The 54743-nt window shown below is 65.5% G+C and carries 58 protein-coding genes and 2 riboswitches (1 of these 60 running past the window's edge); of the genes, 37 read left to right on the top strand and 21 right to left on the bottom strand.

Annotated features, from left to right (window positions below; all coding sequences use genetic code 11):
- Positions 1–652: the 3' portion of a thymidylate synthase gene (locus tag AC3WG5_RS15260; protein WP_492569366.1), read on the top strand. Its footprint begins 143 nt before the window's first position; the window shows 652 of its 795 coding nt (coding positions 144–795); its start codon lies off the left edge, out of view; its stop codon occupies positions 650–652.
- A complete protein-coding gene (locus tag AC3WG5_RS15255) occupies positions 649–1137 on the top strand; it encodes a dihydrofolate reductase (RefSeq protein ID WP_014088179.1) in 489 nt (162 codons plus the stop codon). Before AC3WG5_RS15260 ends, AC3WG5_RS15255 begins: the two co-directional genes overlap by 4 nt.
- 52 nt (positions 1138–1189) lie before the next feature.
- On the opposite strand, the gene AC3WG5_RS15250 is transcribed toward AC3WG5_RS15255, so the two are convergent.
- From AC3WG5_RS15250 to AC3WG5_RS15205, 10 genes are all read right to left on the bottom strand, one after another.
- Positions 1190–1858, bottom strand: a complete 669-nt coding sequence (locus tag AC3WG5_RS15250; RefSeq protein ID WP_294865398.1) for a GntR family transcriptional regulator — start codon at positions 1856–1858, stop codon at positions 1190–1192.
- Positions 1859–2037: 179 nt separating this feature from the next.
- Positions 2038–2892: a uracil-DNA glycosylase gene (locus AC3WG5_RS15245; protein ID WP_492569363.1), complete on the bottom strand. Its 855-nt coding sequence runs from the start codon at positions 2890–2892 to the stop codon at positions 2038–2040.
- Positions 2889–3329 carry a ribosomal protein S18-alanine N-acetyltransferase gene (gene rimI, locus AC3WG5_RS15240; RefSeq protein WP_492569361.1) on the bottom strand — a complete coding sequence of 147 codons (441 nt, stop codon included), beginning with the start codon at positions 3327–3329 and terminating at the stop codon, positions 2889–2891. The genes AC3WG5_RS15245 and rimI overlap by 4 nt, the downstream gene beginning before the upstream one ends.
- Positions 3326–4009, bottom strand: a complete 684-nt coding sequence (gene tsaB, locus AC3WG5_RS15235) for a tRNA (adenosine(37)-N6)-threonylcarbamoyltransferase complex dimerization subunit type 1 TsaB (protein WP_492569359.1) — start codon at positions 4007–4009, stop codon at positions 3326–3328. The genes rimI and tsaB overlap by 4 nt, the downstream gene beginning before the upstream one ends.
- A 36-nt stretch (positions 4010–4045) precedes the next feature.
- Positions 4046–5269, bottom strand: coding sequence for an EAL and HDOD domain-containing protein (locus AC3WG5_RS15230; RefSeq protein ID WP_492569357.1), 1224 nt, complete (start codon positions 5267–5269; stop codon positions 4046–4048).
- A 27-nt stretch (positions 5270–5296) separates the two neighbouring features.
- Positions 5297–7177, bottom strand: a complete 1881-nt coding sequence (locus AC3WG5_RS15225) for a chemotaxis protein CheA (protein WP_492569356.1) — start codon at positions 7175–7177, stop codon at positions 5297–5299.
- Positions 7178–7224: 47 nt separating this feature from the next.
- Positions 7225–7974: a protein phosphatase CheZ gene (gene cheZ / locus AC3WG5_RS15220; RefSeq protein WP_014088172.1), complete on the bottom strand. Its 750-nt coding sequence runs from the start codon at positions 7972–7974 to the stop codon at positions 7225–7227.
- A gap of 45 nt (positions 7975–8019) precedes the next feature.
- The gene (gene cheY, locus AC3WG5_RS15215; protein WP_014088171.1) at positions 8020–8409 is read right to left on the bottom strand and encodes a chemotaxis response regulator CheY; all 390 of its coding nucleotides are present in this window, start codon (positions 8407–8409) and stop codon (positions 8020–8022) included.
- 49 nt (positions 8410–8458) lie between these two features.
- Positions 8459–9427: a chemotaxis protein gene (locus tag AC3WG5_RS15210; protein ID WP_008954976.1), complete on the bottom strand. Its 969-nt coding sequence runs from the start codon at positions 9425–9427 to the stop codon at positions 8459–8461.
- Between the two features lie 48 nt (positions 9428–9475).
- Positions 9476–10420 (bottom strand): chemotaxis protein, encoded by a 945-nt coding sequence (locus AC3WG5_RS15205; protein ID WP_008954977.1) that lies wholly within the window; start codon positions 10418–10420, stop codon positions 9476–9478.
- A 178-nt stretch (positions 10421–10598) separates the two neighbouring features.
- Between AC3WG5_RS15205 and AC3WG5_RS15200 the strand changes: the two genes are divergently transcribed.
- Complete coding sequence (locus tag AC3WG5_RS15200; RefSeq protein WP_492569353.1) at positions 10599–11765, top strand: sensor histidine kinase; 1167 nt, start codon at positions 10599–10601, stop codon at positions 11763–11765.
- A 214-nt stretch (positions 11766–11979) separates the two neighbouring features.
- Here AC3WG5_RS15200 and fdxA read toward each other — a convergent pair whose 3' ends face one another.
- On the bottom strand, positions 11980–12303 hold the full coding sequence (gene fdxA, locus AC3WG5_RS15195) for a ferredoxin FdxA (protein WP_492569351.1): 324 nt from the start codon (positions 12301–12303) through the stop codon (positions 11980–11982).
- An 84-nt stretch (positions 12304–12387) separates the two neighbouring features.
- On the opposite strand from fdxA, the gene gluQRS reads away from it, so the two are divergent.
- The 9 genes from gluQRS to AC3WG5_RS15150 all read left to right on the top strand — a co-directional run bounded on the left by gluQRS (position 12388) and on the right by AC3WG5_RS15150 (position 24719).
- Positions 12388–13290 carry a tRNA glutamyl-Q(34) synthetase GluQRS gene (gene gluQRS, locus AC3WG5_RS15190; RefSeq protein WP_492569350.1) on the top strand — a complete coding sequence of 301 codons (903 nt, stop codon included), beginning with the start codon at positions 12388–12390 and terminating at the stop codon, positions 13288–13290.
- Positions 13291–13429: 139 nt separating this feature from the next.
- A riboswitch (glycine riboswitch) is annotated at positions 13430–13525 on the top strand.
- 19 nt (positions 13526–13544) lie between these two features.
- A riboswitch (glycine riboswitch) is annotated at positions 13545–13652 on the top strand.
- Between the two features lie 31 nt (positions 13653–13683).
- Complete coding sequence (gcvT, locus tag AC3WG5_RS15185; RefSeq protein ID WP_008954981.1) at positions 13684–14772, top strand: glycine cleavage system aminomethyltransferase GcvT; 1089 nt, start codon at positions 13684–13686, stop codon at positions 14770–14772.
- Between the two features lie 96 nt (positions 14773–14868).
- Positions 14869–15255 carry a glycine cleavage system protein GcvH gene (gene gcvH / locus AC3WG5_RS15180; protein WP_008954982.1) on the top strand — a complete coding sequence of 129 codons (387 nt, stop codon included), beginning with the start codon at positions 14869–14871 and terminating at the stop codon, positions 15253–15255.
- A 99-nt stretch (positions 15256–15354) separates the two neighbouring features.
- Positions 15355–18210, top strand: a complete 2856-nt coding sequence (gene gcvP, locus AC3WG5_RS15175) for an aminomethyl-transferring glycine dehydrogenase (RefSeq protein ID WP_492569349.1) — start codon at positions 15355–15357, stop codon at positions 18208–18210.
- A gap of 192 nt (positions 18211–18402) precedes the next feature.
- Positions 18403–20028: an isovaleryl-CoA dehydrogenase gene (locus tag AC3WG5_RS15170; RefSeq protein WP_492569347.1), complete on the top strand. Its 1626-nt coding sequence runs from the start codon at positions 18403–18405 to the stop codon at positions 20026–20028.
- Positions 20029–20036: 8 nt separating this feature from the next.
- On the top strand, positions 20037–21527 hold the full coding sequence (locus tag AC3WG5_RS15165) for an efflux transporter outer membrane subunit (RefSeq protein ID WP_492569346.1): 1491 nt from the start codon (positions 20037–20039) through the stop codon (positions 21525–21527).
- Complete coding sequence (locus tag AC3WG5_RS15160) at positions 21524–22801, top strand: efflux RND transporter periplasmic adaptor subunit (RefSeq protein WP_492569345.1); 1278 nt, start codon at positions 21524–21526, stop codon at positions 22799–22801. Before AC3WG5_RS15165 ends, AC3WG5_RS15160 begins: the two co-directional genes overlap by 4 nt.
- Positions 22798–23514, top strand: a complete 717-nt coding sequence (locus tag AC3WG5_RS15155) for an ABC transporter ATP-binding protein (RefSeq protein ID WP_008954987.1) — start codon at positions 22798–22800, stop codon at positions 23512–23514. The genes AC3WG5_RS15160 and AC3WG5_RS15155 overlap by 4 nt, the downstream gene beginning before the upstream one ends.
- Positions 23514–24719, top strand: a complete 1206-nt coding sequence (locus AC3WG5_RS15150; protein ID WP_008954988.1) for an ABC transporter permease — start codon at positions 23514–23516, stop codon at positions 24717–24719. Before AC3WG5_RS15155 ends, AC3WG5_RS15150 begins: the two co-directional genes overlap by 1 nt.
- Before the next feature lie 54 nt (positions 24720–24773).
- Here the strand turns inward: AC3WG5_RS15150 and AC3WG5_RS15145 are convergent, their stop codons facing one another.
- Together AC3WG5_RS15145 and AC3WG5_RS15140 are read right to left on the bottom strand one after the other, a co-directional pair.
- Positions 24774–25664, bottom strand: coding sequence for a hypothetical protein (locus AC3WG5_RS15145; protein ID WP_492569343.1), 891 nt, complete (start codon positions 25662–25664; stop codon positions 24774–24776).
- Entirely contained in the window at positions 25665–26234 is a 570-nt protein-coding gene (locus tag AC3WG5_RS15140) for a LemA family protein (protein ID WP_492569341.1), read from the bottom strand.
- A 285-nt stretch (positions 26235–26519) separates the two neighbouring features.
- Between AC3WG5_RS15140 and AC3WG5_RS15135 the strand changes: the two genes are divergently transcribed.
- On the top strand, positions 26520–27380 hold the full coding sequence (locus tag AC3WG5_RS15135) for a Rossmann-like and DUF2520 domain-containing protein (protein ID WP_492569340.1): 861 nt from the start codon (positions 26520–26522) through the stop codon (positions 27378–27380).
- A 190-nt stretch (positions 27381–27570) separates the two neighbouring features.
- On the opposite strand, the gene AC3WG5_RS15130 is transcribed toward AC3WG5_RS15135, so the two are convergent.
- Both AC3WG5_RS15130 and AC3WG5_RS15125 read right to left on the bottom strand, forming a co-directional pair.
- Positions 27571–28275, bottom strand: coding sequence for an SAM-dependent methyltransferase (locus AC3WG5_RS15130; RefSeq protein WP_492569338.1), 705 nt, complete (start codon positions 28273–28275; stop codon positions 27571–27573).
- Complete coding sequence (locus tag AC3WG5_RS15125) at positions 28275–28853, bottom strand: Maf family protein (protein WP_492569337.1); 579 nt, start codon at positions 28851–28853, stop codon at positions 28275–28277. The genes AC3WG5_RS15130 and AC3WG5_RS15125 overlap by 1 nt, the downstream gene beginning before the upstream one ends.
- A gap of 59 nt (positions 28854–28912) precedes the next feature.
- Here AC3WG5_RS15125 and AC3WG5_RS15120 point away from each other — a divergent pair, with 59 nt between their 5' ends.
- The 10 genes from AC3WG5_RS15120 (at position 28913) to pabC (ending at position 37541) form a co-directional block, all read left to right on the top strand.
- On the top strand, positions 28913–29416 hold the full coding sequence (locus AC3WG5_RS15120; RefSeq protein WP_492569336.1) for a YceD family protein: 504 nt from the start codon (positions 28913–28915) through the stop codon (positions 29414–29416).
- A 47-nt stretch (positions 29417–29463) separates the two neighbouring features.
- The gene (rpmF, locus tag AC3WG5_RS15115) at positions 29464–29643 is read left to right on the top strand and encodes a 50S ribosomal protein L32 (protein WP_008954998.1); all 180 of its coding nucleotides are present in this window, start codon (positions 29464–29466) and stop codon (positions 29641–29643) included.
- A 65-nt stretch (positions 29644–29708) separates the two neighbouring features.
- On the top strand, positions 29709–30746 hold the full coding sequence (plsX, locus tag AC3WG5_RS15110; protein WP_040653009.1) for a phosphate acyltransferase PlsX: 1038 nt from the start codon (positions 29709–29711) through the stop codon (positions 30744–30746).
- Positions 30747–30751: 5 nt separating this feature from the next.
- Positions 30752–31711: a beta-ketoacyl-ACP synthase III gene (locus AC3WG5_RS15105; protein WP_008955000.1), complete on the top strand. Its 960-nt coding sequence runs from the start codon at positions 30752–30754 to the stop codon at positions 31709–31711.
- A 107-nt stretch (positions 31712–31818) separates the two neighbouring features.
- On the top strand, positions 31819–32748 hold the full coding sequence (fabD, locus tag AC3WG5_RS15100) for an ACP S-malonyltransferase (protein WP_492569333.1): 930 nt from the start codon (positions 31819–31821) through the stop codon (positions 32746–32748).
- 77 nt (positions 32749–32825) lie between these two features.
- Positions 32826–33563, top strand: coding sequence for a 3-oxoacyl-ACP reductase FabG (fabG, locus tag AC3WG5_RS15095; RefSeq protein ID WP_492569332.1), 738 nt, complete (start codon positions 32826–32828; stop codon positions 33561–33563).
- A gap of 109 nt (positions 33564–33672) precedes the next feature.
- Positions 33673–33912, top strand: coding sequence for an acyl carrier protein (gene acpP, locus AC3WG5_RS15090; protein WP_008955003.1), 240 nt, complete (start codon positions 33673–33675; stop codon positions 33910–33912).
- A gap of 177 nt (positions 33913–34089) precedes the next feature.
- Positions 34090–35331, top strand: coding sequence for a beta-ketoacyl-ACP synthase II (gene fabF / locus AC3WG5_RS15085; RefSeq protein WP_008955004.1), 1242 nt, complete (start codon positions 34090–34092; stop codon positions 35329–35331).
- Positions 35332–35433: 102 nt separating this feature from the next.
- The gene (locus AC3WG5_RS15080) at positions 35434–36729 is read left to right on the top strand and encodes an aminodeoxychorismate synthase component I (RefSeq protein WP_492569331.1); all 1296 of its coding nucleotides are present in this window, start codon (positions 35434–35436) and stop codon (positions 36727–36729) included.
- Positions 36729–37541 (top strand): aminodeoxychorismate lyase, encoded by an 813-nt coding sequence (pabC, locus tag AC3WG5_RS15075; RefSeq protein ID WP_492569330.1) that lies wholly within the window; start codon positions 36729–36731, stop codon positions 37539–37541. Before AC3WG5_RS15080 ends, pabC begins: the two co-directional genes overlap by 1 nt.
- A 120-nt stretch (positions 37542–37661) precedes the next feature.
- Here the strand turns inward: pabC and AC3WG5_RS15070 are convergent, their stop codons facing one another.
- Complete coding sequence (locus AC3WG5_RS15070; RefSeq protein WP_492569328.1) at positions 37662–37955, bottom strand: DUF4936 family protein; 294 nt, start codon at positions 37953–37955, stop codon at positions 37662–37664.
- 137 nt (positions 37956–38092) lie between these two features.
- Between AC3WG5_RS15070 and AC3WG5_RS15065 the strand changes: the two genes are divergently transcribed.
- On the top strand, positions 38093–38977 hold the full coding sequence (locus AC3WG5_RS15065) for a prephenate dehydrogenase (RefSeq protein WP_492569327.1): 885 nt from the start codon (positions 38093–38095) through the stop codon (positions 38975–38977).
- Between the two features lie 21 nt (positions 38978–38998).
- A complete protein-coding gene (locus tag AC3WG5_RS15060) occupies positions 38999–39445 on the top strand; it encodes a YaiI/YqxD family protein (protein ID WP_492569325.1) in 447 nt (148 codons plus the stop codon).
- Here the strand turns inward: AC3WG5_RS15060 and AC3WG5_RS15055 are convergent.
- Both AC3WG5_RS15055 and aroA read right to left on the bottom strand, forming a co-directional pair.
- Positions 39442–39897, bottom strand: coding sequence for a pyrophosphohydrolase domain-containing protein (locus tag AC3WG5_RS15055; protein ID WP_492569323.1), 456 nt, complete (start codon positions 39895–39897; stop codon positions 39442–39444). The genes AC3WG5_RS15060 and AC3WG5_RS15055 overlap by 4 nt on opposite strands.
- Before the next feature lie 98 nt (positions 39898–39995).
- Positions 39996–41285, bottom strand: coding sequence for a 3-phosphoshikimate 1-carboxyvinyltransferase (gene aroA, locus AC3WG5_RS15050; protein WP_492569321.1), 1290 nt, complete (start codon positions 41283–41285; stop codon positions 39996–39998).
- A gap of 319 nt (positions 41286–41604) precedes the next feature.
- Between aroA and cmk the strand changes: the two genes are divergently transcribed.
- From cmk to rfaD, 10 genes are all read left to right on the top strand, one after another.
- Positions 41605–42273 (top strand): (d)CMP kinase, encoded by a 669-nt coding sequence (gene cmk, locus AC3WG5_RS15045; protein WP_492569320.1) that lies wholly within the window; start codon positions 41605–41607, stop codon positions 42271–42273.
- A gap of 90 nt (positions 42274–42363) precedes the next feature.
- Complete coding sequence (gene rpsA, locus AC3WG5_RS15040) at positions 42364–44067, top strand: 30S ribosomal protein S1 (protein WP_008955013.1); 1704 nt, start codon at positions 42364–42366, stop codon at positions 44065–44067.
- A gap of 7 nt (positions 44068–44074) precedes the next feature.
- Entirely contained in the window at positions 44075–44389 is a 315-nt protein-coding gene (locus AC3WG5_RS15035) for an integration host factor subunit beta (protein WP_008955014.1), read from the top strand.
- Between the two features lie 145 nt (positions 44390–44534).
- Positions 44535–44828 carry a lipopolysaccharide assembly protein LapA domain-containing protein gene (locus AC3WG5_RS15030; RefSeq protein WP_008955015.1) on the top strand — a complete coding sequence of 98 codons (294 nt, stop codon included), beginning with the start codon at positions 44535–44537 and terminating at the stop codon, positions 44826–44828.
- Between the two features lie 71 nt (positions 44829–44899).
- On the top strand, positions 44900–46060 hold the full coding sequence (lapB, locus tag AC3WG5_RS15025) for a lipopolysaccharide assembly protein LapB (RefSeq protein WP_173387107.1): 1161 nt from the start codon (positions 44900–44902) through the stop codon (positions 46058–46060).
- Positions 46061–46225: 165 nt separating this feature from the next.
- Positions 46226–46972 (top strand): orotidine-5'-phosphate decarboxylase, encoded by a 747-nt coding sequence (gene pyrF, locus AC3WG5_RS15020; protein ID WP_014088138.1) that lies wholly within the window; start codon positions 46226–46228, stop codon positions 46970–46972.
- Positions 46969–48288: a UDP-glucose dehydrogenase family protein gene (locus AC3WG5_RS15015; protein ID WP_492569318.1), complete on the top strand. Its 1320-nt coding sequence runs from the start codon at positions 46969–46971 to the stop codon at positions 48286–48288. Before pyrF ends, AC3WG5_RS15015 begins: the two co-directional genes overlap by 4 nt.
- A gap of 4 nt (positions 48289–48292) precedes the next feature.
- On the top strand, positions 48293–49261 hold the full coding sequence (gene rfaE1 / locus AC3WG5_RS15010) for a D-glycero-beta-D-manno-heptose-7-phosphate kinase (RefSeq protein WP_014088136.1): 969 nt from the start codon (positions 48293–48295) through the stop codon (positions 49259–49261).
- A gap of 23 nt (positions 49262–49284) precedes the next feature.
- On the top strand, positions 49285–49860 hold the full coding sequence (locus AC3WG5_RS15005; RefSeq protein ID WP_492569316.1) for a DUF924 family protein: 576 nt from the start codon (positions 49285–49287) through the stop codon (positions 49858–49860).
- Positions 49861–49886: 26 nt separating this feature from the next.
- A complete protein-coding gene (gene rfaD, locus AC3WG5_RS15000; protein ID WP_492569314.1) occupies positions 49887–50882 on the top strand; it encodes an ADP-glyceromanno-heptose 6-epimerase in 996 nt (331 codons plus the stop codon).
- Positions 50883–51133: 251 nt separating this feature from the next.
- Here rfaD and AC3WG5_RS14995 read toward each other — a convergent pair whose 3' ends face one another.
- Positions 51134–51433: a BON domain-containing protein gene (locus AC3WG5_RS14995; protein WP_008955022.1), complete on the bottom strand. Its 300-nt coding sequence runs from the start codon at positions 51431–51433 to the stop codon at positions 51134–51136.
- 216 nt (positions 51434–51649) lie between these two features.
- On the opposite strand from AC3WG5_RS14995, the gene cysM reads away from it, so the two are divergent.
- The gene (cysM, locus tag AC3WG5_RS14990) at positions 51650–52546 is read left to right on the top strand and encodes a cysteine synthase CysM (RefSeq protein WP_014088132.1); all 897 of its coding nucleotides are present in this window, start codon (positions 51650–51652) and stop codon (positions 52544–52546) included.
- 155 nt (positions 52547–52701) lie between these two features.
- Positions 52702–53862 carry a cell division protein ZapE gene (gene zapE, locus AC3WG5_RS14985; RefSeq protein ID WP_492569312.1) on the top strand — a complete coding sequence of 387 codons (1161 nt, stop codon included), beginning with the start codon at positions 52702–52704 and terminating at the stop codon, positions 53860–53862.
- A gap of 95 nt (positions 53863–53957) precedes the next feature.
- On the opposite strand, the gene efp is transcribed toward zapE, so the two are convergent.
- Positions 53958–54521, bottom strand: coding sequence for an elongation factor P (gene efp / locus AC3WG5_RS14980; RefSeq protein ID WP_008955025.1), 564 nt, complete (start codon positions 54519–54521; stop codon positions 53958–53960).
- A 57-nt stretch (positions 54522–54578) separates the two neighbouring features.
- Positions 54579–54743, bottom strand: a 165-nt coding sequence (earP, locus tag AC3WG5_RS14975; RefSeq protein WP_492569370.1) for an elongation factor P maturation arginine rhamnosyltransferase EarP, incomplete at its 5' end; no start/stop codon positions are given.

Genomic DNA, 54743 nt, shown 5'->3' with positions numbered 1-54743 from the left:
GAAGTTGCACCTCAAATCTATCGTGCACGAGCTGCTGTGGTTCCTTTCCGGGGACACCAACATCCGTTATCTCAAGGAGAACGGCGTATCGATCTGGGACGAATGGGCGGACGAGAACGGCAACCTCGGTCCGGTGTACGGTTACCAGTGGCGCAGCTGGCCGGCGCCGGATGGCCGTCACGTCGACCAGATCGCCAACGTGGTCGAGATGATCAGGAAGAACCCGGACTCGCGCCGGCTGATCGTGTCGGCCTGGAACCCCGCATTGGTCGACGAGATGGCATTGCCCCCGTGCCACGCGCTGTTCCAGTTCTACGTGGCCGACGGCCGTCTGTCGTGTCAGTTGTACCAGCGTTCGGCCGACATCTTCCTCGGTGTGCCATTCAACATCGCCTCGTACGCGCTCTTGACCATGATGATGGCGCAGGTGTGCGGGCTGAAGCCAGGCGAATTCGTGCACACGCTGGGCGACGCCCACCTCTACAGCAACCACCTGGAGCAGGCCGACGAGCAACTGGCGCGCGAACCGCGCCCGCTGCCGGTGATGAAGATCAACCCGGCCGTGACCGATCTGTTCGCCTTCCGCTTCGAAGACTTCGAACTGGAAGGCTACGATCCGATGCCCCACATCAAGGCCAAGGTGGCGGTATGACGACACCCTGCATCACCCTGGTGGCGGCGATGGCGGCCAACCGCGTCATCGGCATCGACAACCGGCTGCCGTGGCATCTGCCCGAGGACCTGAAGCATTTCAAGGCGGTCACGCTGGGCAAGCCGGTGATCATGGGCCGCAAGACGTATGATTCGATCGGCCGCCCCTTGCCGGGCCGGCGCAATATCGTGGTGACGCGCCAGCACGACTGGAGTGCTGCCGGCGTGGAGGTCGCGCACAGCCTGGAGGCGGCCCTGGCGCTGGTTGCGGAGGCGGAATCCGCCTGCATCATCGGCGGCGCCGACCTGTACCGTCAGGCCTTGCCCCTGGCACACCGCCTGGAACTCACCGAAATCGCCGGGAACTATCAGGGCGACGCGCATTTTCCCGACTTTAGCAGCGGTGGCTGGCAGGAAGTACAACGCGAGGCGCAGCGCAGCGAGCAGGGGCTCGACTATGCCTTCGTGAGCTACCTGCGCGGCTGATCGCCCTGACGAACCGATAGCGCTGCCCGGCACCTCCGCCCGGCAGCGCTTTTTACTGCACTCCCTCCAGCGCCTCGGCCGAGGCGGCGGCGAGCCGGCCGTAATCGGCACCGAACTGCCGGATCATCGTCTGGAGCCGGAGCGTGTCACGCGCGATGATGGCCTTCAGTAGTTCTTCCAAAAAGGCGTAGGTGCGCTCCACCTGCGGCGAGCCAGCACGCAGGATGGCGTACAGGCAGCGCTGCGTCAGCGGCAAGAGGTCACGCAGCGTGCTTTCGATGTAGTGGTTGTCGGCAAAGCCGTACAAAGCCTGCAGGAAGGCCACCCCTTGCTGGTAGAAGCCCTGGATGTCGTTGTGCTGGCGGCTGGCTTCGAGTTGCCCCAGCAGTTCGAAGAAGCGGGCGAGGTCGTCGTTCTGCCACTGCCGTGCCATGTTGCCCACCACCGTCTCCAGCAGCAAAAACCACAGGCCGAAAAAGTCGTGCACATCCTGGGCGCTGATACTCGCCACCACCGCGCCGCGCCGCGGGTAGATGTTGACCAGGTGGCGGCGTTGCAGGATCAGCAACGCTTCGCGAACCGAGCCGCGGCTGACGTCGAGTTCGCTGGCGATGCGAAGCTCCTGGATGCGCTCCCCCGGCTGCATTACGCCGAGGATGATCTGGTTGCCCAGGTGCTGGGCAATCTGCTCGGTAAGAGAGTCGTTAGCCTTGAACCTCATGCATGTTCTCCTGAAAAGAGCGGAGTTTTCTGTCTTATTGTCGCCGGGGCGTCTGGCAGGGTTGTGCCCCCGCCTTGGCCGTCCGCCGGATTTTCGAGGACGTCAGTGTAGCGTGAGCGGAAGTGGATGTGAGGGGCGCGTGGCGTCTGCGTACGCGTGCGGAGGGGGGAGTGCCCCGTTCACTGCCCGGTGAGTTGGCGGAAGGTGCGACGCGCGAACACCAGATCCTGCCAGCTCTTGGCCTTGTCGGGCAGATTGCGCAGCAGGTAGGCCGGATGGAAGCTGACGATCAGCGGCACATCCTGGTAGCGATGTACGCGGCCACGCAGGCGCGCGATGCTGTCGTTGCTGTCGAGCAGGGTCTGCGCGGCGAAGCGTCCCAGCGCCAGGATCAGGGTCGGGCGGATGTGCGCAATCTGCTGACGCAGGTAATCCTGGCAGGCTACGATCTCATCGGCCGAAGGGTTGCGGTTGCCGGGAGGGCGGCACTTGAGCACGTTGGCGATGTAGACATCGTGGTTGCTGTCGAGACCGATGGCGGCCAGCATGTTGTCGAGCAGTTGGCCGGCGCGGCCGACGAATGGCTTGCCCTGTTTGTCCTCTTGTTCACCCGGCGCTTCCCCGATGATCAGCCAGCGCGCCTGCGGGTTGCCGCGCCCGAACACTGTCTGGGTGCGCGTCTCGCACAGCCGGCAGTGATTGCAGCAGGCGACGGTCTGCTCCAGTTCGCTCCAGCTCAGCACGGGCTTGGCCGACACGGGGAGGGTGGGGGCCGCCTGTTCGGCGAGTACCGCCGGGACCGGAGCGGCAGGGGCGGGTGCCGAGGTGCCCGCCTGGACGGCAGGGGGCGCCGGGATGGCGGCGGTGACAGGAGCGGGGGCCGCTTCCGCCGTTGCCGCTTCGATCGGGGCGTCGGCCAAGGGCACGGCCGGCGGCGATACGCGCCGAGCCGGGTGGTCGTCAAAGCGCGCGTCGCGCGCGCGCCAGAGCGGGCCGAGGCCGATGACCTCACCGATCAGCTGGCGGCGGCTCATAGCCCAATCTCCATCAACACGGCATGCTCGCGCCCGGATGCGGTGGGGTAGTAGTGCTTGCGAAGGCCTGTCTCGACGAAGCCGCTCTTGGCATAGAGTGCACGGGCGGGTTGGTTGCTTTCCCTGACTTCCAGAAAGAGCCTCGAGCACCCTTGCCGGCGCAGTCGCTGCAGCAGCTCGCCCAGCAAGGCCTGTCCCAGCCCCTGCCCCTGTCGTTCGGGGGCGATCACGATGGTCAGCAGTTCCGCCTCGTCCAGCACCGTCATGCTGACCGCGTGTCCGCACACTTCGCCATCGATCTCCAGCAGCAGGAAGGCGTGGCCGGCCGCCAGGGAGTCGTGGAACTGCCGCTCGCTCCAGCCATGGGGAGTGGCCGCCGCTTCCAGGGAGACCAGTTTTGCCAGGTCGGGCGCAGTGGCCGGGCGGAAGGCGATCATCGCTGGCGTGCCTGCTGCTCGCGCGAGGTCAGCGCCACCTTGTTGCGCACGTAGAGCAGATCGGCTTCGCGCGCCGGGAGGCGGGGGTAGCGCCCGCTTTGCGCCAGCCGCAGGTAACTGGCGGCGTGGGGGCGGATGTCGTTGTGAGTGGCGCCAAGCTGTGAGCCCCAAGTACCACTTGCCAGCATGGGGTAGGCGGCAAAGCCGTCGCCGGCACCCACCCAGCCTTCGCCATCCAGCTGCAGTTCGTTGCCGGCCTGCTCCGGGTTGAGCAGCAGGATAGGGGAAAGGCGGCGAGGCGCGGCTAGGTCGTAACTCGCCAGGTAGACTTGCTGCATGCGGGCGTCGTTACAGGCGACAACCCGCGTCGCGCCGGCCTGTTCCGCCACGCTGTCGAGGGTGGGGATGGGAATGACGGGTAGGCCGGCGGCAAACGCCAGGCCCTGGGCCAGACCGCAGCCGATGCGCAGCCCGGTGAACGAGCCCGGGCCCTGCCCGTACACGACGCCGTCGAGTTGCTGAAGTGTCAGCCCGGCATCGCGCAGCAGGCTCTGCACGTGGGGCAGCGCCTGCTCGGCGTGTTTCTGGCCGACGCGCTCATGAAACACGACGGTGTTGTCATCGTTTAAGACGGCAAGCGACAGGAAGTCCGTCGAGGTATCGATGGCAAGCAGTTTCATGGCGTTTCCGGAGGGCTGACGGGGAAAAGCCATGAATTATAAGCCCAGTTCCTCCACCCAGGCGAGCGCCTCGACGTGAGCCTGATTGAACGGTTCGGGCGACAGACCCAGTTCCCGGCACAGTTGCGGGACGTCGCGCATCTCCTTGTCTTCGCAGGCCTTGGCCAATTGGAGGAAGGGAGTGAGCCGGTCCGGTTGCTCCAGCAGCACCTGCTTGAACTGGTCGGAGAGGTGGAGGTGCTCCAGCACGGAGGTCATCGGCATGTCGAACAGCACGTCGAGCAAGCTGAACATGCCGATCACGAACAGCGATTCGCAAGCATCGTTGGGCAGGTTGAGCGCACCGCCCAGGAGTTCCATGAAGCGTGCCCGGGTAATGGCGGTCTTTTGCAGGGCGGGTGGAGTCTTGCCATCTTCGTTGGCGGTGACCAAGAGCAGGGTCAGCCAGCGATAGAGCCGTTTGTAGCCCAGCACGGTGACCGCGTGGCTGAACGAACTGATGGTGGTGTTGAGTCCAGCCGCAGCCGAGTTCACGAAGCGCAGCAGCTTGTAGGACAGCGCGATGTCTCGCTTGAATACCGCCTCGATTTCCTTGATCTCGGCATCCATGCGCAGCAGGTTGAGCAGCTCCAGCGTGTGCGTGAAAGAGGGATGGATGACCTTGGCGGACAGGGTCTCCGGCTTGGCGAAGTAATAGCCCTGAAAACCATCCATGCCCAGTTCGCGGCAGAGGTGGAAGTGCTCGTGCGTTTCCACTTTCTCGGCGATGCGGATTACCGGGTAGCTGCGCACTTGGGCAGCCAGCATCTGGAAGTCGTTGGTACCGTGCTTCTGCACGTCCAGTTTGACGTATTTGGCATATTCCAGCAGCTGGGCTGAAGGCGCGTTGAACGAGAAGCCATCCATGGCGATGCCGAAACCCTGGGCATGCAGATACTTGATGCGGGCAATCAGCTCGTTGGAGGGGGGGATCTCGGGCATCAGGTCGAGAATGACCCGACGTGCCGGCAGCAACTCGAGAAACTCGCTGGCCAGCATGGCTTCGCCGACGTTGATGAAGGCCAGCTTGTTGCCGATCAGCCAGCTGGTTCCCATATTGTGCAGGGTGTTTACCAGAACCTGGGTGTCGGCTTGAAGCGCGGCCAGCGGGCCGGCGCCTTCCGCCTCGAGGGAGGGGCGAAACAGCAGCTCATAGCCGATGAGCTGCTGATTTCGGTTCAATACAGGCTGGCGTCCGATGAAGGCACTGCTTGTTGTCATTCTGTACCGTTCAGTGTGGGGTAAGCGTCAGATCGTAATCAGTTCGGAGGTCTTGACCATCCCACTTACGCCGTCCTTCGCCGTCAACAGGTCTTCCATGTCGAGTACCAGCACGACCGAGCCGTCCCCCGACAGCGTGGCACCCGCCACGCCCTTGGGACGGATATTCTGTAGCGGCTTGATCACCACATCGTCGCGGCCGACGAAGGAGTCGATGGCCAGGATGAAAGAGCGCTCGGCCGATTGCATCAGCACGCCGAACCCCGGTTTTTGGGTCGGTGCCCAGCCGAGCAGGCCGGCCAGGGTCTTGAGCGGGAGGATTTCGTCGCGCACCACGATAGTCGGATTGCCCGAAACTTCCTGGATGGCTTCCGGTTCGATGGTGATGATCTCGCGCACCATCGCCAGCGGCACGGCGAACGGTTGGTTGCAGGCGCGTACCACCAGCACCGGCAGGATCGCCAGCGTCAGCGGCAGCGAGATGCTGATGCGGGTGCCTTCGCCCGGAATTGAGTTGATGTCGATGCGGCCGTTGAGCTTCTGGATGTTGGTACGAACCACGTCCATGCCGACACCGCGGCCAGACACACTTGAAATCTGGTCCTTGGTGGAGAAGCCAGGCAGGAAGATCAGCTGCAGGCACTGCTTCTCGTCTAGAGCGTTGGCGGCTTCGGTGTCGATCAGGCCCTTTTCCACTGCCTTGCGGCGCAGGGCGTCGGCATTCATGCCGCGACCGTCGTCGGTGATCTCGATCAGGATATGGTCGCCGACCTGTTCGGCCGTCAGCTGGATCAGCGACTGCGGTTTCTTGCCGGCGGCGATACGCTCCGCGGTGGACTCGACACCGTGATCGACGGCGTTGCGCACCAGGTGCACCAGCGGGTCGTTCAGATCCTCAATCATGGTTTTGTCGAGTTCGGTTTCTTCGCCGCTCAGTACCAGTTCGACGTCCTTGCCGAGCTGGCGCGCCAGGTCACGGGCGAGGCGGGGGTACTTCTGGAACAGCCGGCCGATCGGCTGCATGCGGGTCTTCATCACCGCGTTCTGCAGGTCGCCGACCAGCAGGTCGAGCTGGCTGATGGCTTCGTCCAGCGAGCGCAGGGTATTGCTGTCGTTGTTGCCCTGCAGAATCTCGGTGCGCAGCGTGGTGAGGCGGTTCTTGGTCAGGCCGATTTCGCCGGACAGGTTGAGCACCATGTCGAGGCGGTTGGTATCGATGCGGATGGTGTTTTCATGCCCGCCGCCGCTGGCCGACTTGCTCGCCGTCACGTTCTTGGCGGGCGCCGCGGCCCGGCTGGCTGCCGCCACGGCGGTTACCGGCTCGGTTTCCGGCACCAACGCCGCAGCAGGCACTACTTCCACCGGTGCAGGGGCCGGCGCAGTGGGCGCGGTGGTACGGGCGGCAGGGACGACGGCCTGGTAGAGACTGTTCCAGTCGGGTTCGTCGCTGCGTTGCGGGGCACTGGCCACCGGCGGTGTGGCCGGTGGGGCATGCGGGACCGGTGCCTGCGGCATGCGGCCGGACAGGACGGCATCCAGGGCGGCGAGCAATGCGCCATCGGCGTCTCGCGGCATCAGCCCCTGGCCCAGGGTGCCGAACATGTCGCGCACCGTGGCCGTGGCGTCAAGGATCACGTCCATTACTTCGGGGTTGAGCTGAAGTTCGGCGTTGCGCAGCTTGTCGAACAGGTTTTCCGTGCGGTGGCAGAGGGTCACCATGGGCGCCACGTTCAGAAAGCCGGCGCCGCCCTTGATGGTATGAAAGCCGCGGAAAATGTCGTTGAGCAAGGCGCGGTCTTCTGGCCTTTTTTCCAGTTCGACCAACTTGTTGTCAACGTCCGAGAGAAGGTCGTTGGACTCCATCAGGAAGTCCTGCAACAACTCTTCCATGCCGCCGAATTCGCTCATTTTTTACCCCGCACCGTTATTTATTGTTTCTTGTTGCGACCGTGGTCTCAGAAGCCGAGGCTTTCCAGCAGGTCGTCGACTTGTTGTTGGTTGGTGACCACATCGCTGCGTCCTTCCGGGTTGATCACCGGACCATTCAGCAGTGTCGGGTCGATTTCCGTTTTCTTCTCTTCCGGCGAGAATTCGATCAGGAAGGCGACGAGGTCGGTTTCGATCGTCTTGACCATGCCCATCATCTTCTTGATGACCTGGCCGGTCAGATCCTGAAAATCCTGCGCCATGACGATGTCGAGCAGTTGCGCGCTGGTGGCCTGGGTCTGTTCCGGCACACTCTGCAGATAACGGTGCGTGTCCTGGCTCAGCTGGCGGAACTCGTCGACCGACAGCATATTGGCGAACAGCCGGTTCCAGCGTTCGGACAGCTGCTTGGCGCTGCTTTCGAGCTCGTCCTGGATCGGCTTGGCGATATCGGTGGCGTTGAGCACCCGCTCTGCTGCGGATTCGGTCAGTGTCGAGATGTAGGAGAGGCGGTCGCGGGCATCGGGAATCGCATTCGCGACGCGCTCCAGCGATTTGTCGTAACCCATGTCGCGCAGCGCACTGTGTAATTTGCGGGTCAGTTGCCCGATTTGTTCATACATCACCGAGGGGGTGCCCTCGGCGGCGGAGGTGGACGCCGTGGCACTGTCTGCTTCACTGGCGATCTGTGGCGTGCCGGCTTGGTGCTGCTTGGCAATGCTGTCAAACAGGGCCTCGAGATCCGGGGTATCCCCGCTTTCCAAAACGTGGTCTGGCACGATAAATCCTCCTGAATACTGGCCCGACAAGCCGTGCAATGGTTCTTATTTGTTTATTGCCTGGAAGATCTTGTTCAGCTTTTCTTCCAGCGTGGCGGCAGTAAACGGCTTGACGATGTAGCCACTTGCCCCTGCCATGGCAGCTTCGATAATGTTCTCGCGCTTGGCCTCGGCCGTGATCATCAGGAACGGCAGGGGCTTGAGTTGCTGGTCGGCGCGTACCGCTTTCAGCAGCTCGATTCCGGTCATGTTGGGCATGTTCCAGTCGGAAACGATGAAATCGAAATGCTGTGTCTTGAGCTTGTGAAGGGCGACTTGGCCATCCTCCGCTTCATCGACGTTGGTAAATCCGAGTTCCTTGAGTAGGTTGCGTACGATCCGTCTCATGGTTGAGAAGTCGTCCACTACAAGGAAGCGAAGATTCTTGTCTGCCATCGAGGGTTATCCTGAATTTGTCAATGATTCCTGGCCGCTATTGTAGCGACTACCTTTGCAGGAATGGAATCAGGGTTTCGGCCAACACGGCAGGGTCGAATTTGGCGACGTAGGCATCGACGCCGACGCTGGAGCCCATGGCGCGGTTGGCGTTGGACGACAGCGAGGAATGCATCACGACGGGAATGCCGTTGAAGCGGTGATCGGACTTGATCAGGCGGGTCAGCACGTAGCCGTCCATTTCCGGCATCTCGGCGTCCACCAGAATGGTCTTGAGGGTGTCGTGCAGCGGTGCGGCATCGCCCTGGTGGCGATTGGCCAACGCTTGCAGCCGTTCCCAGGCCTCGCGGCCATTGCTGGCCTGTTGGAACTTGATGCGCATCTTTTCCAGCACGCCGGTGATCTCCTTGCGCGCCACCACCGAATCGTCGACAAAGAACACGTACTGGTCGGCTTCGAGCTGGGCGGTTGGCAGCTCGGGCAGGCGCGGTTCGCCCACCACGCTGGCCAGGATCTGTTCCACGTCCAGAATCGATACCAGCTTGCCATCTTCCAGTTCGGTAATAGCGGTGATCAGGTTCATGCCGCTGGCCGAAGCCACCTCGCCAGCCGTCGCGGCACTGCCCGACATCATGTTGTCGGGTGAGCGCACCTTGTCCCAGTCGACGCGGATGATGCGGTCCACCGAATCGACCAGGAAGGCCTGGGTGCTTTTGTTGAATTCGGTGACGATCATGGTTTCATACTTCTTGGCCGGATCGTTGGCACCGATGAAGCGGGCGAGCGAGATGATCGGGATGATGTTGCCGCGCAGCGAGAGGACGCCTTCCACCCCGAACGGCATGTTCGGGGTCTTGGTGATGGTCGGGGTCTGCGATACTTCGCGGACCTTGAAGACGTTGATGCCGAAGGTTTCCCGCGTGCCCAGCGAGAACAGCAGGATCTCCATCTTGTTGGAGCCGACCAGCTTGGTGCGGGCATCGATATTGGCGAGCAGGGTAGCGTCGGTGGCTGGCATGTCAAACCTTTCCCGATTTCTTTTTTGAGTGCGGTCGTCAGTGGTGCGTTACTTGCCGATGTGCAGCATTTCGCGCAGCTTGATCGCCAGTTTTTGGGCTTCGAACTTGGAAACGTAGGAGTCGACACCGACCGATTCGCCGAGCTTCTGGTTGGAGTTGCCCGACAGCGAGGAGTGCATCAGCACCGGAATGCCGGCAAAGCGCGGGTCGCTCTTGATGAGCTTGGTCAGCATGTAGCCGTCCATTTCCGGCATTTCCACGTCGGTCAGTACCAGGTTGACGATGTCACAGAGCTTGCGGCCGGAGAGGTCGGCCTGGGCGGCCATCCGCTGGAGTTCGTCCCAGGCGCGCATGCCGTTGATGGCGTAGGCGTACTTGACGTTCATGGCTTCCAGGGTGCGTTCGATCTGTTTGCGCGCGACGACCGAGTCGTCGGCGAAGAAGATCATGCGCTCTTCCTTGATCGGCTCGATGTTCAGGAAGTGATGGGCGTCGTCGGTGAGCGAGGTCTCGGCCAGGACTTTCTCGACGTCCATCATCATGACCAGGGTGTTGTTGAGCTCGGTCACGGCGGTGACCAGCCCGCCCATGCGGTTGGTGATCATTTCCGGTGGCACGCGCATGGCCGACCAGTCGAGCCGCAGGATGGTGTCGACGGCCTCGACCAGGAACCCCTGGGTGTGACCGTTATATTCGGTCACGATCATGATTTCGGGTTTCTTCTCGGTGACGATGCCGGCGTACTTGGCCAGATCGATGATGGGCACGAGCGCGCCACGCAGGCTGACCATGCCTTCCACGGAAGACGGCATTTCTGGCGCGGAGGTGATTTCAGGTGTGCGCATGACCTCGCGCACCTTGAAGACGTTAATCCCGAAAACTTCCTTGCGCCCGGTTCGTTGATCTTCTCCGAGGGAGAACAACAGGATTTCGAGCTTGTTGGTGCCGGCGAGCTTGGTGCGGGCATCAATCTTTTTAAGAAGTTCTGACACGGAAACCTCCGCTGCATCATGTTTTTTGGGAGTATCGTTTGGAGTGTCGATACGCCCGTTATTAGGGTGTCGGGGGCCACTGGCTCCGTCCATTACGGCAAATGTACCCCAGATTGGCTTAACCGGTTTGGATAATTATCATACTGATTAATCAGTTTTTACAAATGTGTTGTGGTGAATGACAAAAACTGTTTCAAACTTGCACGACCAGCAAACACTGGAGCAGGCGTTTGCCCAGTTCAATGCCGTTTCCGGCCAATTGATCGATGCCTACAACCAGCTGCAGGGGCAGGTCAATGTGCTGAATGCGCAACTGGACGAGGCCAATAACGAGCTTAGGCGTCAACTCTCGAATAACGCGGCGTTGGCCGAGCGGCTCGGCATGTTGCTGGAGGCGCTGCCGGCCGGCGTGGTTGAGTTGCTGGTCGATGGTCGGGTGCAGACTGAAAACTCCGCCGCCGAGGCGATGCTGGGGGCGTCGGTGCGGGGACGGTCATGGCCGGAGGTGCTGGCCGGCTTCCAGCCGACCGACATTGATAACACCTTCTTGTTACCGCGTTGTGGCGAGCAGCCACCGCGCCGCATCACGCTGCAGTACCAGGACCTGCCGGAATTGGGCGGGCAGATCGTGCTGCTGCACGACGTCACGCACCTGCACCAGCTCTCGAGCGAGCTGGCGCAGCAGCAGAAACTGGCCTCGATGGGCAGTATGGCGGCGTCGCTGGCGCATCAGCTGCGTACTCCGCTGGCGACCGCCATGCTCTACACCGCCAACTTGCGCCAGCCCAGCCTGGGGGAGGCGGAGCGAGAGCGCTTCATCGACAAGAGCCTGGCTCGTTTGAAGGCGCTGGAAGGGCTGATCCAGAACATGCTGAGCTTCGTCAGGGGGCAGGTGAGCGAGCTCGAGCTGCTGGACGTGGCCGGGTTGCTGGAAGAAGTCCGTGCCGTGGTGCAGCCTCATTACGCCGCGCGGGCGGTGCGGCTGGACTGTGACTTTGCGCTGGGCGAGCCGGTGCGGGTGGCGGGAGACCGCAAGGCGCTGGTGGGCATCCTGGTCAATCTGCTGGAGAACGCGCTGCACTTTTCCGTAGAAGGCCAGTGCGTGGTGCTGGGCGCCCGGCTGGAGGGCGGCGCAGTGCGGCTGTGCGTGGTCGACGAGGGCCCGGGGCTGGGCGACGAGTTGCTGGAGCGGGTGTTCGAACCGTTCTTTACCACGCGCTCCGGGGGGACCGGGCTGGGGCTCGCCATCGTCAAGAAAGTGGTGGAGGAACTGCACGGCAGCGTGTGTGCGGGCAACCGCGAGGGCGGGGGCGCCTGCTTCGAGGTGCGGCTACCGCTGGCGTGAGCCGAGCCGCTTGCCGTCCCCGCGATCACGGCTATGGGCACTGGTCGTGGTGTGTGCACCGTACAGGCAGGATGGCAAGGGCTTGCCGGGCCAATCTCTGCGTGCAAATCTATCGCTGAGCCAATTCAAAGATTGGCACGCAGGGATTTGTCCGGCGAAGGATTCGCATGCGAGTGCAATAACGCCAGCAGGGTTTTGCCTGATGGCCCCTTAATTATTCTTCCAGGTACTGGGTCTTGCCGGTGACCTTGGCCCAGTCTTCGTGATCCGGCAGGGGGTCCTTCTTGGCGGCGATCACCGGCCAGACTTTGGACAGCCGGTCGTTGATCTCGATGAAATGCAACTGGTCGGCCGGTACGTCGTCTTCGGCGTAGATCGCTTCGACCGGGCACTCGGCGACGCACAGGGTGCAATCGATGCATTCGTCCGGGTCGATGGCGAGGAAATTGGGGCCTTCATGGAAGCAGTCGACCGGACAGACATCGACGCAGTCGGTGTATTTGCATTTGATACAAGCTTCGGTTACAACGTAGGCCATTGCATTTTCCTTTGGCGATTTGGGCGCTGACACTCAACAGTCTAGCCAATTTTGCCATCGTTTGATTTTCCCGGCTGTTTTCCGATGATGTCTGGCTTCGTTCCCTCCTTGCCCTATCGTGGCCGTTTTGCCCCCAGTCCGACCGGTTTATTGCATGCCGGTTCGTTGACCACCGCCGTCGGCAGCTATCTGGAGGCGCGCACGCGCGGCGGCGTCTGGCTGTTGCGTATGGAGGACCTCGACCCGCCGCGCGAGGTGGCCGGCGCTGCTTCGGCCATCCTGCAGACGCTCGAGGCGCTGGGTTTCGAGTGGGATGGCGCAGTGGAATACCAGAGCCGGCGCCACGAGCTGTACCGCGCCGCGCTGGACCAGCTGACCCGCGATGGCCTGGCGTACGCCTGTGGCTGTACGCGCAAGGAGATCGCGGCACACGCTCGCCGCGGGGTGGACGGCTACGTCTACCCGGGAACCTGCCGCAACGGCTGCGTGGCGGGGCGCGCCGGCCGTGCCTGGCGGCTACGCGTGGCACCGGGCGAGACGGTGTTCGTCGATCGCTTGCAGGGCGAGTACCGCCAGGATCTGGAGCGCGACATTGGCGATTTCGTGCTGCTGCGTGCCGACGGCTTCTGGGCCTACCAGCTGGCGGTGGTGGTGGACGATGCCGCGCAGGGCGTCACCGATATCGTGCGCGGCGCCGACCTCTTGGTGTCGACGCCGCGCCAGATCGCCGTGCAGCGGGCGCTGGGAGTGTCTACCCCGAGTTACTGCCACTTGCCGCTGATGGTCAACGCGGCCGGCGAGAAGCTGTCCAAGCAGACGCTGGCGCCGGCGATTGCCCCGGCGGCAGCGGCAGCGGAGCTGCGCCGTGCGTTGCAGCGCCTCGGGCATGTGCCGCCGAACGAATGCGGCAGCCTGGCCGAGTTGTGGGCCTGGGCGCGCGGGCATTGGTCATTGGACAAGGTGCCGGCCGGGCCGGTGACGGTGTGAGCCGGGCTTCGGCCAACTTGGTCGGGGAAGGGCTGCTGTTGGTTATTGTGTGGGGAAGTAACGTGGCGCTGCGCCTACATAATCGCGGCATGCAGCCGCGTGCGGCTTGCCAGACCGGCGGCCAGCGCCGATAATCTTGCCCCATCTAGCAGGAGAGAGTGGCCGCGCAAGCCGGCCGCCGCCGAAGGCGCAAGTGCACCCGCAATCGCTCAGGCAAAAGGACTGCGAGGATCGGGCCGTCGTTCCATGGGCGGCCCGCCGAATCTGGAGAGCGGCGCCTGGTTCCAGGCGCCCACCGAAGGGGCTAACGGCTGGTGCTGCACCAGTCGGAAAATCTCAGGTGTAGGGACAGAGGGGTGTATAGAAGGATGAACGCACCCTGAAGGACTCCGCATGACGGCCCCGAAACGTACCCCCCTGTTTGACGAACACCTCGCCGCCGGCGCCAAGATGGTCGATTTTGCCGGCTGGGAAATGCCCATCCATTATGGCTCGCAGCTGAAAGAGCACGAGCAGGTGCGCAGCGACGCCGGCATGTTCGATGTCTCCCACATGACCGTGATCGACATCACCGGTGCGGACGCCAAGGCCTGGCTGCAGAAGCTGATCGCCAACGACGTCGCCAAGCTGGGCTTCGAGGGCAAGGCACTGTATTCCGGCATGCTCAACGCCGACGGCGGCGTGGTGGACGACCTGATCGTCTATCTGACTTCGTACGGCTACCGCATGGTGGTCAACGCCGGTACCACCGACAAGGACCTGGCCTGGATGGAGCAGCAGAAAGCCGGTTTCGATGTGACGCTGAAGGTGCGTCGCGATCTGGCCATGCTGGCCGTGCAAGGCCCCAACGCCATTGCCAAAGTGTGCTCGGTGAAGCCGACGCTGGCAGACGCTATTAAATCTCTGAAAATCTTCCAGGGCTTGCCTGCAGGCGACTGGTTCTTTGCGCGAACCGGCTATACCGGCGAAGACGGCCTGGAAATCATGGTGCCGGCCACCGAGGCGCCGGCCTTCTTCCGCGAATTGCTGGCGGCCGGCGTGGCGCCGATCGGTTTGGGCGCGCGCGACACGCTGCGTCTCGAAGCCGGCATGAACCTGTACGGCCACGACATGGACGAGACCGTGTCGCCGCTGGCGGCCGGGATGGGCTGGACCATCGCCTGGGAACCGGCCGAGCGCGACTTCATCGGCCGTCAGGCGCTGGAAGCGCAGAAAGCCGCCGGCGTCGCGATGAAGCAGGTCGGCCTGGTGCTGGAAGGGCGCGGCGTGCTGCGCGAGGGGCAGAAGGTGGTGGTCGAGGGCGCCGGCGAAGGCGTCATCACCAGCGGCACTTTCTCGCCGACGCTGAAGCATTCCATCGCCATCGCCCGCGTACCGGCTGCGACCGGCGAGACCGCCCAGGTCGATCTGCGCGGCACGCTGACCGAGGTGCGCGTGGTCAAGATGCCGTTTGTTCGCAACGGCAAAAAAGTCTTTAATTAAGCCGAGTATCCGGACTGAGTGGAGGCGGGCCAGGCCCGCTTCCGGACGGGGCGGCAAGGCCCCGTCATCAACCTTTTCTACATTGGAGATGCAGTAATGAGCCAAATCCCCGCCGAATTGAAATACGTATCCAGCCACGAATGGCTGCGCCTGGAAGCAGACGGCACCGTGACCGTGGGCATTACCGAACATGCCCAGGAACTGCTGGGCGACATCGTGTTCGTCGAGCTGCCGAAAGTGGGTGCCGTGCTGGGTGACGGCGAACAGGCTGGCGTGGTGGAGTCGGTGAAGGCCGCTTCCGACGTGTACGCGCCGATCGAAGGCGAAGTGGTGGCCGTGAACGGTGAACTGGAAGCCGCGCCGGAACTGGCCAACAGCGAGCCGTACGGCCAGGGCTGGTTCTTCAAGGTCAAGCCGAGCAACGTCGCCGACCTCGACAAGCTGCTCAACGCCGAACAGTACGCCCAGGAAATCGGCGCCTGATCGAGCCGAACCGGCCTCGCGTCCCAGGGCGCGAGGCTTTTGTTTTTATGGGGCCGGCGGCGCCGGCCCATAGTCCTCTTGCATCCGGATACTTGCAACATGACACTCTCTACCCTGTTTAACCACAACGAATTCATCGAACGCCATATCGGCCCGTGCGAGACCGAGAAGGCCGAGATGCTGGCCTACGTCGGCGCCGGCTCCTTCGAGGACCTGGTGGCCCAGACCGTACCGGCCAACATCCGCTTCAACCGCGCGCTGGACCTGCCGCCGGCGCAGCGTGAAGCCGACGCGCTGGCCGACCTGAAAGCGGTCGCCAGCAAGAACGTGGTGAACAAATCCTTCATCGGCCTGGGTTACTACCCGGTGCTCACCCCGGGTGTGATCCTGCGCAACGTGCTGGAAAACCCGGGCTGGTACACCGCCTATACCCCGTACCAGGCCGAAATCGCCCAGGGCCGCCTGGAAGCGCTGCTGAATTTCCAGCAGATGATCATCGATCTCACCGGGCTGGAAATCGCCAACGCCTCGCTGCTGGACGAAGCCACTGCCGCCGCCGAAGCCATGGCTATGGCGCGCCGCGTGTCCAAGTCCAAGTCCGAGCAGTTCTTCGTCGACAGCCGCGTGCTGCCGCAGACGCTGGACGTGATGAAGACCCGTGCCGAGTACTTCGGCTTCGAACTGGTGCTGGGCCATCCGGAAGAGGCCGGCAACGGCGACTACTTCGGCGCGCTGTTCCAGTACCCGGGCGAATCCGGCGAACTGTTGGACCTGACCCCGTACATCGCCGCGGTCAAGGCCAAGGGCGCGCTGGCCATCGTCGCGGCCGACGTGATGGCGTTGGTGGCGCTGAAGTCGCCGGGCGAAATGGGCGCCGACGTGGCGGTGGGCAACACCCAGCGCTTTGGCGTGCCGATGGGCTTCGGTGGCCCGCACGCCGCCTACTTCGCGTTCAAGGACGAGATGAAGCGCTCCGCTCCGGGCCGCATCATCGGCGTGTCGGTCGATGCCAAGGGCAAGACCGCGCTGCGCATGGCGCTGCAGACCCGCGAGCAGCACATCCGCCGCGAGAAGGCCAACTCCAATATTTGTACCTCGCAGGTGCTGCTGGCCAACATCGCCGGCATGTACGCCGTGTACCACGGCGCCGAGGGCGTGAAGCGCATCGCCGCCCGCATCCACCGCCTGGCGGCCATCTTCGCCCACGCGGTGAAGGCGGCTGGTGGCAAGCTGGTGTTCGACCGCTTCTACGACACCGTACAGGTCGAGCTGGGCGCGGATGCGGCCAAGGTCTATGCCGCCGCGCTGGCTGCCGGCATCAACCTGCGTGACGCCGGCAACGGCGTGCTGGGCGTGGCTTTCCACGAAGCTGCCAGCGAAGCCGACCTGGCTCAGCTGATCGAAATCTTCACCGGCAAGCCGGCCGACGTTGCCGCACTGGATGCCGCCGCTGCCGACGCCATCCCGGCCGCGTTGAAGCGCGAATCCGCCATCCTGTCGCACCCGGTGTTCAACACCCACCACAGCGAACACGAGATGCTGCGCTATCTCAAGAAGCTGGAAAACCGCGACCTGGCGATGAACCACTCCATGATCAGCCTCGGCAGCTGCACCATGAAGCTCAACGCCACCAGCGAGATGATCCCGATCACCTGGCCGGAATTCGCCAACATGCACCCGTTCGCCCCGCGCGATCAGGCCGCCGGCTATCTGGAAATGATCGAGGCGCTGCAACAGCAGCTGCTGGCCATCACCGGCTTCGACGCTATCTCGATGCAGCCAAACTCCGGCGCGCAGGGCGAATACGCCGGTATCCTGGCGATCCGCCGCTTCCACGCCAGCCGTGGTGAAGCGCACCGTAACGTCTGCCTGATCCCGCAATCCGCGCACGGCACCAACCCGGCTACCGCGCAGATGCTGGGCATGCAGGTGGTGGTGGTGAAGACCGACGACAACGGCAACGTGGACATGGCCGATCTCCGTGCCAAGGCCGAGCAGCACGCGGCCAACCTGGGCGCGCTGATGATCACCTACCCGTCCACCCACGGCGTGTTCGAGGAAGGCATCAAGGAAATCTGCGAGATCGTGCACGCGGCCGGCGGCCAGGTGTACATGGACGGCGCCAACATGAACGCGCAGGTGGGCCTGACCCGCCCGGCCGACATCGGTGCCGACGTGCTGCACATGAACCTGCACAAGACCTTCTGCATCCCGCACGGCGGCGGCGGCCCGGGCATGGGCCCGATCGGCATGAAGTCGCACCTGGCGCCGTTCATGGCCAACCACGTGGTGTCCGAAGTACCGGGCGCCGTGGCCGGCCAGAGCGCGGTTGCCGCGGCACCGTTCGGTTCCGCGTCGATCCTGCCGATCTCCTTCATGTACATCCGCATGATGGGCGCGGAAGGCATGAAGCACGCCACCGAGATGGCGCTGTTGAACGCCAACTACCTGATGAAGAACCTGTCGGCGCACTACCCGGTGCTGTACACCGGCCGCAACGGCCGTGTGGCGCACGAGTGCATCATCGACCTGCGTCCGCTCAAGGCCGCCTCCGGCATCACCGAGGTGGACGTGGCCAAGCGGCTGATGGACTACGGCTTCCACGCCCCGACCATGAGCTTCCCGGTTGCGGGCACGCTGATGATCGAGCCGACCGAGTCCGAATCCAAGGCCGAACTGGACCACTTCATCGCCGCGATGGTGGCCATCCGCCAGGAAATCGACAAGGTGCAGAACGGTGTCTGGCCGTTGAACAACAACCCGCTGGTGAACGCGCCGCACAGCAAGGCCGACATCGCCGGCGAGTGGACCCGCCCGTACAGCCGCGAAGAAGCCTTCTTCCCGCTGCCGTACGTGCTGGACAACAAGTTCTGGCCGAGCGTGAACCGCATCGACGACGTCTACGGCGACCGCAACCTGGTGTGCAGCTGCCCGTCGGTCGAAGAGTACGAGTAAGCGTCAGGCGCTGTCGGAGCCGGTGTGTCGCACCGCTTCGGCCAACCTTTGACGGCAAACGGCTCCCCATCGCGGGGAGCCGTTTTTGTTTGCCGGTCTGTTGCTTGCCGGGGGCGGGTGGCGGGTCTAGGCTGCAAAAGGACATGGTGGCCGGCGCACCCTCGGCCAGCGTGCTCCGCCAGGAGAATCCGCATGCCCCCGTCTGCCCGCGAAGTCTTGAACCAGCCGCCGCCTCTGGTCGACTACAACCTCTTCAGCAGCGATGTCGCCTTGCAGGAAGGGGTGGTGCGCGAGGGCGCGGCGTGGGCGCGCGAGCCGCTGTTCGACTGCGGCGCGCTGCTGGGGCGGCGTGGCAGCTTCGAGCTGGGTCGGCTCGCCAACCGCTATCCCCCCTTGCTGCACGGCTTCGACGCTCAGGGCTTTCGGCTCGACGAGGTGGAGTTCCACCCCGCCTGGCACATGCTGATGCGCGGCATCGTCGAGCGTGGCCTGCATTGCGCGCCGTGGGAGGAGCCCCGGCCTGGCGCCCATGTGGCGCGCGCCGCCGCCTTCCTGCTGCAGGCCCAGATCGAGGCCGGCACGCTGTGCCCCACCACCATGACCTTCGGCGCCATCCCGGTGCTGTCGCAGCACGCCGGCCTGACGCTGGACTGGCTGCCGACGCTGTGCAGCCACGACTACGACGAACGCGACCTGCCGCTCGCGCAGAAGCACGGCGGCCTGGTCGGCATGGGCATGACCGAGAAGCAGGGCGGCTCCGACGTCCGGACCAACACCACGCGTGCCGAGCCGTGTGCGGACGGCAGCTACCGCCTCAGCGGTCACAAGTGGTTCTTCTCGGTGCCGCAGAGCGACGCCCACCTGGTGCTGGCGCAGGCGCCGGGCGGCCTGTCCTGCTTCTTTCTGCCGCGCTGGCTGCCGGACGGCACGCGCAACGCAGTGCGCCTGCTGCGCCTCAAGGACAAGCTCGGCAACCGGTCCAACGCTTCGGCCGAGGCCGAGTTCGACGCCGCCTACGCCGTGCTGCTGGGCGAGGAAGGGCGGGGCGTGCCGCTCATCCTGGAAATGGGCGGGCACACCCGCTTCGACTGCCTGCTGGGCAGCGCCGGCATGATGCGCCAGGTGCTGGCGCAGGCGGTGCACCATTGTCGCCATCGCCGCGCGTTCGGCCACCGCCTGATCGAGCAGCCGCTGATGCTCAACGTGCTGGCCGACATGGCGCTGGAGACCGAGGCCGCCATCGCGCTGGCCCTGCGCCTGGCGCGCGCCGCCGACGCCCCGGACGACGAGGGCGAAACGCTGCTGCGCCGGCTGCTGGTGCCGGCCGGCAAGTACTGGGTGTGCAAGCGTGGTCCGGAGTTGGCGGCGGAAGCGATGGAGGCGCTGGGCGGCAACGGCTACATGGCGGAAAGCGTGGCGGCGCGGGCCTACGCCGAAATGCCAGTGAATTCGATCTGGGAGGGCTCGGGCAACGTGATGTGCCTCGACGTGCTGCGCACCCTCGCCAAGCATCCGCGCGCGCGCGAGGTGCTGCTGGCCGAGCTGGCGCAGGTGCCGGGACGTCACCCGCTCTATCGCCATGCCTTGGGGCGCCTGAGCGACCAGCTGCAGCGCCCCGTGGCGGAGGCCGACGCCCGTCACCTGGTGCGGCGCATGGTGCTGCTGGTGCAGGCCGGTTTGCTGCTGCGCCACGCGCCGGAAGCGCTGGCCGAGGCGTTCTGTGCCTCGCGCCTGGGCGAGGACTGGGGCGGCAGCTTCGGTAGCCTGCCGTCGACGCTGGCGCTGGCGCCGATCGTGCGCCGCGCGCTGTCGGCCTGAGCGGGCGGATGCGCATGGGGGAGGCGCCTAAGCGGAGCGGGGCGGGCGCGGGCCAGGGCGTGCGGCCCACGGCCGGCCGCGCGTGGCGGCGTGGTGCCGTTTTCGTCATGCCCCTGCTGGCGACGGCGTGCGCCGTCGGTCCGGACTATCGACCCCCTGCCATGGCGGTACCACCGGCGTGGCACAGCCCGCTGCAGGGCGGCGTGCACGCCGCGATGCCGCCGGCGGCCGAACTGGCGCGCTGGTGGGAGCGCCTGGCCGATCCGCTGTTGTCGCGCCTGATCGGCGAGGCCGTGGCGAACAATCTCGATGTCAAACTGGCGCAGGCCCGCCTGCGCGAGGCCCGCGCCCGCTACGGGCTGGCCGTGGCCGAGCGCTATCCCACCCTGAACGCCCGCGCCGCCGTCAACCGCAACCGTTCCAGCGACGAGATGAGCCAGGGCAAGGGGCGCGCCGTCGAGACCTGGTCGGCGCAGCTCGATGCCAGCTGGGAGCTCGACCTGTTCGGCGGCCTGCGCCGTGCCCAGGAAGCCGCCGCGGCGACGCTCGACGCCGAGGAGGAGGCGCTGCGCGACACCCGGGTCAGCCTGCTGGCGGAAGTGGCGCTCGGCTACGTCGAGGCGCGCGGCTTTCAGGCCCGGCTGGCGCTCGCGCGCGGCAGCCTCGCCACCCAGGACGAGACCTGGCAGATCACGCGCTGGCGGCATCAGGCCGGACTCACCACGCAGCTGGACGAAGACCAGGCCCGCTTCAACCTGGAGCAGACGCGGGCCCAGCTGCCGGCATTGCAGCAGGGGCTGGCTCAGTCGAAACAGCGGCTGGCGGTGCTGCTGGGGCGCGGGCCCGGCGAGCTGAGCGAACTGGACGAGCCGGCCGCCATTCCGCACCTGCCCGCCACCGTGGCGGTGGGCATCCCCGCCGACACCCTGCGCCAGCGTCCCGACCTGCGCCGCGCCGAACGCCAGCTGGCGGCGGCGACGGCACAGGTCGGGGTGGCCAGCGCCGCCGCCTACCCCGATGTGTCGCTGTCCGGTACGCTCGGCCTGCAAGCCCTGAGCGGCGGCCGGCTGTTGCGTTCCAGCGCCGGCCTGTATGCGCTGGGTGCCAGCGTCGGCCAGGTCGTGTTCGACGCCGGCCGCGTCCGCCACAACATCGAGGTGCAGAATGCCCTGCAGCAGCAGGCGCTGCTCAATTACCAGTCCGCCGTGCTCACGGCCTTGCGCGACGTCGAGGGCGCGCTGGTGGCCTACGCCGAGGAGCAGAACCGCGGCGTGGCGCTGCGTGATGCGGTCACGGCGGCGCAAGGGGCGGCCGATCTGGCCTCGAGCCAGTACCAGGCCGGCCTGGTCGATTTCCAGGCGGTGCTCGACACCCAGCGCTCGCTGCTGTCGCTGCAGGACCAGATGAGCCAGAGCGAGGCGGCGGCGGTGTCCAACCTGGTGCGGCTTTACAAGGCGCTGGGCGGCGGCTGGGACGCGGCCGCGGCGAAAGGAGGATGATGGAGCAACCCGGCGACATGGCCAAAAAGCTCGGCCTCGACCGGCAGTCCCGCGTGGTCTCGCGCCTCCGGCGCTGGCTGCTGCTGGGGGGCATGGTCGTGGCGGCGGGGCTGGCGGCGCTGTACTGGAACAGCCGTCAGGCCACGGGCCAGCCGCGTTACCTGACGCAGGAGGTGCGCCGCGGCAGCCTGACCGTGGCCGTCTCCGCCACCGGCACGCTGCAGCCTACCAACCAGGTGGACGTCGGCAGCGAGATTTCCGGCACCATCAAGAGCATCGAGGTCGATTACAACGACCGGGTGAAGCGCGGCCAGGTGCTGGCGCGCATCGATACCAGCAAGCTCGAGGCCCAGCTCAAGCAGAGCCTGGCGGCGCTGGCCGCCGCCCGCGCCCGGGTGCAGCAGGCGCAGGCCACCGTCAGCGAGGCCAAGGCCAAGCTGGGACGGCTGCGCCAGGTGCAGCAGGTCAGCGGCGGCAAGGTGCCGTCGCAGTCCGAGATGGAGACCGCCCAGGCCACCTTCGAGCGCGCCGTGGCGGATGCCGCCAACAGCCGGGCCACGGTGACCCAGGGGGAGGCCACGCTGGAGGCGCAGCGCACCGACCTGGCCAAGGCGGTGATCCGCTCCCCGGTGGACGGCGTGGTGCTGAAACGCGCCGCCGAACCCGGCCAGACCGTGGCCGCCTCGTTCCAGACGCCGGTACTGTTCACGTTGGCCGAAGACCTGACGCAGATGGAATTGCACGTCGACGTGGACGAGGCCGACGTCGGCAAGGTGCGGGAAGGGCAGGCCGCCAGCTTCACCGTCGATGCCTACCCCGAGCGCACCTTTCCGGCGCGCCTGTCCCAGGTGCGTTTCGGCGCCAAGACCGTGGCCGGGGTGGTGACGTACGAAACCGTGCTCAAGGTGGACAACGCCGGCCTGCTGCTGCGCCCGGGCATGACCGGCACCGCCAGCATCGTGGTCGAGCAGGCGCGCGACGCGCTGCTAGTGCCCAATGCCGCGCTGCGTTTCGTGCCGCCGCAGGAAACCTCGGCGCCCGCCAGCCGCGGGCTGGTCGCCAATCTGCTGCCGCGCCCGCCGCGCCGCAGCGCCAGCCCGCCCGGCGGCAACGACAAGCAGCCCCATGTCTGGGTGCTGCAGCAGGGCCGGCTGCAGAAGGTCACGCTCAAGACCGGCATGAGCGACGGCAGCCTGACCGAGGTGAAGGGCGGGGCGCTGGCGCCGGGCCGCGCCGTGGTGGTGGACGTGATCGAGGTGAAAAAGCCGTCATGACGCCCGACGGCCGCCCCCTCGTCGAGCTGCGCCGGGTCACCAAGACCTACGGCCGCGGCGCGGCGGCGATGCAGGCGCTGGGCGGGATCGACATCGTCATCGCCCAAGGCGAGTTCGTGGCGGTGATGGGGCCGTCCGGCTCGGGCAAGAGCACCTGCATGAACCTGATCGGCTGTCTCGATACCCCGAGCTCCGGCAGCTACCTGTTCCAGGGGGTCGAGGTGGGCGGGCTCACGCGCGACCAGCGCGCGCTGCTGCGGCGCCACTACCTGGGTTTCGTGTTCCAGGGCTTCAACCTGCTCAACCGCACCAGCGCCCTGGAGAACGTCGAGCTGCCGCTGATCTATCGCGGCGATCCCGCCGAACAGCGCCACCAGCGCGCCCGCGAGGCGCTGGCCGAGGTGGGGCTGGCGGGCTGGGAGGACCACACCCCGGGCGAGTTGTCCGGCGGGCAGCAGCAGCGCGTGGCGATCGCGCGCGCCATCGTCACCCGTCCCGCACTGCTGCTGGCGGACGAGCCGACCGGCAACCTCGACAGCGCGCGCAGCCAGGAGATCATGACCATCCTCACGCGCCTGAACCGGGAGCAGGGCATCACCATCGTGATGGTGACGCACGAACCGGACATGGCGGCGTACGCCGGCCGCACCATCCACTTTCGCGACGGCCTGGTGGTGCCGGCAGCGGAGCGCGCACACCAGGGGGGCGGGTGATGCTCTGGAACGCCTTCGCCCTGGCCCTGCGCGAGATCCGCCGCAACGTGCTGCGCTCCTTCCTCACCATCCTCGGCATCGTCATCGGCGTGGCGGCGGTGATCATCATGGTCACGCTCGGCGGCGGCGCCACGCTGCAGGTCACCCAGCAGATCGCCAGCCTCGGCAGCAACCTGCTCATCATCAGCCCGAGCCGGCGCCTCGGCCCGGGGCAGAACGTCGGGGCGGCGCTATTCAGCGTCGGCGACGCCCAGGCGCTGGTGCGCGAGATACCGGCGCTGGCGGCGGTGGCGCCGATGGCGTCGCGCTCGCTGACGGTGGTGTACGGGCACGCCAACTGGTCGACCCAGGTGATCGGCACCAGCAACGAGTACTTCACCGTGCGCAACCTCACGCTGCGCAGCGGGCGCCGCTTTTCCGACAGCGAGCTGCGCGCCGGCGCGCCGGCCTGCATCATCGGCCAGACCGTGCGCGACAAGCTGTTCGGCCGGCAGGATCCGTTGGGCGAGCGCATCCGCGTGCAGGGCATCGCCTGCAGCGTGGTCGGCCTGCTCGAGCCCAAGGGGCAGTCCGCCATGGGCAGCGACCAGGACGATCTGGCGATCATGCCGCTACGCGCCTACCAGCGCCGCATCGCCGGCAACCAGGACGTCAACCAGCTCCAGGTATCGGTGCGCGAGGGCACCTCCACCAGCCGCGCCCAGCAGGACATCGAGCACCTGATGCGCGAGCGGCGCCATCTCTCCGCCAACGAGGAAAGCAATTTCAACGTCATGGACATGAAGGAGATCAGCAAGATGCTGACCTCCACCACCGAGGTCCTGACCGCGCTGCTCGGCGCGGTGGCGGCGGTCAGCCTGCTGGTGGGCGGCATCGGCATCATGAACATCATGCTGGTGTCGGTGACCGAGCGCACGCGCGAGATCGGCATCCGGCTCGCCATCGGCGCGCTGGAGCGGGAGGTGCTGCTGCAGTTCCTGGTGGAGGCGGCGGTGCTGTCGTCGCTGGGCGGGCTGATCGGGATCGCACTGGCGCTGGTGGCTTCGGCGGTGCTGGCCGCGCTGCTCAACGTGCCGTTCGTGTTCAACGCCACCATCGTCGCCGTCGCCTTCGTCTTTTCCGCTACGGTGGGGCTGGTGTTCGGTTATTTCCCGGCGCGCAAGGCGGCGCGGCTCGACCCGATCGAGGCGCTGCGCCACGAATGAAGCGGGCGCACCCGCCGCGAGCCGGGCGCCTGGCTGGGCCGGAGGCTGCATGGGTCAGCCCGTGCGCAGCCACAGCAGCAGGCCGGTGAGCGCGGCGCCCAGGTGCAGCCAGGCGCGCCAGCGGAAGGCGCGGGCGCCGTCATGGGATGACAAGGTGGTGATCAGGTAGGGCCGGCCGTCGGCCGGACGCTGCAGGTGCAGCGTGAGCGGCGTGGCGGCGAACTCCTGCTGCCGTTGCCGCACTTCGCGTTCGGCGGCGGCACGCGCCGCCAGCCACTCGCGCTCGTCGATGCCGCCGCTGCGGTCGAGGTCGAAGCGGCGCAGCAGCGCCGGCTGGTCGCGCTTCCACTCCGCCAGCAGGGCGGCGACGTCGCGCCGCGGGTCGGCGGCGGCATCGCCGCCGATGGCGACCAGCTCCCCGATCACGTACAGCGGGTCGTCGTCGGCGATCCATTCCTCGCAGCACAGATAGTCCTGATCGTGCCAGCTCGCGCGGTGCGCGGGATGGACCTCGGCCTGTTCCGGGTCGACCACCACCTCGCCGTGGCCGTCCTGCAGCAGGAAGGAGGCGTCGCTTTCTTCCTGCTGGGCCGGATCGAGCCGGCCGTCACGACCGACATAGCGGCGCTCCCAGCGGAACCAGACGCAACGCCGCCCGCTCAGCGAGCTGTAGAGCGGGGCGCGTTCATGGCTGCGCGCGCAACCGAACAGCTCGACGTAACCCTGAGCCACTGCGCCGGCGCGCGATGTGGGCGTATCGGCGATCACCCGGTAACGGCGGTAATTGAGCCACCACGCCAGCAGGCCGAAGGTGGTGCAGAGCGGCAAGCCCAGCGTGTAGAGCAGGGCCGGCTGCAGCTTGAAGCCGAGCAGCAGCGCCAAGGGATAGCCGGTGAAGCCCAGCCAGCCGTGGCTGGTCAGCCGGTAAATCAGCCGCTTCCTCACTTAACGCTGGAACAGGGCGGTCAGGTCGACGTCGCGCGTCTCGGCGGCGGCAAAGCGCAGCGGTGTGGCCGGGCGGAATCCGCACAGCCGGGCGATGAACACGTCGGGGAACTGTTCGATGCGCACGTTGTTGAGGTTGACCGCTTCGTTGTAGAGTTCGCGCCGGTCGGCGATGTTTTCTTCCAGCTGGCTGATGCGCTGCGCCAGGTGCGAAAACTGCTGGTCCGCCTTGAGTTCGGGGTAGGCCTCGGCCACGGCGAAGAGACGGCCGAGCAGGCCGGACAGCCCGCTCTCGAGTTCGCCGAGCCGACCCAGGTTGCCGGCCCGTGCGGCGTCCGAGATCGCGGCGCGCGCCTCCATCACCCGGGCCAACGTGGCCTGTTCGAACTGGGCGTACTGGCGGCACACCTCCACCAGCTTGGGCAATTCGTCGTGGCGCTGCTTGAGCAGCACGTCGATGTTGGCCCAGCACTTGCCGACCTGGTGCTTGAGGCCGACCAGCGCGTTGTAGAGGATGGCGGCGTACAGCAGCGGCAGGGCCAGCAGCAGCAAGAACAGGATCAGTTTCATGTTGTATTCCAATTCGCCTTAGAAACGATAACTTTGTCGGCGGCGTTGCGCGGACCGCGTGCGAATCTCTTGTGGAGATTCGCTCAGCGAGCACTTGCCGTACTATCTGCACTGTCTGCGGCCCGCTCACTTGCCTTCGCGTTAGCTTCGCAGAAACTTGCCCTGACGGGCTTCGTTTTCTGGTTATCTAATGCTTTTTGGAATTATATTCAATCGGAAATCAACGATGTCATTGGCAGTATGGCATGACGTTGCGCTGACGCGCAGCGCGGACGAGGAGGTGTCATGGCGCGTCTGAGCATCATCGGTGCCGGGCGTCTGGGGCGCACGCTGGGACGCCTGGCGCACGATGCCGGCTACGCCGTGGTCGACGTGCTGTGCCGCGACGCGGCGCACGCCGCCGAGGCGCTCGCCTTCATCGGCGCCGGTCGCGCCGTCACCGAGCTGGCACCGCTGGCCCCGGCCGAACTCTACCTGCTGGCGGTACCGGATGCGGCGATCGCCACCACGGCGCAAGGCCTGGCCGACGCCGGCGTGGTGCCGCCCGGGGCGCTGGTGTTTCACGCCAGCGGCGCCGGTGAGGCGGGCCTGCTGGCCCCGCTGACGGCGCGAGGCGTGCGCATCGGCAGCCTGCACCCTGCCTTTTCGTTCGCCGAGCCGGCGCGCGCCGTGGCGGGCTTCGGCGGCACGCTGTGCGCGCTGGAAGGGGAGGAAAGTGTCTGCGCCGAACTGGAAAGGTTGGCCGAAGCCCTCGGCGCCCGGCCGTTCCGGCTCGCTCCCGGCGGCAAGGCGGCCTACCACGCCGCGCTGTCGATGGCATCCAACTACCTGGTGACGTTGAACGCGCTGGCCTTGCAGGTGGCGGCCGGGGCCGGCATCGAGCCACTCGTGGCGTCGCAGCTGGTGGGCGGGCTGATGCGCCAGACGCTCGATAACACCCTGGCACTGGGACCGGCGGCGGCGCTCACCGGCCCCATCGTGCGCGGCGACGCCGGCACCGTGGCGCGGCATCTCGCGGTCATCGACGACGCGCTGTGCGCCGACGCCTACCGTGCCATGGGGCGGGCGACGCTGCGGCTGGCTGGGGAGCGGCTGGAGGAGGCGGCGCGGGCAGAACTGGCGAGGCTGCTAGACTCCCCGAGTTGAGACGGAGCGGCGCCGTCGCTGAACGATGGCCTGGTCGATTGTATGCCTGCCGGGCCAAGTCCACGCTGCAGGACCTGTGGCGTTCGCTGGAGATGGAGAGCGTGGTGAAGCGGAGCGAGGGATAACAAAAACCGGCCGACGATGTCGGCCGGTTTCAGTCTGATGACAAAGTGCTTTGATGCGTTAGCGCTCAGCCGGCATGGATCACGAACAGCGCCGGGCGCTTGTGGAAGTCCGGCGCCTCCTTCGGCCAGTCCTTGACGCGGCGGCTGACGATGGTCTGGCTGGGCAGCGTCAGGTCGGCCGCCACGCACAGCCGGGTCGCCGGGCTCAGCGTCTCGCGCAGTTGTTGCAGCAAGGCGTTGTTGCGGTACGGTGTCTCGATGAAGATCTGCGTCTCGTTGCGCTGGCGCGAACGCTGTTCCAGCTCCTTCACCGCCTTGGCGCGCTCGGTGGCGTCCACCGGCAAATAGCCGTGGAAGGCGAAGCACTGGCCGTTGGCGCCGGACGCCATCAGTGCCAAGAGGATCGACGACGGCCCGATCAGCGGCTCCACGCGGTAGCCCTTCTCGTGCGCCAGCGCCACCAGCTGCGCGCCGGGGTCGGCCACCGCCGGGCAGCCGGCTTCTGACAGCAGGCCCAGGTCGAGCCCTTCGGCCAACGGCTGCAGCAGCGCCGCCACCTCGGCCGGCTTGGTGTGCTCGTTCAGCGTCGACAGCGTCAGCTCGCGGATCGGCGTGGTCACGCCGAGCGCCTTCAAGTGCTTGCGCGCGGTCTTTTCCGCCTCCACCACGAAATGGGTGAGGTGCAGCACGCGGGCGCGTTCCGGCTCGGGCAGCCAGGGCGTGGCTTCGTCGCCGAGCGGGGTGGGGATTAGAAACAGGGTGCCCGCCATCACAGAATCTCCACGCCTTCGTCGCCCAGCATCGTCACCAGCTCGAACAGCGGCACGCCGATCAGCGAGTTGGGGTCGTCCGACTCGATGCGCGCGATCAACGCACCGCCCAGTCCCTCGCTCTTGGCCGCGCCGGCGCAATGCAGCGCGTCCGGCTCGCGTGTCAGATAGTGGCGAATCTGCGTCTCGGACAGCTCGCGCAGTGTCACCCGCGTCAGGCCCACCGTTTCCTGCACCCGGCCAGTAGCGCTGTTCACCAGCGCCAGCGCGGAGTGGAACAGCACGGTGCGGCCGCTCATCCACTTGAGCATCTCCACGCCGCGCTCGAATTCGAGCGGCTTGCCGATCTGCTGGCCGTCGAGCAGCGCCACCTGGTCCGAGCCGATGATCAGCGCTTCGGGAAAGCGCCCGGCGAGCGATTCGGCCTTGGCGCGCGCCAGCCGGGTGGCGGTCTGCAGCGCGGTCTCATTGGGCAGCGGGGTTTCGTCGCAATGCGGCGCCACGGCCTCGAACGGCAGGCCCAGGCGCGCGATGATCTCGCGGCGGTAGAGAGAGGTGGAAGCGAGGACAATCTGCATGGTGTGAATGCTTGATTCTTTTGACAAATCGGGGAGGCGAATTATATCATGCGAGGTTTATGTCTAAACCGATTTTGATCGATCCGCTGAAGTTTGCCCGCGAGGGCCGCTCGCAGACTGGCACCTTGGCCATCTCGGCGCTGGATCAGCGCATACACGACGACCTGTCCGATACGGACGGCGAGGTAAAGTATACCCTCTCCGGCCACGTCGACCCGTTGCGTCGTGCCGTGCTCCGGCTCACGCTCGACGCCACGATTTCCGTGCGCTGTCAGCGTTGCCTCTCCAGCATGCCGTACGTGCTCAAGACCGACTCCTCGATGACGCTGTTCACCGACGAGGAAAAGCTCGAGGCGGCCTGCGAGGCCGACGAAACGCTCGATGCCATCATGGCCGAGCCGGAGTTGGACGTGGTTCGGCTGGTCGAAGACGAAATCATCATGGGCTTGCCGCTATCGCCGAAACACGACGATTGCGGTACGGATGCTCTCGCGCGCGCCAAGACCGACAAGCCGAATCCGTTCGCGGTGCTGGCGGCGCTCAAGGGCTCCAAGTCCGAGTAAACCGGATTCGTGTAATAGAATCTACTTGAAATTCTTAGGAGTTGACCATGGCCGTTCAACAGAACAAAAAGTCCCCGTCCAAGCGTGGCATGCACCGCGCCCACGATTTCTTGATCGCCCCGGCGCTGGCCGTTGAGCCGACCACCGGCGAAGCCCACCTGCGTCACCACATCAGCCCGAACGGCTTCTACCGTGGCCGCAAGGTCGTCAAGACCAAGGGCGAGTAATCGCTTTTTCTCCGCACAAACTTTACCTGTCAAACAACAGGTAGGTTTCACCACCGTACACGTTGATGACTATCACCGTAGCGGTTGATGCAATGGGCGGTGACGTTGGCCTCAAGGTCACCGTCCCGGCATCGATCCAGTTTCTCCAAGACCATCCCGACGCACGACTCATTCTTGTAGGTGACCAGACCGCCCTTGAGGCGGAATTGGCGCTGCATGGCTCCGTCGCGCGCGACCGTCTGCGCCTCCACCACGCATCCCAGGTGGTGGGCATGGACGAATCGCCGCAGCTGGCCATGAAGAACAAGAAAGATTCGTCGATGCGGGTCGCGATCAACCTCGTCAAAGAAGGCGAGGCGCAGGCGGCTGTGTCGGCCGGCAATACCGGTGCCCTGATGGCCACCGCGCGCTTCGTACTCAAGACCATTCCCGGCATCGACCGCCCGGCCATCGCCAAGCTCTTGCCCACCAGCAAGGGCACCAGCTGCATGCTGGACCTGGGGGCCAACGTCGACTGCACGCCGGCGCAACTGCTGCAATTCGGCATCATGGGCTCCGAACTGGTGTCCAGTCTGTCGGGCAAGGCCAACCCCACGGTGGGCCTGCTCAACATCGGCTCCGAAGACATCAAGGGTAACGAGACCGTCAAGCAAGCCGCCGAACTGTTAAAAGACGCCGCGCTGAACTTTTACGGCAACGTCGAAGGCAACGACATCTACCGTGGCACGGTGGATGTGGTAGTCTGCGACGGATTTACCGGCAACGTGGCGCTCAAGACCTCCGAAGGTCTGGCGCACATGATTGCCTCTTTCCTGCGCGAAGAATTCACCCGAAGCTGGTGGACACGGCTGTGTGCGCTGGCCGCCATGCCGGTCCTGAACCACTTCAAGAAACGGGTGGATGCCCGCCGCTACAACGGCGCGAGCCTGCTGGGCTTGCGCGGCATCGTGGTGAAAAGCCACGGCGGCACCGACGCGCTGGGATTCCGGTACGCGCTGGAACAGGCTTGCGAGGAAGCCGGCTCCAGCGTGATTGCTCACATCGCCGAGCGGGTTGCCGAGCAACTACAACACATCAAGCAATCCGAGGCAGCAGCGAACTGAGACACATGGCCTATTCACGCATTCTCGGCACCGGCAGCTACCTGCCGCCGACCGTGCTTACGAATGCGATGCTGGCTGAGCGCATTGATACCAGTGACGAGTGGATCGTCTCCCGCACCGGTATCCGTGCCCGCCACATCGCCGACGAGCAGGAAACCACCAGCGATCTCGCGCTCAAGGCGGCTCAGGCTGCGCTTGCCGACGCGGGCGTCGCCGCCGACGAAATCGACCTCATCGTGGTGGCGACCACCACCCCCGACATGGTCTTCCCCAGCACCGCCTGCCTGCTGCAGGAAAAGCTGGGCGTGCACGGTTGCGCCGCATTCGACGTGCAGGCGGTGTGCGCCGGCTTCATGTACGCGCTGATCACGGCCAACAACTACATCAAGTCCGGCATGGCCAAGAAGGCGCTGGTGGTCGGGGCCGAGGTGATGTCGCGCATCCTCGACTGGCAAGACCGCCGCACCTGCGTCCTGTTCGGCGACGGCGCCGGCGCCGTGGTGCTGGGCGAGTCGGACGAACCCGGCATCCTGCACGCCAAGCTGGCCGCCGACGGCCGCTACAAGGACATCCTGAACACCCCGGCGCAGATCGCCGATGGCAAGATCCAGGGCATGCCCTACCTGCACATGGACGGGCCGGCGGTCTTCAAGTTTGCCGTCAAGGCGCTGTCGGACATCGCCGAGAAGACGCTGGGCGAGGTCGGCATGAGCAAGGACCAGGTCGACTGGCTGGTGCCGCATCAGGCCAACCTGCGCATCATAGAATCCACCGCCAAGCATCTCGGCCTGCCGATGGAGCGCGTGGTGGTGACGCTGCCCGAGCAAGGCAACACCTCGGCCGCCTCGATCCCGCTGGCGCTCGACGCCGCGGTGCGCGACGGCCGCATCAAGCGTGGCCAGACCGTGATGCTGGAAGGCATCGGCGGCGGTTTCGCCTGGGGCGCGGTACTGCTCACCTTCTGATGACACAAGCACGCCAAGGCGTGCGCCGTCCCGGAATTGACGCGATCGGCGTCGGGACGGCGCCCCTTGGCGTTCATCGTTCCTGACGTTTTCTTGGGAGATTCACCATGTCGTTTGCCTTCGTTTTCCCGGGGCAAGGCTCGCAAAGCCTCAACATGATGGACGGTTTCGCCGACCTGCCGGTCGTGAAGCAGACTTTCGACGAAGCTTCCGCCGTGCTCGGTGACGATCTGTGGGCCATGCTCAAGGCCGAGTCGGCCGACGCCATCAACGCCACCGTCAACACCCAGCCGCTGATGTTGGCCGCCGGCGTCGCCACTTGGCGCGCCTGGCTGGCCGTCGGCGGTGCGCTGCCGGTCGCCGTGGCCGGCCACAGCCTGGGCGAATACAGCGCGCTGGTCGCCGCCGGGGCGCTCGGCTTCGCCGATGCCGTCAAGCTGGTGCGCCTGCGTGCCCAGGCGATGCAGGAAGCCGTGCCGGCGGGGGAGGGGGCGATGGCGGCCATTCTCAACCTGTCCGACGACGACATCCGCGCCGCCTGCGCCGAAGCCGCGCAGGGCGAGGTGGTGGAAGCGGTCAACTTCAACTCGCCGGGCCAGGTGGTGATCGCCGGGGCCAAGGCCGCCGTGGAACGCGCCATGGAGCTGTGCAAGGCCAAGGGCGCCAAGCGCGCGCTGCCGCTGCCGGTGTCGGTGCCGTCGCACTGCGCGCTGATGAAGCCGGCCGCCGAGCGTCTCGCCGCGGCCCTGGCCGAGGTGGAGATCAAGGCGCCGTCGATTCCGGTGCTGCACAACGCCGACGTGGCGAGCTACAGCGATCCGGCACAGATTCGCGACGCGCTGGTGCGCCAGCTCTACAGCCCGGTGCGCTGGACCGAAACGGTGCAGAAACTGGCTGCCGATGGTGTGCTGCAACTGGCCGAATGCGGTCCGGGCAAGGTGCTGGCCGGGCTTGCCAAGCGCATCGACGGCAACGTCAAGGGCTTGGCGCTGACCGATGCCGCGGCGCTGCAAGCGGCTTGCGAAGAGCTGAAATAACGCGATCTGCGGTAAAAAAGAGACACTTCTCCGTCGCCGTGTCATTCCGGCGGTGGGGCATTTCGAGGAGAAAGTTGATGAGTCTGCAGGGTAAAGTGGCGCTGGTGACCGGCGCGTCCCGCGGCATCGGTGCGGCGATTGCCGAAGCACTGGCCGCCGAGGGAGCCAAAGTCATCGGCACCGCCACCTCCGAGGCAGGGGCCGCCGCCATCGGCGAGCGCCTGGCGGCGCAAGGCGGCGTGGGCATGGTGCTCAACGTCGGTGAAGAGGGGGCCATCGAGACGCTGGTCGACACCATCGCCAAGGAATACGGCGACATCGCCATCCTGGTCAACAACGCCGGCATCACCCGCGACGGTCTCTTGATGCGCATGAAGGACGAGGACTGGGACGCCATCATGGACACCAACCTGCGCTCGGTGTTCAAGGCCTCCAAGGCCGTGCTGCGTGGCATGATGAAGGCGCGTTGGGGCCGCATCGTCAACATCGCTTCGGTGGTGGGCGCGATGGGCAACGCCGGCCAGACCAACTACGCGGCCGCCAAGGCCGGCATCATGGGCTTCACCAAGTCGATGGCGCGCGAAGTGGGCAGCCGTAACATCACCGTCAACTGCGTGGCGCCGGGCTTCATCGACACCGATATGACCCGCGCACTGCCGGAAGCGCAGCGCGAGATGCTGGTGCAGCAGATCGCCCTGGGCCGTCTCGGCGACGCCAAGGACATCGCCGATGCCGTGGGCTTTTTGGCATCGGATCGCGCGGCCTACATCACCGGCCAGACATTGCATGTGAATGGTGGCATGCTGATGCCCTAATCCGCCTGTTCGCGGGCGGTTAAAGCATTTAGGTAGGCTACTCTAAATTTTTTTTGTAGAATACTCGGGTTTTGTTATCCCGAATCAGAAAGGTAAAGGGTTAATACAAATGGAAAACATTGAACAGCGCGTCAAGAAGATCGTTGCCGAACAACTGGGTGTGAACGAAGCCGAAGTGAAAATCGAATCTTCCTTCGTCGACGATCTGGGCGCTGACTCCCTGGATACCGTTGAACTGGTGATGGCTCTGGAAGAAGAGTTCGAATGCGAAATTCCGGATGAAGAAGCCGAGAAGATCACCACCGTTCAGCAAGCGATTGACTTCGTCAACGCTCATCTGAACAAGTAATTTTTTTCGCTGTACCCAGGGACCTCTGCCCGATAGCGCCATGCGCTCGCAGCAGAGGTCCTTTTTGTTGGCGACTTCGAAACGGGTGTCATGTGCGCCCCGGTTTTGTCTGATCTGGGTGCGGCCGTTTCGAAACAATCGGGAGAACGCCCTCCCTGCCTTTGCGGAGAAAGCCCCGTGACCAAACGTAGAGTAGTAGTAACCGGCCTTGGCCATGTGTCCCCGATTGGCAACGATGTTGCCTCCGGCTGGGCCAACCTGCTGGCCGGCAAGTCCGGCATCGGCACCATCACCCGTTTCGACGCCAGCGACCTGGCGTGCCAGATCGCCGGTGAGGTGAAAGATTTCAACATCGGCGACTACATCGCGCCGAAGGATGCACGCCGCATGGACGTGTTCATCCATTACGGCATCGCTGCGGCCTTCCAGGCCATCGCCGATGCCGGGCTCGAGGACGTTCCCGATCTCGACAAGACCCGCGTCGGCGTCAACATCGGTTCCGGCATCGGCGGCCTGCCGCTGATCGAGGAAACCGGCGTGGCCCTGATGGAAGGCGGTCCGCGCAAGATCGGCCCGTTCTTCATCCCGGGTTCGCTGGTCAACCTGATCGCCGGCCACGTGTCGATCTTCAAGGGCTACCAGGGGCCAACCTACGGCATCGTTTCCGCCTGCACCACCGGCGCGCACTGCATCGGTGACGCCGCGCGCCTGATCCAGTACGGCGACGTCGACGTGATGGTGGCAGGTGGTGCCGAAGGCGCCATCTCGCGTCTGGGCATCGGCGGTTTTGCCGCGATGAAGGCACTGTCGACGCGCAACGACGATCCGGCCACCGCGTCCCGTCCGTGGGACAAGGGCCGTGACGGTTTCGTGATGGGCGAGGGCGCCGGCGTGCTGGTGCTGGAAGAGTACGAACACGCCAAGAAGCGTGGCGCCCGCATTTATGCCGAGCTGATCGGCTTCGGCATGAGTTCGGACGCGCACCACATCACCGCGCCGAACAGCGAAGGCCCGGCCCGTGGCGTGAAGAACGCGCTGCGCGATGCCGGTGTCAACCCGGACGAGGTGGACTACGTCAATGCGCACGGTACCTCCACTCCGCTGGGGGATGCCAACGAGACTACCGCACTGAAGCTGGCTTTCGGCGATCACGCCAAGAAGCTGGTGGTGAACTCGACCAAGTCGATGACCGGTCACCTGCTGGGTGGCGCAGGTGGCGTCGAGGCGCTGTACTCGGTGCTGGCGCTGTACAACCAGGTGTCGCCGCCGACCATCAACCTTTTCGAACAGGATGTCGAGGGCGGTTGCGATCTGGACTACGTCGCCAACACCGCGCGCGAGATGCCGATCAATGTGGCGATCTCCAACTCCTTCGGCTTCGGCGGCACCAACGGCACGCTGGTCTTCAAGCGCGTCTGAGCCGTCCTGAAGCGTCATTGACAGCCGAAACCGCTGCGTTACACTCGCAGCGGTTTTTCTTTTTTCGGCCAACGTCGTCCCGACGCGGGCCCAGGACCGGTCATGTTTACCGAACGACTCGATGTTTCCCCCGATCTGTTGGCGCTGCACGCCGCCGATCGGGCCCGTTTTCCCTACCTGCTGATGTCTTCCGGCGAGCAGGGCTGGGACATGCTGTTCGCCCTGCCGGGCGAGACCCGGCTGTTTTACGACGGCGAGGGTGGCGCGTTTCTCGACGCGGTGCGCGCCATCACGCCGCAGGCGGTGGACAACCCGCACCGGCTGCCCTTCGTCGGCGGCTGGTTCGTGTTTCTCGGCTACGACCTGCTGTCGGAGTTCGAGCCCAGCGTGCCGGCCGGGGTGCCGGACAGCTTCCCGCTGGCGGCGCTGGCGCGCGTGCCGGCGGCGGTGCTGCTCGACCGCGCGGCCGGCCAGGGCTGGCTGGTGGCAGAAAGCGCTGAGGCGCTGGCGGAACTGCGCGCCAGGGTGGGGGCCGTGGCGCCGTTCACGCCGCGCCCGGTGGCACTGCAAAGCCTGACGGAGGACGCCCCGAGCTGGTACACCGACGCCGTGGTGCGGCTCAAGCGTTACATCGTCGAAGGCGACGTGTTCCAGGTCAACATCTCGCGCGGCTGGCGCGCCACGCTGGCCGAATCGGTGCGCGCCGCCGACCTGTTCGCCGCGCTGCGTCGCGCCAACCCGGCGCCGTTCTCGGCGCTGGCCGATTTCGGCGCGGCGCAGATCGTCAGCTCGTCGCCGGAGCGGCTGGTGCGGGTCCGGGACGGCTGGGCCGAGACACGGCCGATCGCCGGCACCCACCCGCGCTCGCCCGACCCGGCGGAGGACGCCGCGCTGAAACAGCGCCTGATCTCCAGCACCAAGGAGCGCGCCGAGCACGTCATGCTGATCGACCTCGAGCGCAACGACCTCGGCCGCATCAGCCAGCCCGGCACGGTGGAGGTGAACGAGCTGATGGCGGTGGCCAGCTACGCCTACGTGCACCACATCGAATCCAACGTGCGCGGCCGGCTGCGCCCCGAGGTGACGCCGGCCGAGGTGCTGCGCGCGCTGTTCCCCGGCGGTACCATCACCGGCTGCCCCAAGGTGCGCACCATGCAGATCATCCGCGAGCTGGAAGCCGGTGCGCGCCGCGCCTACACCGGCAGCCTGGGCTACCTCAACCGCGACGGCAGCATGGACCTGAACATCCTTATCCGCACCTTCATGCAGGAAGGGCAGCAGCTGCGCTTCCGCGCCGGCGGCGGCATCGTGGCCGACTCCGACCCCGAGCGCGAGCTGCAGGAGACGCGGCACAAGGCGCGCGGCCTGCTGCGCGCGCTGGGCGTGGAGCAGGGCTGATGGCGATGCTGATCGACGGCGTGCCGGGCGAGCAGGTCTCGGCGCTCGATCGCGGCCTGGCCTACGGCGACGGCGTGTACCGCACGCTGGAGCTGTTGGCCGGCCGGCCCCGGCTGTGGCGCTGGCAATGGCAAAGGTTGGCCGAAGACTGCGCCCGGCTGGCCCTGCCGCTGCCGGACGAGCGTCTGGTCCTGGCCGAACTGGCGCTGGCCGCGGCCGGTCTCGAGCGCGCGGTGGCCAAGATCGTGCTGACGCGCGGCGTCGGGCGGCGCGGTTACGCCATGCCGGCCGACGCGGTGCCGACGCGCCTCGTCTCGGCCAACGCCTGGGCTGGCTACCCGGCCGAACTGGCGGAGCAGGGGGTGACGGTACGGCGGTGCGAGTTGCGCCTCGGCCAGCAGCCATGCCTGGCCGGCATCAAGCACCTCAACCGGCTGGAGAACGTGCTGGCGCGCTCGGAATGGAGCGACCCCGCGATCCACGAGGGGCTGCTGCTGGACAGCGAGGGTTATCTGGTCGAGGGCACCATGAGCAATCTGTTCCTGCTGAGCGGTGGCGAACTCGCCACGCCCTTGCTCGACCGCAGCGGCGTGGCCGGTGCGCTGCGCGCCTGGGTGCTGGACAACGCCCCGGCGCTCGGCCTGGCGGTGCGTGAGGCACGCCTGACGCTGGCCGATCTCGACGCCGCCGAGGCGGTGTTCCTGTGCAACAGCCTGATCGGGATCTGGCCGGTGGTGCGGCTGGGGGAGCGGACCTGGCCGATTCCGCAGGCCTTGCGGGCGCTCATGGCACAGCTCGCGGCGGCGGCCTGAAAAGCACACACGATCGTGGCGCGGAGCGCACCAGGCTCCTGCAACGATGCACTTCGCGGTATTCCGCCCCTCCGATCTTTCGCCAACGGCTTGGCGCTGCACGGTTTCACGCGGCGCCGCTCAGGGCGCCGGGCCCGCTTCGTCCAGTGGCTGGAACCATTCGGCGTGGCGAGGGCCGCTCAAGGCCGCGATGCCATGGCGTTGCTCGGCTTCGGCCAACGTGGCGGCAAATACCGCGTCGTCGGCGATTCCTTCGTAAACCTCCATCCAGGTAGTGGGGTCGTCGCGCCGGCGTAGCAGCCGCGCGCTCACCCCGCAGCGCGCGCACAGCTCCTGCTGTAACGCCTGCACCGTCTGGCGCAGCCTGGCGTCGGGCACGGCGACCTGGTAGTACAGGTACAGCGAATGCATCATGGTGTTCTCCCCGGGATGCTGAATCGACCTTTGCTCGGCAGCCGCCCGGCAAAATCGCTTATGATAGACCCTTTACCATAGTTCACACGCCGCGCCGGCCTGCCGGAGCGGTCTTGCCGGGTTGAAGGGGAAAAACGGTGCAGCAAGGCATCAAGACCTTGGTGGTGGTCGGAGTCGGTCTGATCGGCGGCTCGTTTGCGCTGGCGCTCAAGCGCGCCGGCCTGGTGGAGCGCGTGATCGGCGTCGGCCGCACGCTGGAGAATCTGCAGCGCGCCCTGCAACTGGGCGTGGTGGACGAGATCAGCCAGGACATCGCCGACGCGGTGACGCAGGCGGACATGGTGCTGCTCGCCACGCCGGTCGGGCAGATGGGCGCACTGTTGGCGGCCATGGCCGACACCTTGCCGGCGCACACCATCGTCACCGACGCCGGCAGCACCAAGAGCGACGTGGTCGCACTGTTCCGCCAGCATCTGCCGCAGCAATTGGCGCGCTGCGTGCCGGCCCACCCGATCGCCGGCTCCGATCTGTCCGGCGCCGTCGCCGCCCAGTACGGCCTGTACGAAAACCGCAAGGTGGTGCTGGCGCCGCTGGCCGAAACCGGCGCCGACGCCAGCGAGCTGGTGAGCCGCCTGTGGCAGGCCTGCGGAGCCAAGGTGCACGTGATGAGTGCCGCCGAGCACGACGCGGTGTTCGCCGCCGTCAGCCATCTACCGCATCTCTTGGCCTTTGCCTACGTCGACATGATCGCCGGCAAGGACGACGCCGCGCGCTGCTTCGACTTCGCCGCCACCGGCTTTCGCGACTTCACCCGCATTGCCGGCAGCCACCCGGAAATGTGGCGTGACATCAGCCTGGCCAACCGCGCGGCGCTGCTGGCCGAGCTCGACGATTACCGTGCGGCGCTCGACCGGCTGCATGCCCTGCTGGCAGCGGGCGACGGCACCGGTCTGGCCGAGGTGTTCGACACCGCGCGCGCGGCACGCGTGGCGTGGAATCAGCGCTTCATGCGCCAGGGATAGGCCATAGAAAGGGCAAGAACGATGACGATCTGGGTGGATGCCGATGCCTGTCCGGTGGTGATCAAGGACATCCTGTACCGCGCCGCGGAGCGTACCGCCACGGCGCTGGTGCTGGTGGCCAACCGCTTGCTCGCCACGCCACCGTCTGCGCATATCCGCACGGTACAGGTGCCGGCCGGCTTCGACGTCGCCGACAACTACATCGCGCAGCAGGTAGAGGTGGGGGATATCGTGATCACCGCCGACATTCCGCTCGCTGCCCAGGTGGTGGAGCGCGGCGCTCTGGCGCTCAACCCGCGCGGCGAGCTGTACAGCGACGCCAGCATCCGCGAGGCGCTGGCGCTGCGCAACTTCATGACCGAGCTGCGCGACAGCGGCGTCGCCACCGGCGGCCCGGCACCCTTCGGCCAACGTGAGCGCCAGGCCTTCGCCGCCCAACTCGACCGGCTGCTGGCAAGGCGGCGCTAGCGCTCCTGCGGCAGGGCGGCGCGGATCACCCCTTCCTTGTCGGCCGGCTGCCAGCCGTCCGGCTTCAATATCTTGCCGTCGGCACGCCGCCGCACCTGGCCGTCGACGCATTTGCGCAGGTTGGCGGCGTGGATTTCCCGCGCCATCTCGGCCACCGGCAGGCCCTGCGACAGCAACAGCCCGGTCAACACGTTCATCACGTCCACTCCTTCGGCGGCGAGCTCCGCCATGCGTCGCACGCGCTCGGCCTCGTCCACGCCGGCCAGCGACTTGTACTCGGCGAGCGCCTGCCAGAATTCGGCCAGTTCCTCGCGCAGCATGGTTTCCCATAAGGTCAGGTCGGCCGGCTGCGGCGTCGGCTGGGCGGGCGGGGTCAGGTCGAAGCGCTGCATGAACTCGCGGCGCAGGGCGAAGAAGTCGGTCATGGCGTTGAAGTCGAGGGTGTTGATCAATATATTGTCATCGATTTGCCTGTCGATAACAATATAAGGTGTTTTTACATGAAAAAAGCGCCCGCTGGCGGGCGCTTTGCGTGCCGACGCGGAGGCGCTCAGCGCGTCAGCGAGGCCAGCACCTCGAAGTAATCGGGGAAGGTCTTGGCGACGCACTTGGGGTCGTTGATCACCACCGGAGTGCCCATCAGCGCCACCAGCGAGAAGCACATCGCCATGCGGTGGTCGTCGTAGGTGTCGATCTCGGCGTTGGGCGTCAGCGCCGCCGGCGGGGTGATGCGGATGTAGTCGCGGCCTTCCTCCACCGTGGCGCCGACCTTGCGCAGCTCGGTGGCCATCGCCGACAGGCGGTCGGTTTCCTTGACGCGCCAGCTCTCCACGTTGCGGATGGTGGTGGTGCCGTCGGCCGCCAGCGCCGCCACGGCGATGGTCATCGCGGCGTCGGGGATGTGGTTGAGGTCGACGTCGAGCGCCTTGAGGCCGCCGGCCGGGGCGCTGGCCTCGATCCAGTTGTCGCCCATGCTGATGGTCGCGCCCATCTCGCGCAGGGTGTCGGCAAACTTCACGTCGCCCTGGATGCTGTCTCGACCGACGCCTTCCACCCGCACCGGCCCGCCGGCGATGGCGCCGGCGGCAAGGAAGTAGGAGGCGCTGGAGGCGTCGCCCTCGACGTGGATCTCGCCCGGCGAGAGATAGCTCTGGCCGGCGGCAATGGTGAAGCGCTGCCAGCCCTGGCGCTCGACCTTGACGCCGAAGCGCGCCATCAGGTTGAGCGTGATCTCGATGTAGGGTTTGGAAATCAGCTCGCCGACCACCTCGATGGTCACCGCTTCGCTGGTCAGCGGCAGCGCCATCAACAGCGCGGTGAGGAACTGGCTCGACACGTTGCCCTTGACCGGGATCACCCGGCCGGCGTCGATCGTCGCCGGGGCGATCGCCAGCGGCGGGAAGCCCGCGTTGCCGAGGTAACGGATGTCCGCGCCGGCCACGCGCAGCGCGTCGACCAGGTCGCCGATCGGCCGCTCGTGCATGCGCGCCACGCCGGAGAGCTGGTACTCGCCCTGCATCAGCGCCAGCGCCGCGGTCAGCGGGCGGAAGGCGGTGCCGGCGTTGCCGAGGAACAGTTCGGCCTGTTTCACCGGAAACGCCCCGCCCACGCCGTGCACCACGAAGTCGCGGCTGTCGCCGACCTGCTCGATGATCACGCCCAGCAGGCGCAGCGCGCCCAGCATGTGGCGGATATCGTCGGAGTCGAGCAACTCGCGCACCAGCGTCTTGCCCTGGGCCAGCGCGGCCAGCAGCAGGGTGCGGTTCGAGATGCTCTTGGAGCCGGGCAGGCGGATGGTGCCCGACAGGCGGGGGGAGGGCGAAAGAAGCAGCTGTTCCATGGGATCGGATTCTTGAACGGTTCGGTCTGAGTCATCGCGGCACGACATCGGATCGTACCGCCTTCGGCACTCCACTGTACCCGTGTGGCCGCCGTCTAGGCAAACCGGGCCTGTCCGCCAGGAAGCGCTCACCGGGACGGCGCGGAAGACCTCACTGACACGGCGAGTGCCCGGCCGGTTCTTCTTCCTGCCCGCTCTTGGCCGGACGGCGCGTGGCTCGCCGCGCTATTCCCGAGCCCCGGGGCCGTGTTGGCTGAGCTAGAATGATCCCTTTTTCCGGTTCGCTTCGGCCAACCTTATTGCTCAGGTTTTTCTCGACATGACCGTACCCGTCATCACCATCGATGGACCCTCCGCCTCCGGCAAGGGCACCGTGGCCGCTTTGGTGGCCGACCAGCTCGGATTCCACTATCTCGATTCCGGCTCGCTCTACCGCTTGGTGGCCTTGCTTGCCATCCGTCGCGGCATCCCCATGGAGGACGAGGCCGCGCTGGCCGAGGCGGCGCGCCAACTGCCGGTCGCCTTTGCCGACGGCACGGTTTGGCTCGACGGCGAAGACGCCGGCGACGCCATCCGCGGCGAAGAAATCGGCATGGGTGCCTCGCGTGTCGGTGCGCTGCCGGCGGTGCGCGAAGCGCTGCTCGAGCGCCAGCGCGCCTTCCGTCAGGCACCCGGCCTGGTCACCGACGGGCGCGATATGGGTTCGGTGGTGTTTCCCACCGCGACGCTCAAGGTTTTCCTGACCGCCAGTGCCGACGAGCGAGCCAGCCGGCGCTATAAGCAGTTGATCGGCAAGGGGGAATCTGCTAACCTTCCAAAGATTAAGCAGGACATAGTCGATCGTGATGCGCGCGATGCCGCCAGAACGGTCGCCCCCCTGCGCCAGGAGCCGGATGCCAAACTGCTTGATACCACCGAACTGACCATCGACCAAGCGGTCGAGGCAGTCGTTCAGTGGTTCAGGGAGCAACAGGCCTCCGGCCTCTAATTTTTTTAGCACCCGTCTTTGCTGCATTGCAAGACGGTATCTCAACCACTAACCCGCGTGCCGCAAGGCATGCACGTGTGAGTAATCTTAATGACTACCCTCGCTATGGAAAACTTCGCCCAGCTGTTCGAAGAAAGCCTCACCCTTCACGACATGCGCGTAGGCGAAGTGATCACGGCCGAAGTTGTTGGCCTTGATTCCAACTTTGTAACCGTGAACGCCGGCCTCAAGTCCGAGTCGCTGATTCCGGTTGAAGAATTCAAGGCCGATAGCGGCGTTATCGAAGTGGCTATTGGCGACTTCGTGACCGTGGCCATCGACGCGCTGGAAAACGGCTTCGGCGAAACCAAGCTGTCGCGCGAAAAAGCCAAGCGCCTGGCCGCCTGGATCGAGCTGGAAGAAGCCCTGGAAGCCGGCACCATCATGTCCGGCCTGATCAGCGGCAAGGTCAAGGGTGGTCTGACCGTTATGGTCAACGGCATCCGCGCCTTCCTGCCGGGCTCCCTGGTTGACGTACGTCCGGTGAAAGACACCACCCCGTACGAAGGCAAGCAGGTCGAGTTCAAGGTCATCAAGCTGGACCGCAAGCGCAACAACGTGGTGGTATCCCGCCGCGCCGTGCTGGAAGAAACCCTGGGCGAAGAGCGCAAAGCTCTGCTGGAAACCCTGTGCGAAGGCGCTGTGGTTAAAGGTATCGTCAAGAACATCACCGACTACGGTGCGTTCGTTGACCTGGGTGGCATCGACGGTCTGCTGCACATCACCGACCTGGCATGGCGCCGCGTCAAGCACCCGTCCGAAGTCCTCGCCGTGGGCGACGAAGTCGAAGCCAAGGTGCTTAAGTTCGACCAGGAAAAGAACCGCGTTTCGCTGGGCCTCAAGCAGCTGGGCGACGACCCGTGGGTTGGTCTGTCCCGTCGCTACCCGTCCGGTACCCGCCTGTTCGGCAAGGTGACCAACCTGACCGACTACGGCGCGTTCGTTGAAATCGAACAAGGTATCGAAGGTCTGGTGCACGTGTCCGAAATGGACTGGACCAACAAGAACGTACACCCGTCCAAGGTGGTTCAGGTTGGCGACGAAGTCGAAGTCATGATCCTCGAGATCGACGAAGACCGCCGCCGTATCAGCCTCGGCATGAAGCAGTGCCTGGCCAACCCGTGGGACGATTTCGCTGCGACCTACAAGAAGGGCGACAAGCTGGTCGGCGCCATCAAGTCGATCACCGACTTCGGCGTGTTCGTGGGCCTGCCGGGCGGCATCGACGGCCTGGTTCACCTGTCCGACCTGTCCTGGAGCGAAACCGGCGAAGACGCCGTGCGCAAGTTCAAGAAGGGCGACGAGGTTGAAGCCGTTGTTCTGTCCATCGACGTGGAAAAAGAGCGTATCTCCCTGGGCATCAAGCAGCTCGAAGGCGATCCGTTCAACAACTACGTTGCCATGAACGACAAGGGCGCCCTGGTCAAGGGTACCGTGAAGTCGCTGGACGCCAAGGGCGCCGTGATTCAGCTGGACGGTGACGTCGAAGGCTACCTGCGCGCTTCGGAAGTGTCCCGCGACCGCGTGGAAGACATCCGCACCCACCTGAAGGAAGGTGACGAAGTTGAGGCCGTGATCATCGCTGTCGATCGCAAGAGCCGCAACATCAGCCTGTCCATCAAGGCCAAGGATGCCCAGGAAGAAGGCGCTGCCCTGCGCTCCCTGGCTGCCAGCGATGCCAACGTCAGCGCTGGTACCACCAGCCTGGGCGCGCTGCTGAAAGCCAAGCTGTCTTCGGGCAACAACGCTGAGTAATGGCATCATGACCAAATCTGAGCTGATTGCCAGGCTGGCGGAACATCTTGCCGAGCGCAATTCTCAGTTGGTCTACAAGGATGCTGAGCTGGCCGTCAAGACCATCCTGGATGCGATGGCCGGCAGCCTGGCCACCGGGCAGCGCATCGAAATCCGCGGCTTCGGTAGTTTCGATCTGAACTACCGGCCGCCGCGGGTCGGGCGCAACCCGAAGTCGGGCAGCAGCGTCTCGGTTCCTGAGAAGTTTGTGCCGCATTTCAAGGCGGGCAAGGAACTGCGCGAACGGGTTGATCTCGCGCTGCTTGCCCAGGAGCAGGTCTGAAAGGCCTGCCCTTGCTGTCTTACCAGCCCAAGCAAAGCGCCGCTCATCGCGGCGCTTTTTCGTTGCCGCCTCCCGCGCGGCTTGGGTTGTGTCAGCCAATCGTTTAAACTTGCACTCCGGCTTACTCCTTACCCCGAGAAAAACCATGCGCTACGTGCTGCGTATCATCGAACTTGTCCTCTTGGTGCTGCTGATCGCCGTGACGGTGCAGAACAGCCATCAGGTCGATTTCAAGCTGTTCTTTGGACAGGTCTGGAGCGCGCCGCTGATCGTGTTTCTGCTTGTGTTTTTCATTGCCGGAGCGGCGGTCGGCCTGTTGGCGACCCTGTCCTACTACCTGCGCTTGCGCCGGCAGCTGTCGCTGCTGAAAAAGGAATTGCGCAATCGACCGCCCTCGCCGCGTGTAGTGCACGACCCCAGCGACGCCTTGGCCGATTGAAGATGACCGTTGCAAGCTGCCGCCCCTTCGGGCGGCAGCCGTATTTTTGTCGTTGAAGAGAAAGGATGGCCTTGGAGCTCGATCTGTGGTGGTTGCTGCTGTTCCCCGCGTTTTTTGCCCTGGGCTGGCTGGCGGCGCGCGTCGACATGCGTTCGGTGCTGAAGCAGGCAAAGGAAGTCCCGGCGGGTTTCTTCCGCGGTCTCGATGCCCTGGTGGAAGAAGACAGTGGGGCAGCGGTCAAGGCTCTGGCCGAAGTGGCCCGGCAGCAACCGGCGGTGCAGGAACTGCCGCTGACCTTGGGCAAGCTCTACCGCAAGCGTGGCGAGAATGACCGTGCCATCCGCTTGCACCAGCGGATGCTGGAGTCGACCGACTTGCCGTCCGAGCAACGCGACGCCGTGCGTTTCGAACTGGCACAGGACTTCCGCAAGGCCGGCCTGGTCGACCGGGCCGAAGAGATTTTGCTCAAGCTGCTCAGTGGCAACATGGGGCGCTCGGCGCGGCGGCAGCTGCTCGACATCTACCAGCAGGACCGCGATTGGGAGAAGGCCATCGCCACGGCCAAGGAGTTGCGCAGCGACGCCCACTCCTACCAACACGAGGTGGCCCAGTACCACTGTGAACTGGCCCAGGGCGAGTTGTACAAGTCCAATTATCCCGAGGCGCGTCGTCACGTCACCGAGGCGCTGGCAGCCAATCGCAAGTGCGTGCGCGCCAGCCTGATCTTGGGAGACATCGAGTTCGCCGAAGGCCGTCTGGAAGAGGCCATCGCCGCCTGGCAGGGCATCGAGAAACAGAATTTCGAATACCTGTCGATGGCCGCCGAGCGGCTGTTCGACGCGTATGAAAAACTTGGCAAGCCGAGCGAGGGGATTGCACTGCTGCGCGGCTATCAGAAAACCTTCCCGCAATTGGAGCTGACCGATCTGTTGTACCAGAAGGTCGCCACCTACGAGGGGGAGGCGCGTGCCCTAGAAGCGGCGCGCGAGGCGGTGCATGCCCGGCCCAGCCTGAATGGGGTGTACCGGCTGATCGAGTCGCAGATGGACGGGCTGACGCCGGAAGGCCGTGCCGACGCCGAGGTCATTCGTACCCTGGTCTCCAAACATGCGCAGCGGCTCACCGTGCATCGCTGCAAATGCTGCAACTTCCGTTCGCGCGCCTTCTTCTGGCACTGCCCGGCCTGCGGCGAATGGGAGAGCTTCACCCCCAACCGCTCGGAGATTCACTAAGCGCCCATTTCATCAGGCGGCTACGCCTTGGCAACCCGAGCACCGACGGTGTGTGGAGTCCTCCTGTACGACGTGGTACATGTGGCTCCTGCGTGCTGTCGGCTCTCTCGCTGTCCTGGCGTGCTCGCCGACTGTAGCGGGCTTTAAATCGTTTCAGGAGTCTGCATGAATCCTTTGGTTTCGGCCAACCTGTCCGGAGCGCCTGTGTCTCCGGTCGTCGTCGCGCTGGATTTCGCCGACGCCAACAGCGCGCTCGCTTTTGCCGCTCGCCTCGACCCCGCCGAATGTCGCGTCAAGGTGGGCAAGGAGCTGTTTACCGCGTCCGGCCGCGCGCTGGTGGAAAGCCTGGCCGCACGCGGCTTCCAGGTATTCCTCGATCTCAAGTTCCACGACATTCCCAACACCGTGGCGCACGCCTGCAAGGCGGCGGCCGAGGCTGGGGTGTGGATGGTCAACGTGCATGCCTCCGGTGGGCGCCGCATGATGACGGCGGCGCGCGAGGCGCTGGAACAGTACAGTCAGCGCCCGCTGTTGATTGCCGTCACCGTGCTCACCAGCATGGAGGCCGCCGACCTGGCCGAAATCGGCATTACCGTACCGCCGCAGGAGCAGGTGCTGCGCCTGGCTCGCCTGACGCGCGACAGCGGTCTCGACGGCGTGGTGTGTTCGGCGCAGGAGGCCTCGCTGCTCAAGGCTGAGTTGGGCACCGAATTCAAGCTGGTCACCCCGGGCATCCGCCTGCCAGACAGCGCCGCCGACGATCAACGCCGCGTGATGACGCCGACCGCCGCGCTTGCCGCCGGCGCCGACTACCTGGTGATCGGCCGCCCGATCACCAAAGCCGCCGAGCCGCTGGAGGTGCTATGCAAGATCAACCAGGATATCGCTCACTTCCGGACGACCCAAGCATGAAAATCACCGTAATCGGATCGGGCTACGTCGGCCTGGTCACCGGCACCTGCCTTGCCGAGGTCGGCAACGAGGTGTGCTGCCTCGACGTCGACCCGGCCAAGATCGCGCTGCTGCAAGCCGGCGGCATCCCGATCTACGAACCGGGCCTGGACGACATGGTGCGCCGTAACGTCGCCGCCGGCCGTCTGCATTTCACCACCGACGTGGCCGAGTCGGTCGCCTTCGGCGACATCCAGTTCATCGCGGTCGGCACCCCGCCGGACGAGGACGGTTCGGCCGACCTGCAGTACGTGCTGGCCGCCGCGCGCAACATCGGCCGCTACATGGACGGCTACAAGGTCGTCGTCGACAAGTCCACTGTGCCGGTCGGCACCGCCGACAAGGTCAAGGCGGCGATCGCCGAGGTGCTGGCCGAGCGCGACGCCCAGCTCGACTACAGCGTGGTCTCCAACCCGGAATTCCTCAAGGAAGGTGCGGCGATCGAGGACTTCATGAAGCCCGACCGCATCGTGGTCGGCGCCGAGGACGAGCGCGCCGTCGAGATGATGCGCCGCCTGTACGCGCCGTTCCAGCGCAACCACGAGCGCATCCTGTTCATGGACGTGCGTAGCGCCGAGCTGACCAAGTACGCTGCCAACGCCATGCTGGCGACGCGCATCTCGTTCATGAACGAACTGGCCAACCTGGCCGAGACGCTGGGTGCCGACATCGAGCTGGTACGCCGCGGCATTGGCTCCGACCCGCGCATCGGCTACCACTTTCTCTACCCCGGCGCCGGCTACGGCGGTTCGTGCTTCCCCAAGGACGTCAAGGCGCTGATCAGCAGCGGCAAGGCCCACGGCCATACCCTGCGCGTGCTGGATGCGGTGGAAGCCGCCAACGACGCGCAGAAGCTGCGCCTGGTGGACAAGGCGGTGGCACGTTTCGGTGAGGACCTGTCCGGGCGCCGCTTCGCGCTGTGGGGGCTGGCGTTCAAGCCCAATACCGACGACATGCGCGAGGCGCCCTCCCGGGTGATCGTGGCCGAGCTGACGCGCCGTGGCGCCGAGGTGGTGGCGTACGATCCGGTCGCCGCCGAGGAAGCGTGCCGCGTGATGGGCGACAATCCACGGCTGCGCTTCGCCGAGGACATGATGAGCCCGCTCGACGGGGCCGACGCCCTGCTGATCGTCACCGAGTGGAAGATGTTCCGCGCCCCGGACTTCGAGGCGATCCGCGCCGCGCTCAAGGTGCCGGTGATCATCGACGGGCGCAATATGTACGATCCGGCCTGGCTGCGCGAGCAGGGCTTCGATTACCTGGCGATCGGGAGGTAAGACCATGACGACGGGACTGTTGCAGGCACTGGCCTTGCAGCCGGCCAGCCTGGCCGAAGCCATGGGGCGCGCGCGCGTGCTGGTGGTGGGGGACGTGATGCTGGACCGCTACTGGTTCGGTGACGTTTCCCGCATCTCGCCGGAGGCGCCGGTGCCGGTGGCCAAGATCGGCCGCATGGAAGAGCGTGCCGGCGGTGCCGCCAACGTGGCGCGCAACATCGCCGGGTTGGGCGGCAAGGCCACCATCCTGTCGGTGGTCGGGGACGACGAGGCCGCCAGCGCGCTGGAACGGCTGATGGACGCCGACGGTATCGCCACCTCGTTCAAGCGCGACGCCGGCATCTCCACCACCATCAAGTTGCGCGTGGTGGCACGTCAGCAGCAGCTGATCCGGCTCGACTTCGAAGATGCGCCGAGCCATGAGATCCTCGCCGACAAGCTGGACGAGTACGCCGCCATCGTTGCCGACCACGACGTGGTGATCCTGTCCGATTACGGCAAGGGCGGGCTGACCCACGTCTCGCGCATGATCGAGCTGGCGCGCGCGGCTGGCAAGCCGGTGCTGATCGACCCCAAGGGTGACGACTACAGCAAGTATGCCGGGGCCACGCTGCTCACCCCCAACCGCAGCGAATTCAGGCAGGTGGCCGGCAGCTGGCAGAGCGAGGAACAGCTTGTCGCCAAGGCCGAGGCGCTGCGTGCCGAACTGAACCTCGACGCCCTGCTGGTGACGCGCAGCGAGGAGGGCATGACGCTATTCCGTGCCGACGGCGCGTTGCACCAGCCGACCCTGGCGCGCGAGGTGTACGACGTATCGGGCGCCGGCGATACCGTGATCGGCACGCTGGGCCTGGCGCTGGCCGCCGGGCTGCCGCTGCCGCTGGCGATGTCGCTGGCCAACGCCGCCGCCGGCATCGTGGTCGGCAAGCTGGGCACCGCGGTGTGCACCCAGCCGGAACTGTTCGCGTTGTAATCGGCTGGCAAAGGGGACACGCCATGCTGTGGCACGACGAGGTGCTGTCATTCTGGTTCGGCGGCGTCGAGGAGGAAAACCTGGCGCGCGAGCGTGGCGCCTGGTTCCGCAAGGATGCCGCATTCGACGAGTCGATCCGGCAGCGCTTCCTGAGGCTGGTCGAGGCGCTGGAGGCGGGGGCCTTGCCGCCCGATCTCGGCGATGCCCGCGCCACGCTGGCCTGGCTGATCGTCGCCGATCAGTTTACGCGCAACCTGTTCCGTGGCACGGCGCGTGCCTTCGGCTGCGACGCGCGGGCGCGCGAGGTGGCGCGCCAGGCGGTGGCGGCGGGGCTCGATGCCCGGTTGCCGCCGGTGGCGCGCTGGTTTGTCTACCTGCCATTTGAGCATAGCGAGGCGCTCGCCGATCAGGACGAGGCGGTGCGGCTGTTTGCCGCGCTGGCCAGCTACCCCGGCCAGGACAATGTAATCGATTACGCCCGCCGCCACCGCGCGGTGGTCGAACGTTTCGGGCGCTTTCCCCATCGCAATGCCGCGCTGGGCCGGGAAAGCACCGCGGAAGAAGCGGTGTTCCTCGAGGAACCCGGTTCCTCCTTCTGAAGAATCCGTCTGAAAAGGACTACACCATGACCATCGTCGTTACCGGCGCCGCCGGCTTCATCGGCTCCAATATCGTCAAGGCGCTCAACGGCCGCGGCATCACCGACATCATCGCCGTCGACAACCTGAGCTCCGGCGACAAGTTCCGCAATCTGGTCGACTGCGAGATCAGCCACTACCTCGACAAGCACGAATTCCTCGACCTGCTGCTGGACGGCGAGTACGACGGCGAGCTGATGGCCATCGTGCACGAGGGCGCCTGCTCCGACACCATGAACCACGACGGCAAGTACATGATGGACAACAACTATCAGTACACGCTGGCGCTGCTCGACTACTGTCAGAGCGAGGAAATCCAGTTCCTGTACGCCTCCAGCGCGGCGGTGTATGGCGGCGGCAGCACCTTCAAGGAGGAGCGCGAGTTCGAGGGGCCGCTCAACGTCTACGGCTACTCCAAGTTCCTGTTCGACCAGGTGCTGCGCCAGCGCATGAAGGAAGGCCTGACCGCGCAGGTGGCCGGTTTCCGCTACTTCAACGTCTACGGCCCGCGCGAGCAGCACAAGGGGCGCATGGCCTCGGTGGCGTTCCACAACTTCAACCAGTACCGCGAAACCGGCAAGGTCAAGCTGTTCGGCGGCTGGGACGGCTGGGGCGACGGCTGTCAGAGCCGCGATTTCGTGTCGGTGGAGGACGTGGTCAAGGTCAACCTGTTCTTCCTCGACAATCCGGAACTGTCCGGCATCTTCAACCTCGGCTCCGGCCGGGCACAGCCGTTCAACGATGTGGCCGTGGCCACCGTCAACGCCTGCCGTCGCCACGAGGGCAAGCCAGCCTTGAGCCATGCCGAGCTGGTGGAGCAGGGCATCCTCGAGTACACGCCGTTCCCGGACGCGCTCAAGGGCAAGTACCAGAGCTTCACCCAGGCCGACATCGGCAAGCTGCGCGAGGCCGGTTACGACGAGCCGATGCTGTCGGTGGAGCAGGGCGTTGATAGGTATGTCGATTGGTTGATGAGCCGCTGAGAACCTATGCCATTAGGCGGCTGCGCCTTTGCATCTTGAGCGCCGGCGGACCGCGTGCGAATTTTAGATTCGCTCAGCGATTCGGAATCCTCATGCACTCCGTGTACATTCCGGTTCCTGCGCTCCGGCGACACTCAACCCGCTTTGGCTCGCTCGCCTACTGGATAGGTTCTGGGTTACGTAGCCAAGAATGACAAACAGCCCGCATCGCGGGCTGTTTGTCTTGGGGCCGAAGTGCCTGGAGAGCTAGATCAGTTCTTCGGCATGATATTGTTGAAGACGAACTTCACGCCGTCGACCTTCTCGGCGATGGCGCCGACTTCGGCCATCTGCAGGCCTTCATCGACATTGCCTTCGATGGTGACGTCGTTGTTTTTGCCACTGACCTTCAGGTTGAACGCCTTGAGCGTGGGGTTGGCGTCGATGGCGGTCTTGACCTTGGCGGCCAGCGCGGCATCGGCCGCCTCGTCGGCCAGCGCGAACTGGGCCGGCAGCAGGGTGGCGGCCAGCAAGGCCATTACCAGTTTCGAAGCAAAAACACGTTGTTTCATGGCGGACTCGCTTATGGAAAAAGGCGGGAATGATGGTGCGTCGAAGGGGACATCCCTTGCCGTGATTCCCGGATAGCGCCATCGTACATTTTGAACATTACAGAAATATTGAATTAAACCGTTCGGTAGCCGGCACCTGTGGCAAAGCCCTGTCGAGGCCGTGGATTTTTTTTGGCGCGCAACCGGTATAATGATCGGCTTATACGGAGAATCCGCATGACCCTGCCCACGTTCAAGCATCTGGAAGATTTCGTCGGCCACACCCCGCTGGTCCAGCTCAAGCGTCTGCCCGGCAATACCAGCAACATCGTGCTGGTCAAGCTGGAGGGCAACAACCCGGCCGGCTCGGTCAAGGACCGTCCTGCCCTGTCGATGATCCGCCGCGCCGAGGCGCGTGGCGACATCAAGCCGGGTGATACGCTGATCGAGCCCACCAGCGGCAACACCGGCATCGCGCTGGCGATGGCGGCGGCGATGATGGGTTACCGCATGATCCTGGTGATGCCGGACAATTCCAGCGCCGAACGCGTGCAGACCATGCGTGCCTACGGCGCCGAGGTGGTGCTGACGCCGGCGGCGCTGTCGATGCCGGGCTCGATCGACGAGGCGCGGCGCATGGAAGCGGCGGGCGGGGGCATCATCCTCGACCAGTTTGCCAACCCGGACAATCCGCTGGCGCATTACGAGGGCACCGGCCCGGAGATCTGGGCCGATACCGCCGGCACCGTGACGCACTTCGTTTCCAGCATGGGCACCACCGGCACCATCATGGGCACCAGCCGTTTTCTGAAGGAAAAGAACCCGGCGATCCAGATCGTCGGCGTGCAGCCGGAGCCGGGCAGCCAGATCACCGGCATCCGCAAGTGGGAAGACGAGTACCTGCCCAAGATTTGCGATTACTCGCGCATCGATGAGCTCCGGCTGGTGTCGCAGCAGCTGGCCGAGCAGACCGCGCGCGACCTGGCTCGCATCGAGGGGATCATGGCCGGGCCGTCGTCCGGCGGGGCGCTGGCGGTGGCGCTGCAACTGTCGCAGCAGCTGGAAAACGCGGTGATCGTCTCCATCGTCTGCGACCGCGGCGACCGCTACCTGTCCACCGGCCTGTTCCCCTGAGCGCGTGCGAATAAGCGGCGGTGCGCGCCGATTCCGCTGTCGTGGCCTTCGCCGTGCCGCTGGTACGGCGGCGCCACGCCAGCTGGTCTCGGGGCGTTCGCCACGATTTCTTCCACCCGCTTTGAGCCTGTTTTCGATTTTCTGACACCGTCCGCATGGCACAACACGCTTTTTCTCCCGACAAAGACGGCTCGATGAGCCCGCTGGCCTGGTACCGGGCTGCTTCGCAGAAGGATGGCTTCATCCACGATCCGGTGCAGGAGACTGCGGTGGGCATGCTCGACACGCTGTGGCAACAGCTGGTCGACTTCAAGACCAAGCGCAACCGTTTCCTCGGGCGCAGCCTGAGAAGCCCCGAGGTGCCGCAGGGTCTGTACTTCTGGGGCGGGGTGGGGCGCGGCAAGAGCTTCCTGATGGATGCCTTCTTCACCTGCGTGCCGTACCGGCGCAAGCGCCGCGTGCACTTTCATCATTTCATGGCCGAGGTGCACAACCAGCTGCGCTCGTTGAGCAAGGAGACCGACCCGCTGGTGACGGTGGCGGCACGCATCGCCCAGGCGACGCGGCTGCTGTGCTTCGACGAGTTCCATGTCAGCGACATCGCCGACGCCATGATCCTGTCGCGCCTGTTGAGCGAGCTGTTCCGCCATGGCGTGATCATGGTGTTGACCTCGAACTATCCCCCCGACCAGCTCTATCCCAACGGTTTGCAGCGCAACAACTTCCTGCCGGCGATCGAACTCCTGAAGCAGCACCTGGCGGTGTTCAACCTCGACGGCGGCAACGACTACCGGCTGCGCGAGCTGACGCGCGAGCCGCTGTTCATGGTGCCGTCCGGCGCGGACAGCGACGCGCGCATGGAGGCGATGTTCGACCGTCTCACCGCCGGGGCGTCGGAGTCGCCGCGCCAGATCGAAATCCAGGGGCGCAAGCTGATGGTCAAGCGCCACGCGCCGGGGGTGATCTGGTTCGATTTCGCCACGCTGTGCGGCGGCCCGCGTTCGCAGACCGACTACCTCGATATCGCCGCCGGATATCATACCGTGTTCGTTTCGGGCATCCCCAGGCTGTCGGCCAACGACGCTTCGCCGGCGCGCCGGCTGACCTGGCTGGTGGACGTGTTCTACGACCACCGCGTCAAACTGGTGGCCAGCTGCGCGGTGGAGATCGACGGTATCTACACCGAGGGGATGCAGGCCAGCGAGTTCTTCCGCACCGCGAGCCGTCTCACCGAGATGCAGTCGAGCAGCTACCTGGAGTTGCCCCACCTGGTCGACAACTTCAAGCTCGAGTCGCTGCAGTCGATCGCGCTGTAATGGTGCCCGGCGAGGCGCCACCAGGAGGGCAACCTCGTTGGCAAGACAACAAAAAAGCGGCCATCAGGCCGCTTTTTTGACGAGGAGCGTCGCGATTACACGCGCTTCTTGAATTCGTTGGTGCGGGTATCGATTTCGATTTTCTCGCCGGTGTTGACGAAAGCCGGAACCTGAACTTCGAAGGTGGTACCGACCAGACGGGCGGGTTTCAGCACCTTGCCCGAGGTATCGCCGCGTACGGCCGGCTCGGTGTATTCCACTTCGCGCACCACGCTGGTCGGCAGTTCGACCGAGATGGCCTTGCCGTCGTAGAAGGTGACCTGGCACACGTCTTCCATGCCGTCGACGATGTAGTTGATGGTGTCGCCGAGGTTGTCGGCTTCCACTTCGTACTGGTTGTACTCGGTGTCCATGAACACGTACATCGGGTCGGCGAAGTAGGAGTAGGTGCAGTCCTTGCGGTCCAGAACGATCACGTCGAACTTGTCGTCGGCGCGGTAAACGGTTTCGGAGCCGGCGCCGGTCAGCAGGTTCTTCATCTTCATCTTGACGACGGAGGCGTTACGGCCGGATTTGCTGAATTCGGCCTTCTGCACGACCATCGGCTCGGAGCCGACCATGAATACGTTGCCTGCGCGGAGTTCCTGTGCGGTTTTCATTGCTTCAAAGTCCCAAATCTTGAGTCGGAATCGGAAACGGATTTCCGTAAAAACCAGCTATTGTAGCGTGTTTTCAACCATTTGCACCAGCCGGCTTGCCAAGTCGGACGATCCCAGCGCCTGCTTCGGCCAACCCTGGGCGTGGCGTCGCAGTTCGTCCAGCTGCGGCGCCAGCGCGGCCCAGGCTGTGGCCATCCCCTGGCCGCGGTTCCAGGCGTGGAA

The organism is Pseudogulbenkiania sp. FW507-F1, assembly GCF_058781125.1.
Note: the sequence above shows the minus strand (reverse complement) of the source record. Positions and strands in the feature narration are given on the sequence as shown.

What these genes read in the sequence shown, in the direction of transcription:
- AC3WG5_RS15255 (WP_014088179.1), top strand. Translation starts at nt 649, where the DNA reads ATGACGACACCCTGCATCACCCTGGTGGCGGCGATGGCGGCCAACCGC.
- AC3WG5_RS15250 (WP_294865398.1), bottom strand. Translation starts at nt 1,858, where the DNA reads ATGAGGTTCAAGGCTAACGACTCTCTTACCGAGCAGATTGCCCAGCAC.
- AC3WG5_RS15245 (WP_492569363.1), bottom strand. Translation starts at nt 2,892, where the DNA reads ATGAGCCGCCGCCAGCTGATCGGTGAGGTCATCGGCCTCGGCCCGCTC.
- rimI (WP_492569361.1), bottom strand. Translation starts at nt 3,329, where the DNA reads ATGATCGCCTTCCGCCCGGCCACTGCGCCCGACCTGGCAAAACTGGTC.
- tsaB (WP_492569359.1), bottom strand. Translation starts at nt 4,009, where the DNA reads ATGAAACTGCTTGCCATCGATACCTCGACGGACTTCCTGTCGCTTGCC.
- AC3WG5_RS15230 (WP_492569357.1), bottom strand. Translation starts at nt 5,269, where the DNA reads ATGACAACAAGCAGTGCCTTCATCGGACGCCAGCCTGTATTGAACCGA.
- AC3WG5_RS15225 (WP_492569356.1), bottom strand. Translation starts at nt 7,177, where the DNA reads ATGAGCGAATTCGGCGGCATGGAAGAGTTGTTGCAGGACTTCCTGATG.
- cheY (WP_014088171.1), bottom strand. Translation starts at nt 8,409, where the DNA reads ATGGCAGACAAGAATCTTCGCTTCCTTGTAGTGGACGACTTCTCAACC.
- AC3WG5_RS15210 (WP_008954976.1), bottom strand. Translation starts at nt 9,427, where the DNA reads ATGCCAGCCACCGACGCTACCCTGCTCGCCAATATCGATGCCCGCACC.
- AC3WG5_RS15200 (WP_492569353.1), top strand. Translation starts at nt 10,599, where the DNA reads ATGACAAAAACTGTTTCAAACTTGCACGACCAGCAAACACTGGAGCAG.
- fdxA (WP_492569351.1), bottom strand. Translation starts at nt 12,303, where the DNA reads ATGGCCTACGTTGTAACCGAAGCTTGTATCAAATGCAAATACACCGAC.
- gluQRS (WP_492569350.1), top strand. Translation starts at nt 12,388, where the DNA reads ATGATGTCTGGCTTCGTTCCCTCCTTGCCCTATCGTGGCCGTTTTGCC.
- gcvT (WP_008954981.1), top strand. Translation starts at nt 13,684, where the DNA reads ATGACGGCCCCGAAACGTACCCCCCTGTTTGACGAACACCTCGCCGCC.
- gcvH (WP_008954982.1), top strand. Translation starts at nt 14,869, where the DNA reads ATGAGCCAAATCCCCGCCGAATTGAAATACGTATCCAGCCACGAATGG.
- gcvP (WP_492569349.1), top strand. Translation starts at nt 15,355, where the DNA reads ATGACACTCTCTACCCTGTTTAACCACAACGAATTCATCGAACGCCAT.
- AC3WG5_RS15170 (WP_492569347.1), top strand. Translation starts at nt 18,403, where the DNA reads ATGCCCCCGTCTGCCCGCGAAGTCTTGAACCAGCCGCCGCCTCTGGTC.
- AC3WG5_RS15165 (WP_492569346.1), top strand. Translation starts at nt 20,037, where the DNA reads ATGCGCATGGGGGAGGCGCCTAAGCGGAGCGGGGCGGGCGCGGGCCAG.
- AC3WG5_RS15160 (WP_492569345.1), top strand. Translation starts at nt 21,524, where the DNA reads ATGATGGAGCAACCCGGCGACATGGCCAAAAAGCTCGGCCTCGACCGG.
- AC3WG5_RS15155 (WP_008954987.1), top strand. Translation starts at nt 22,798, where the DNA reads ATGACGCCCGACGGCCGCCCCCTCGTCGAGCTGCGCCGGGTCACCAAG.
- AC3WG5_RS15150 (WP_008954988.1), top strand. Translation starts at nt 23,514, where the DNA reads ATGCTCTGGAACGCCTTCGCCCTGGCCCTGCGCGAGATCCGCCGCAAC.
- AC3WG5_RS15140 (WP_492569341.1), bottom strand. Translation starts at nt 26,234, where the DNA reads ATGAAACTGATCCTGTTCTTGCTGCTGCTGGCCCTGCCGCTGCTGTAC.
- AC3WG5_RS15135 (WP_492569340.1), top strand. Translation starts at nt 26,520, where the DNA reads ATGGCGCGTCTGAGCATCATCGGTGCCGGGCGTCTGGGGCGCACGCTG.
- AC3WG5_RS15130 (WP_492569338.1), bottom strand. Translation starts at nt 28,275, where the DNA reads ATGGCGGGCACCCTGTTTCTAATCCCCACCCCGCTCGGCGACGAAGCC.
- AC3WG5_RS15125 (WP_492569337.1), bottom strand. Translation starts at nt 28,853, where the DNA reads ATGCAGATTGTCCTCGCTTCCACCTCTCTCTACCGCCGCGAGATCATC.
- AC3WG5_RS15120 (WP_492569336.1), top strand. Translation starts at nt 28,913, where the DNA reads ATGTCTAAACCGATTTTGATCGATCCGCTGAAGTTTGCCCGCGAGGGC.
- rpmF (WP_008954998.1), top strand. Translation starts at nt 29,464, where the DNA reads ATGGCCGTTCAACAGAACAAAAAGTCCCCGTCCAAGCGTGGCATGCAC.
- plsX (WP_040653009.1), top strand. Translation starts at nt 29,709, where the DNA reads ATGACTATCACCGTAGCGGTTGATGCAATGGGCGGTGACGTTGGCCTC.
- AC3WG5_RS15105 (WP_008955000.1), top strand. Translation starts at nt 30,752, where the DNA reads ATGGCCTATTCACGCATTCTCGGCACCGGCAGCTACCTGCCGCCGACC.
- fabD (WP_492569333.1), top strand. Translation starts at nt 31,819, where the DNA reads ATGTCGTTTGCCTTCGTTTTCCCGGGGCAAGGCTCGCAAAGCCTCAAC.
- fabG (WP_492569332.1), top strand. Translation starts at nt 32,826, where the DNA reads ATGAGTCTGCAGGGTAAAGTGGCGCTGGTGACCGGCGCGTCCCGCGGC.
- acpP (WP_008955003.1), top strand. Translation starts at nt 33,673, where the DNA reads ATGGAAAACATTGAACAGCGCGTCAAGAAGATCGTTGCCGAACAACTG.
- AC3WG5_RS15080 (WP_492569331.1), top strand. Translation starts at nt 35,434, where the DNA reads ATGTTTACCGAACGACTCGATGTTTCCCCCGATCTGTTGGCGCTGCAC.
- pabC (WP_492569330.1), top strand. Translation starts at nt 36,729, where the DNA reads ATGGCGATGCTGATCGACGGCGTGCCGGGCGAGCAGGTCTCGGCGCTC.
- AC3WG5_RS15070 (WP_492569328.1), bottom strand. Translation starts at nt 37,955, where the DNA reads ATGATGCATTCGCTGTACCTGTACTACCAGGTCGCCGTGCCCGACGCC.
- AC3WG5_RS15060 (WP_492569325.1), top strand. Translation starts at nt 38,999, where the DNA reads ATGACGATCTGGGTGGATGCCGATGCCTGTCCGGTGGTGATCAAGGAC.
- aroA (WP_492569321.1), bottom strand. Translation starts at nt 41,285, where the DNA reads ATGGAACAGCTGCTTCTTTCGCCCTCCCCCCGCCTGTCGGGCACCATC.
- cmk (WP_492569320.1), top strand. Translation starts at nt 41,605, where the DNA reads ATGACCGTACCCGTCATCACCATCGATGGACCCTCCGCCTCCGGCAAG.
- rpsA (WP_008955013.1), top strand. Translation starts at nt 42,364, where the DNA reads ATGACTACCCTCGCTATGGAAAACTTCGCCCAGCTGTTCGAAGAAAGC.
- AC3WG5_RS15035 (WP_008955014.1), top strand. Translation starts at nt 44,075, where the DNA reads ATGACCAAATCTGAGCTGATTGCCAGGCTGGCGGAACATCTTGCCGAG.
- AC3WG5_RS15030 (WP_008955015.1), top strand. Translation starts at nt 44,535, where the DNA reads ATGCGCTACGTGCTGCGTATCATCGAACTTGTCCTCTTGGTGCTGCTG.
- pyrF (WP_014088138.1), top strand. Translation starts at nt 46,226, where the DNA reads ATGAATCCTTTGGTTTCGGCCAACCTGTCCGGAGCGCCTGTGTCTCCG.
- AC3WG5_RS15015 (WP_492569318.1), top strand. Translation starts at nt 46,969, where the DNA reads ATGAAAATCACCGTAATCGGATCGGGCTACGTCGGCCTGGTCACCGGC.
- rfaE1 (WP_014088136.1), top strand. Translation starts at nt 48,293, where the DNA reads ATGACGACGGGACTGTTGCAGGCACTGGCCTTGCAGCCGGCCAGCCTG.
- AC3WG5_RS15005 (WP_492569316.1), top strand. Translation starts at nt 49,285, where the DNA reads ATGCTGTGGCACGACGAGGTGCTGTCATTCTGGTTCGGCGGCGTCGAG.
- rfaD (WP_492569314.1), top strand. Translation starts at nt 49,887, where the DNA reads ATGACCATCGTCGTTACCGGCGCCGCCGGCTTCATCGGCTCCAATATC.
- AC3WG5_RS14995 (WP_008955022.1), bottom strand. Translation starts at nt 51,433, where the DNA reads ATGAAACAACGTGTTTTTGCTTCGAAACTGGTAATGGCCTTGCTGGCC.
- cysM (WP_014088132.1), top strand. Translation starts at nt 51,650, where the DNA reads ATGACCCTGCCCACGTTCAAGCATCTGGAAGATTTCGTCGGCCACACC.
- zapE (WP_492569312.1), top strand. Translation starts at nt 52,702, where the DNA reads ATGGCACAACACGCTTTTTCTCCCGACAAAGACGGCTCGATGAGCCCG.
- efp (WP_008955025.1), bottom strand. Translation starts at nt 54,521, where the DNA reads ATGAAAACCGCACAGGAACTCCGCGCAGGCAACGTATTCATGGTCGGC.